The 57,671-nt window shown below is 41.2% G+C and carries 47 protein-coding genes (1 of these 47 running past the window's edge); 28 read left to right on the top strand and 19 right to left on the bottom strand.

What is annotated here, in order from left to right; genetic code table 11:
- Together sov and ruvA are read right to left on the bottom strand one after the other, a co-directional pair.
- Positions 1 to 5,727 carry the 5' portion of a T9SS outer membrane translocon Sov/SprA gene (gene sov / locus DWW10_RS07045; protein WP_118421265.1) on the bottom strand. The gene continues 1,728 nt to the left of window position 1, outside the view, so only the first 5,727 of its 7,455 coding nucleotides appear in the window; the start codon lies at positions 5,725 to 5,727; the stop codon falls past the left edge of the window.
- Positions 5,728 to 5,916: 189 nt separating this feature from the next.
- Positions 5,917 to 6,522 carry a Holliday junction branch migration protein RuvA gene (gene ruvA, locus DWW10_RS07040; RefSeq protein WP_022392668.1) on the bottom strand — a complete coding sequence of 202 codons (606 nt, stop codon included), beginning with the start codon at positions 6,520 to 6,522 and terminating at the stop codon, positions 5,917 to 5,919.
- A gap of 251 nt (positions 6,523 to 6,773) precedes the next feature.
- On the opposite strand from ruvA, the gene DWW10_RS07035 reads away from it, so the two are divergent.
- Complete coding sequence (locus DWW10_RS07035) at positions 6,774 to 7,673, top strand: diaminopimelate dehydrogenase (protein WP_022392669.1); 900 nt, start codon at positions 6,774 to 6,776, stop codon at positions 7,671 to 7,673.
- Between the two features lie 94 nt (positions 7,674 to 7,767).
- Here the strand turns inward: DWW10_RS07035 and DWW10_RS07030 are convergent, their stop codons facing one another.
- From DWW10_RS07030 to tsaB, 8 genes are all read right to left on the bottom strand, one after another.
- On the bottom strand, positions 7,768 to 8,349 hold the full coding sequence (locus DWW10_RS07030; protein ID WP_022392670.1) for a hypothetical protein: 582 nt from the start codon (positions 8,347 to 8,349) through the stop codon (positions 7,768 to 7,770).
- 141 nt (positions 8,350 to 8,490) lie between these two features.
- Positions 8,491 to 9,825, bottom strand: coding sequence for an RIP metalloprotease RseP (rseP, locus tag DWW10_RS07025; protein ID WP_022392671.1), 1,335 nt, complete (start codon positions 9,823 to 9,825; stop codon positions 8,491 to 8,493).
- A 97-nt stretch (positions 9,826 to 9,922) separates the two neighbouring features.
- Positions 9,923 to 11,074, bottom strand: a complete 1,152-nt coding sequence (locus tag DWW10_RS07020; RefSeq protein WP_007214906.1) for a 1-deoxy-D-xylulose-5-phosphate reductoisomerase — start codon at positions 11,072 to 11,074, stop codon at positions 9,923 to 9,925.
- Positions 11,075 to 11,085: 11 nt separating this feature from the next.
- On the bottom strand, positions 11,086 to 11,946 hold the full coding sequence (locus DWW10_RS07015; RefSeq protein ID WP_007214905.1) for a M23 family metallopeptidase: 861 nt from the start codon (positions 11,944 to 11,946) through the stop codon (positions 11,086 to 11,088).
- Positions 11,947 to 11,985: 39 nt separating this feature from the next.
- The gene (rimM, locus tag DWW10_RS07010) at positions 11,986 to 12,522 is read right to left on the bottom strand and encodes a ribosome maturation factor RimM (RefSeq protein ID WP_007214904.1); all 537 of its coding nucleotides are present in this window, start codon (positions 12,520 to 12,522) and stop codon (positions 11,986 to 11,988) included.
- Positions 12,523 to 12,564: 42 nt separating this feature from the next.
- Entirely contained in the window at positions 12,565 to 13,869 is a 1,305-nt protein-coding gene (murA, locus tag DWW10_RS07005; RefSeq protein ID WP_022392672.1) for a UDP-N-acetylglucosamine 1-carboxyvinyltransferase, read from the bottom strand.
- A gap of 89 nt (positions 13,870 to 13,958) precedes the next feature.
- Entirely contained in the window at positions 13,959 to 14,579 is a 621-nt protein-coding gene (locus tag DWW10_RS07000; RefSeq protein ID WP_007214902.1) for a DUF4290 domain-containing protein, read from the bottom strand.
- Between the two features lie 3 nt (positions 14,580 to 14,582).
- On the bottom strand, positions 14,583 to 15,275 hold the full coding sequence (gene tsaB / locus DWW10_RS06995) for a tRNA (adenosine(37)-N6)-threonylcarbamoyltransferase complex dimerization subunit type 1 TsaB (protein WP_022392673.1): 693 nt from the start codon (positions 15,273 to 15,275) through the stop codon (positions 14,583 to 14,585).
- Between the two features lie 203 nt (positions 15,276 to 15,478).
- On the opposite strand from tsaB, the gene DWW10_RS06990 reads away from it, so the two are divergent.
- From DWW10_RS06990 to nadD, 6 genes are all read left to right on the top strand, one after another.
- Positions 15,479 to 16,030, top strand: coding sequence for a LemA family protein (locus tag DWW10_RS06990; protein ID WP_118421266.1), 552 nt, complete (start codon positions 15,479 to 15,481; stop codon positions 16,028 to 16,030).
- A gap of 11 nt (positions 16,031 to 16,041) precedes the next feature.
- Positions 16,042 to 16,971: a DUF3137 domain-containing protein gene (locus tag DWW10_RS06985; RefSeq protein WP_022392675.1), complete on the top strand. Its 930-nt coding sequence runs from the start codon at positions 16,042 to 16,044 to the stop codon at positions 16,969 to 16,971.
- Positions 16,972 to 17,053: 82 nt separating this feature from the next.
- The gene (locus tag DWW10_RS06980) at positions 17,054 to 17,932 is read left to right on the top strand and encodes a YicC/YloC family endoribonuclease (RefSeq protein WP_007214898.1); all 879 of its coding nucleotides are present in this window, start codon (positions 17,054 to 17,056) and stop codon (positions 17,930 to 17,932) included.
- Between the two features lie 13 nt (positions 17,933 to 17,945).
- Entirely contained in the window at positions 17,946 to 18,509 is a 564-nt protein-coding gene (gene gmk, locus DWW10_RS06975; RefSeq protein WP_022210861.1) for a guanylate kinase, read from the top strand.
- 11 nt (positions 18,510 to 18,520) lie between these two features.
- Positions 18,521 to 18,724: a hypothetical protein gene (locus DWW10_RS06970; RefSeq protein WP_022210860.1), complete on the top strand. Its 204-nt coding sequence runs from the start codon at positions 18,521 to 18,523 to the stop codon at positions 18,722 to 18,724.
- On the top strand, positions 18,721 to 19,296 hold the full coding sequence (gene nadD / locus DWW10_RS06965; protein WP_022392676.1) for a nicotinate (nicotinamide) nucleotide adenylyltransferase: 576 nt from the start codon (positions 18,721 to 18,723) through the stop codon (positions 19,294 to 19,296). The genes DWW10_RS06970 and nadD overlap by 4 nt, the downstream gene beginning before the upstream one ends.
- Positions 19,297 to 19,473: 177 nt before the next feature.
- On the opposite strand, the gene DWW10_RS06960 is transcribed toward nadD, so the two are convergent.
- Positions 19,474 to 20,202 carry a GntR family transcriptional regulator gene (locus DWW10_RS06960; protein ID WP_118421289.1) on the bottom strand — a complete coding sequence of 243 codons (729 nt, stop codon included), beginning with the start codon at positions 20,200 to 20,202 and terminating at the stop codon, positions 19,474 to 19,476.
- A 154-nt stretch (positions 20,203 to 20,356) separates the two neighbouring features.
- Between DWW10_RS06960 and DWW10_RS06955 the strand changes: the two genes are divergently transcribed.
- The 8 genes from DWW10_RS06955 (at position 20,357) to DWW10_RS06920 (ending at position 35,223) form a co-directional block, all read left to right on the top strand.
- On the top strand, positions 20,357 to 22,087 hold the full coding sequence (locus DWW10_RS06955; protein WP_022392678.1) for a class I mannose-6-phosphate isomerase: 1,731 nt from the start codon (positions 20,357 to 20,359) through the stop codon (positions 22,085 to 22,087).
- A gap of 33 nt (positions 22,088 to 22,120) precedes the next feature.
- Positions 22,121 to 23,227 carry an ROK family protein gene (locus tag DWW10_RS06950; RefSeq protein WP_022392679.1) on the top strand — a complete coding sequence of 369 codons (1,107 nt, stop codon included), beginning with the start codon at positions 22,121 to 22,123 and terminating at the stop codon, positions 23,225 to 23,227.
- Positions 23,228 to 23,267: 40 nt separating this feature from the next.
- Positions 23,268 to 24,419: an MFS transporter gene (locus DWW10_RS06945; RefSeq protein ID WP_022392680.1), complete on the top strand. Its 1,152-nt coding sequence runs from the start codon at positions 23,268 to 23,270 to the stop codon at positions 24,417 to 24,419.
- Between the two features lie 21 nt (positions 24,420 to 24,440).
- The gene (locus DWW10_RS06940) at positions 24,441 to 27,566 is read left to right on the top strand and encodes a SusC/RagA family TonB-linked outer membrane protein (RefSeq protein WP_118421267.1); all 3,126 of its coding nucleotides are present in this window, start codon (positions 24,441 to 24,443) and stop codon (positions 27,564 to 27,566) included.
- Positions 27,567 to 27,629: 63 nt separating this feature from the next.
- Positions 27,630 to 29,129 carry a RagB/SusD family nutrient uptake outer membrane protein gene (locus DWW10_RS06935; RefSeq protein ID WP_182021365.1) on the top strand — a complete coding sequence of 500 codons (1,500 nt, stop codon included), beginning with the start codon at positions 27,630 to 27,632 and terminating at the stop codon, positions 29,127 to 29,129.
- Positions 29,130 to 29,184: 55 nt separating this feature from the next.
- Positions 29,185 to 30,684 carry a glycosyl hydrolase family protein gene (locus tag DWW10_RS06930; RefSeq protein WP_118421268.1) on the top strand — a complete coding sequence of 500 codons (1,500 nt, stop codon included), beginning with the start codon at positions 29,185 to 29,187 and terminating at the stop codon, positions 30,682 to 30,684.
- A 22-nt stretch (positions 30,685 to 30,706) separates the two neighbouring features.
- Positions 30,707 to 33,106, top strand: coding sequence for a glycoside hydrolase family 2 protein (locus DWW10_RS06925; protein WP_022392684.1), 2,400 nt, complete (start codon positions 30,707 to 30,709; stop codon positions 33,104 to 33,106).
- 29 nt (positions 33,107 to 33,135) lie between these two features.
- Complete coding sequence (locus tag DWW10_RS06920; RefSeq protein WP_022392685.1) at positions 33,136 to 35,223, top strand: DUF5054 domain-containing protein; 2,088 nt, start codon at positions 33,136 to 33,138, stop codon at positions 35,221 to 35,223.
- Between the two features lie 116 nt (positions 35,224 to 35,339).
- Here DWW10_RS06920 and DWW10_RS06915 read toward each other — a convergent pair whose 3' ends face one another.
- On the bottom strand, positions 35,340 to 36,677 hold the full coding sequence (locus tag DWW10_RS06915) for an NADP-specific glutamate dehydrogenase (RefSeq protein WP_007214891.1): 1,338 nt from the start codon (positions 36,675 to 36,677) through the stop codon (positions 35,340 to 35,342).
- Positions 36,678 to 37,037: 360 nt separating this feature from the next.
- Positions 37,038 to 39,326 carry an NADP-dependent malic enzyme gene (locus DWW10_RS06900; protein ID WP_022392686.1) on the bottom strand — a complete coding sequence of 763 codons (2,289 nt, stop codon included), beginning with the start codon at positions 39,324 to 39,326 and terminating at the stop codon, positions 37,038 to 37,040.
- Positions 39,327 to 39,668: 342 nt separating this feature from the next.
- On the opposite strand from DWW10_RS06900, the gene DWW10_RS06895 reads away from it, so the two are divergent.
- From DWW10_RS06895 to DWW10_RS06885, 3 genes are all read left to right on the top strand, one after another.
- Complete coding sequence (locus DWW10_RS06895) at positions 39,669 to 40,274, top strand: TetR/AcrR family transcriptional regulator (RefSeq protein WP_118464220.1); 606 nt, start codon at positions 39,669 to 39,671, stop codon at positions 40,272 to 40,274.
- Between the two features lie 212 nt (positions 40,275 to 40,486).
- Positions 40,487 to 40,858, top strand: a complete 372-nt coding sequence (locus tag DWW10_RS06890) for a DUF4377 domain-containing protein (RefSeq protein ID WP_022392688.1) — start codon at positions 40,487 to 40,489, stop codon at positions 40,856 to 40,858.
- Positions 40,859 to 40,925: 67 nt separating this feature from the next.
- Entirely contained in the window at positions 40,926 to 43,241 is a 2,316-nt protein-coding gene (locus DWW10_RS06885; RefSeq protein ID WP_022392689.1) for an alpha-2-macroglobulin family protein, read from the top strand.
- A 231-nt stretch (positions 43,242 to 43,472) separates the two neighbouring features.
- On the opposite strand, the gene DWW10_RS06880 is transcribed toward DWW10_RS06885, so the two are convergent.
- Positions 43,473 to 44,372, bottom strand: a complete 900-nt coding sequence (locus DWW10_RS06880; protein WP_022392690.1) for an OmpA/MotB family protein — start codon at positions 44,370 to 44,372, stop codon at positions 43,473 to 43,475.
- Between the two features lie 106 nt (positions 44,373 to 44,478).
- On the bottom strand, positions 44,479 to 45,759 hold the full coding sequence (locus DWW10_RS06875; RefSeq protein ID WP_118421269.1) for an O-acetylhomoserine aminocarboxypropyltransferase/cysteine synthase family protein: 1,281 nt from the start codon (positions 45,757 to 45,759) through the stop codon (positions 44,479 to 44,481).
- A gap of 101 nt (positions 45,760 to 45,860) precedes the next feature.
- Here DWW10_RS06875 and DWW10_RS06870 point away from each other — a divergent pair, with 101 nt between their 5' ends.
- Positions 45,861 to 46,922 (top strand): N-acetylmuramoyl-L-alanine amidase family protein, encoded by a 1,062-nt coding sequence (locus DWW10_RS06870; protein ID WP_022392692.1) that lies wholly within the window; start codon positions 45,861 to 45,863, stop codon positions 46,920 to 46,922.
- Positions 46,923 to 46,925: 3 nt separating this feature from the next.
- Here DWW10_RS06870 and DWW10_RS06865 read toward each other — a convergent pair whose 3' ends face one another.
- Positions 46,926 to 47,813, bottom strand: coding sequence for a DMT family transporter (locus DWW10_RS06865; RefSeq protein ID WP_007217330.1), 888 nt, complete (start codon positions 47,811 to 47,813; stop codon positions 46,926 to 46,928).
- Positions 47,814 to 47,970: 157 nt separating this feature from the next.
- Between DWW10_RS06865 and DWW10_RS06860 the strand changes: the two genes are divergently transcribed.
- A complete protein-coding gene (locus DWW10_RS06860; RefSeq protein WP_022392693.1) occupies positions 47,971 to 48,825 on the top strand; it encodes a DUF6845 domain-containing protein in 855 nt (284 codons plus the stop codon).
- Here the strand turns inward: DWW10_RS06860 and DWW10_RS06855 are convergent.
- Both DWW10_RS06855 and DWW10_RS06850 read right to left on the bottom strand, forming a co-directional pair.
- Complete coding sequence (locus DWW10_RS06855) at positions 48,818 to 49,240, bottom strand: DUF2867 domain-containing protein (RefSeq protein ID WP_007214881.1); 423 nt, start codon at positions 49,238 to 49,240, stop codon at positions 48,818 to 48,820. The genes DWW10_RS06860 and DWW10_RS06855 overlap by 8 nt on opposite strands.
- Positions 49,241 to 49,463: 223 nt before the next feature.
- Positions 49,464 to 50,324, bottom strand: a complete 861-nt coding sequence (locus DWW10_RS06850) for an AraC family transcriptional regulator (RefSeq protein ID WP_022210846.1) — start codon at positions 50,322 to 50,324, stop codon at positions 49,464 to 49,466.
- 109 nt (positions 50,325 to 50,433) lie between these two features.
- Here DWW10_RS06850 and DWW10_RS06845 point away from each other — a divergent pair, with 109 nt between their 5' ends.
- The 5 genes from DWW10_RS06845 to DWW10_RS06825 all read left to right on the top strand — a co-directional run bounded on the left by DWW10_RS06845 (position 50,434) and on the right by DWW10_RS06825 (position 54,205).
- Complete coding sequence (locus tag DWW10_RS06845; protein WP_022392694.1) at positions 50,434 to 51,138, top strand: TIGR02757 family protein; 705 nt, start codon at positions 50,434 to 50,436, stop codon at positions 51,136 to 51,138.
- Between the two features lie 83 nt (positions 51,139 to 51,221).
- Complete coding sequence (locus tag DWW10_RS06840) at positions 51,222 to 52,025, top strand: AraC family transcriptional regulator (RefSeq protein WP_022392695.1); 804 nt, start codon at positions 51,222 to 51,224, stop codon at positions 52,023 to 52,025.
- Between the two features lie 94 nt (positions 52,026 to 52,119).
- Positions 52,120 to 52,485 carry a VOC family protein gene (locus DWW10_RS06835; RefSeq protein WP_118421270.1) on the top strand — a complete coding sequence of 122 codons (366 nt, stop codon included), beginning with the start codon at positions 52,120 to 52,122 and terminating at the stop codon, positions 52,483 to 52,485.
- A 57-nt stretch (positions 52,486 to 52,542) separates the two neighbouring features.
- Positions 52,543 to 52,818 (top strand): putative quinol monooxygenase, encoded by a 276-nt coding sequence (locus tag DWW10_RS06830; protein WP_022392697.1) that lies wholly within the window; start codon positions 52,543 to 52,545, stop codon positions 52,816 to 52,818.
- A gap of 61 nt (positions 52,819 to 52,879) precedes the next feature.
- Complete coding sequence (locus DWW10_RS06825) at positions 52,880 to 54,205, top strand: MATE family efflux transporter (RefSeq protein ID WP_022392698.1); 1,326 nt, start codon at positions 52,880 to 52,882, stop codon at positions 54,203 to 54,205.
- A gap of 41 nt (positions 54,206 to 54,246) precedes the next feature.
- Here DWW10_RS06825 and DWW10_RS06820 read toward each other — a convergent pair whose 3' ends face one another.
- On the bottom strand, positions 54,247 to 54,615 hold the full coding sequence (locus DWW10_RS06820; protein ID WP_022392699.1) for an MmcQ/YjbR family DNA-binding protein: 369 nt from the start codon (positions 54,613 to 54,615) through the stop codon (positions 54,247 to 54,249).
- A gap of 194 nt (positions 54,616 to 54,809) precedes the next feature.
- On the opposite strand from DWW10_RS06820, the gene DWW10_RS06815 reads away from it, so the two are divergent.
- The 3 genes from DWW10_RS06815 to DWW10_RS06805 all read left to right on the top strand — a co-directional run bounded on the left by DWW10_RS06815 (position 54,810) and on the right by DWW10_RS06805 (position 57,459).
- Positions 54,810 to 55,583: a DUF5131 family protein gene (locus DWW10_RS06815; protein ID WP_182021372.1), complete on the top strand. Its 774-nt coding sequence runs from the start codon at positions 54,810 to 54,812 to the stop codon at positions 55,581 to 55,583.
- Between the two features lie 63 nt (positions 55,584 to 55,646).
- Positions 55,647 to 56,636, top strand: a complete 990-nt coding sequence (msrB, locus tag DWW10_RS06810) for a peptide-methionine (R)-S-oxide reductase MsrB (RefSeq protein ID WP_118421271.1) — start codon at positions 55,647 to 55,649, stop codon at positions 56,634 to 56,636.
- A 46-nt stretch (positions 56,637 to 56,682) separates the two neighbouring features.
- Positions 56,683 to 57,459: a GNAT family N-acetyltransferase gene (locus DWW10_RS06805; protein WP_022392702.1), complete on the top strand. Its 777-nt coding sequence runs from the start codon at positions 56,683 to 56,685 to the stop codon at positions 57,457 to 57,459.
- Positions 57,460 to 57,671 lie beyond the last annotated feature (212 nt).

The following is a 57,671-nucleotide window of genomic DNA, read 5'->3' as shown; positions in this document are numbered from 1 at the left end:
ATATAACGCTTCAAGATTGAAACGGGAATTTACATCGATACTTCGTTGGTTGCTGACAGTATTTCCCATTTCTATGCCTTCGGATAAAGAGACACCACGATCCCAGTTATAGGAAGAAGCAAAGCGGAGATCTGCACTGATCCAGTCAGTGGCGGGGAATTTATCAAATGGGAGTTTATAGGTAGCATTGAATGTCTGCTGGAAGTCGATGGGACGGCCGAGTGAGAGCAGGCTACGGCGGACAGTATCCTTCCAGGCTGTGTATTCGTCGGGATAAAGGTCTTTATTCACTACGCCGTAGGGCTCTACAATTTCAGCGTGGGTAGCAGAGGTGAAATTGAAGCGAAGGCTTTTTGTCAGGTCCCAGCGCAGGGCAAAGTCACGGTTCCAGAGAAATTCTTTGGCTACAGAGATTGGAATACTTTCGATACTGATGTCTCCATTGCCCACGGATGTTCCGGAGGTCAATGCTTCCAGGTCACGGAGTTGCAGTTCGTAGTAATGGCGTGTCATGTCGGTATTGAATGATATACTTTGAGGTAGCCAATTCAGATTGAGTTCCTTAATAAAACGCATCCAGGGAGACTTGTTTTCCATGCTTTTGAAAGGTTCCCATGGACGGTATATGGGAGCGTAGTTATAAGTCATAGCAGCACGCCAGTCTGTTTCATTTTCATAGGCGGTAGTACTGCCTTGATTATGACGCAGGGAACGGGAGTAGCTGAAAGTAAAGTTTCCCGGATCGTATGGCATGGGATTCTTACTGGTGATACCCAGCCGTGCATTGCTGAGGCTGAAATTACGGTAGGTAGTAATTTCACGGGCTATATTCATCAGTGAGTCGCGTTCCCAATCGGTGGTGCAGGCATCAAGTGCATCATCCAACAACATATCTTTGTCCAGTGGATTGTACTTGGGCGTGGTGGCTTCTTTGGAGTAGGAGAAATAAATGGGCGCAGTCAGTTTGGCTTTCTTGGGAAAGAAGCGTCCAAGGTCGAATGTAGTAGTGAAGCTGTATTGATAGTAGTCATCCAGACGGCGTTCACTGACACTTTGTTCCAATCCGCCGAAACCGGCTGTTTCCATGTGTCCGGCCAGATTGATGCTACCTATATCAGAGAGTTGCACATTGAGATTGCCCTGTGCAGCCCAACCACCTTCTTCATTGAATTCAGTGAGACGCAGTTCGTTTACCCAGATTTCTGCCGACTTGACAGTACGAGAATTATTGCGAACTCCGATCATCAGGGTCTTTACCTCTGCCAACGACGGATTACCAATTACACTTATTTTGTTAGCAGGCTTATCCGGATCGTATTCGGAATAGACTTTGGCATAGGTTACACCACTATTTGAAATATTCTTCAGGCGATTGCGCGTCTTTTTTGCATTGGTCAGCACACCGAGGTCGATATCCAGATTATTTGACTTAGGCCAGACGGCAAGGCAACCGGCAGCGGTGCTTCCATTATATTCTCCGTGGGGAGTGAGTGTGAGTGGAATTTCGTATTCATAATAATTGCTACGATAGTCTGAACCGAGACGGATAAATACGGAGAGTTCACCGTCTTGTGGGTCAGTACTGAGATCGGGTAAGGCTTCGGCATGGGCAAACATTTGCAGACGTTTGTACTGCCTCATATCCATACCGGTATTTTTGTAGACGGCACGGGCATCACCGGGAGCCAACTTTTCCAGCTTCAAGCTCATGGCTTGTTCATTCTGTTGACGGAGTTGCGGTTGTCCGGGATCGATGACGCGGGAAATACCCGGAGGCATCACATAGTTTACCGGGGTGCGGTCACCGTTTTCTTCGATGTTGACGGCAGATACATCCAATGTAGCGGAACTGGTGGTAGAAGCACCTTGCTGTGTGTTGTTCAAGGCATCGGTATAGGTACGCCATTCACCACGTACTAATTCGAGTGTGGCGAAGCGTAGTACAACGGGTTTCTCAAATCCGGTCAGGAACATACGCATGAAGCGGATGGATTTAAAATCTTTAATGCTTCCCACTGCCTCGCCACTGCGTACAGGTACTTTGAACTGATACCAGGTCACTTCTTCTGTTTGTCCGTTGCGCAGGCGGACGCTGACTGTTCTTTTGTCGGTGATATAGTTTTGCCCTACTTTCAGATCGGTGGGAGCAAGGCGGACACGATATTGGAAATATTTCTCAGTCTCGTTCAGTGTATTGTCCTGATTGATATCTTCTACATCGGGCACGGTTTTTGAGGATATGTCATATCGCTCCGGGGAGTCTTCACTGGCTGTGGAGTTGCCTTCGGTATTGTTGTAGTATTTGTAACGATCCAGGATACTACGTTCCTCCCGGTCGTAATCACTGCCCCGGAAATAGTGATAAGTGTCACCAGCCGGGTCATTGTATAACTTCTGGTAAGCTTCGGCATTAACGATGCCTTGTACTCGTTCCAGATATTTCTGATACGTGGAGAAAGTACGTTCGTCTTCTGTGGAGAGTCCGTTCAGACCGACATCCTGGCGGCGGCGTGCACCGGAAGTATTATCGAAGGCATACACTACGCTACGGTCCCTGGGGACACGTCCCCAGACGGTTTCTTCGGTTTTTGTCATATCTCCATCAATGGGCAGACCATTTTCAAAAAATTTCTTGCCGTCTTTCAATATATCTTCGGATACTTCTCCAAGATTGATATAAAGGTCACCTCCGCGGGCGGTAGAAGTCGTATTTTTAATAAGCGTACCATCTTCTGCATAGATGAAAGGATCGAGTAGCCAGAATGAAACATACTCGATATTTGCAGCTTCAAAGTCACTTGTATCCAATTTGCGCATCATACCTCCCCAGCGTTTCTCCGGATTACGCAGAGTACCATCCGAATTCATATCCGTATCGAGATTATAGGGTCCCCGTTCCTGCGGGTAATATGCCAGGTTCAGTACATTCATAGAGGCTGACTCCTGATAAGGGGTTTCCTTATTAGGAAAAAGTTCTTGTTCATATACTTCGCGCACGTAGTGATTACTAAGTTGGTTGAGATCATTTTTGATGTGTGTCGGTGTCAGCGAAGAATTGCGTCGGGTAAAAAGTCCGTCAATATGATACCATGCCAGTAATGCCCGATTTTTTCCATAGTTTATATCATTACTGAGTGATGCTTCGGGAAAGAGGGCAGAGGCGGAAGGGCTGTAGGGAGTGCTTGCCAGCATCCAGTATGAGGGCTGGCGGAGGTCGATACCACTTTGCGTGCTTTCAAAGTCATCGATGTACGAAGCGTTTTGTTGCAGTCCTTTGGCATGTCCCGGAATGAGGTGGGCGAATTCCACACCCAGATTGATACTACTGGGGACGGTGGCATTGACAAAAGGTAACTTATCTATCATATTTGTCAGCCATTGACTCTCTTTCTTCCATGAGGCATTTACCCCCCATAAAGTGTTGGAGAGGGGTTCGTCGCCCATTGCAACTTTGCTCGTCAGCGGTTTTTCGCTGAGGTGCATGATGCTTCCTCCGAAAGAGAAGTTTTGCGAGAAATCATAAGTGAAGTTTAGTCCCATCATCGTTTTGCGCTGCATGCTGTAAAGTGTGTTGCTTTCCAGATTTACACTGATGGCTGTGCCGGCATCTATGATGCTTTGGTTGAGGATGGTAACTATTCCCAATGTGTAATCTACTGTGTAGTCGGAATTCTCAACGAGCGTCATACCACCAGCTGTTACACGTACCGACCCTTGCGGAACATTCATGGCTCCCAATCGTATTTCATTTGCATTGGAGGCACGGTATTCTCCCGTCAATCGGTATTTATTCTTCTCCGCAGTTTGCCTGGCAACAGTACGGGTAGAGTCATAGAGTTCCTGAAATACGTATTTATCTGCCAGTGCATCATTGCCGATTGCTTTTCGCAAATGACTGCCGAAAGGTTCTACAACCGGAAAATAAATACGTCCGTCTGCAGCAGTTACAGTATAGCCTTCTACAAAGTCGAAGAAACCGTCTGCACCTGTTTGATTCTGGCTATTGAGGCGGTCGAGATTCATGACGCGTAATAGAGGCATTTTGGCAATCTTGCCTTCGGGAATATAACGTAGATACACACCTGTCGTATCACTTTGGTAGGTGATATTCAACTGGAACTTCTCCTTTTGAACAGAGTAGGCATTGAGGCTATAGACGTTTTTCATCATCAGATCCCAGCAGGCGGCATCGGGAGAGTTAGCCGTATTCTTCAATAGTTTAACAAATAAGCTTTGTCCTGTCTCTTTGATGTCAGAAGAAAATTCACCTACCTGATAACTCCGTCCCCCCAGTGTGTATTCAAAAGCGACTGCCAACACTTCATCCGGTTGCAGGGTTTGTTTTAGTGAAATATAACCTAGCTTACTGTTCAAAGTATATTCCGAAGAAGTGAGAAGCCGGGCACTTTCAATCTTCTCATAATCCATACCTCCCTCTACACCGGGAATATTGTTCATGGTGTTGCTTACTTGGCTGATGTCGCGGGCAGCAGCATAGGTACTGGTCATCTGCGCATAAAGGGTATTGGCATTGTTGGTGGGTGCATTGACATTGGAAGTAGGGTTGGATGGATTTCCTGTTCCTTGCCAAGCTGTGTTGTTACCAATATGAAAGGCTTCCCCGAGGTCTGTTAATGCTACAATATTGCGGGGATTATCATAGTTATTTCGTTTATTGGTTACCCATACTTCAATTCGGTTAATTGTAACTCCCGAAAGGATGTTTGGAAGTTGGGTCAGGTTTTTGTCATAAGTATCCCGGAAATAATGGGCTAGAAAAAAGTGACGATTTTCTTCGTAATTATCTGCGGAGAAGTCGAAAGTTGTGGTTTGTGCACCACCGCGGCTTGTCACTGTTTTGGCTTCACTCTCTTGCTGGCTGATAACAGCCTGTAGCTTTAGTTTGCCAAATTGCAGGTCTGTGCGAATACCGAACAGTGCGGATGCCCCGCGTATTAGTGAGTTATTGGTGGACATGCTCACATTACCGGCTTCAATCAGTTTGATGATTTCATCTTCTTTTCCCTCATATTTCAGTTTCAGCCGTTTGGTGTCAAAATCAAAGGTTGCATCGGTGTTGTAGTTCATATTCATATTCACCTTGTCACCTACTTTTCCATTGACGTTGATATTAATTTTTTCGTCAAAGTCAAAACCGAGTGTTTTGCGTTGACTTTCCGGAAGTGAGGGGTTCTTCACATTTTTGTACGTCATGCCGAAGCTGAGCTCTGCATTACCTTGTGTACGTATCTGTACCCCACCGGGGCCGAACAATTTCTCTGCCGGACCAAGGTTGAACTTCATATCCATAAAGTCAAAAGCCTCTTTTCCTTTGCCGATTTGTTCTCCGTTCTTTTGGCGATAATAAGATTGCATGGATTGTTTCAACGTCCAATCCAGATATTCTTCGGGGGTCAGTACCATCGGTACACCGATTTCGGTATTCCCTAATTTTGTGCGTATGTAGTATCTGTCTGTTTTTGCATCATATTCTGCCTCGGTTCGCAGGTTCATGGGTGATTGCAGGTCGGCAGGGTGGGGAGAAAGGTCTTTTAGTGTACCCGGCACGGTCTTGCGAACGGAATATCGCGGAGCTATTGTATCCTGTACATTTTCTGCTTCTTGTGCACTCTCCCCATTTACATTCTGTCCCATAACGACAAAGCTGCCAGGCATGAACCACAGCAGCAATAACCAGATGATATGTCGTATACGAGGAGACTTCATGTTTTTATCTTTCGGTAGAATAATTCTTTTATTCTCACCGTAGGGAGAATGTTTTCTCACACCTGTGAGATTTTATTCTCAAGCCTGTGAGAAAACATTCTCATAGGCTTGAGAATAACTCAGTCAAGGTGAAACTAAACGGAGAACATTAACAGGCAGGTAACCTTTGCTTGTGCCACTTATCATTTACTAAAGTCTTTTCAGCGCCAACTTAATAACCTGCTCTACCGGTGCATCCGGCTCTTCTTTCAATATTGCCAAAACTACCTTTTGTGATGGTGCTTGTGCAAATCCCAACATTGTCAATGCAGCAATGGCTTCTTCCTGCACCTGTGCATTAGCAGCAGATAACATTCCGCCAAGACTTCCTATCGTACTTCCTGCACTTGCTGCACCTGTCTTGATTTTATCTTTCAAATCCACAATCACCCGTTGGGCTGTTTTTAATCCGATACCTTTCACTGTCTTCAGTAAATTGGCATTTTCAGTACTGATAACATTCACCAGTTCTGCCGGTGAAAGTGCTGAAAGTATCATTCGTGCAGTATTACCGCCAATGCCCGAAACGGAAATCAGCAACAAGAATAATTCACGCTCTTGTTTATCTGCAAAGCCGTAGAGGATGTATGCATCCTCACGTATAGCCTCGTAGATATACAGTTTACACTCTTTTTTGCCTTGGATGGCGGCATACGTATTTAATGAAATATTAACGGCATATCCCAATCCGTTACAGTCGATAACTGCGGTTGCCGGGCTGAGCTCGGCAAGTCCGCCTCTGATGTATTCTATCATAATACTTACTATAACGCGCGCGAGCGAGGAATATTGTGTTTCTTCATTACAGACTCAGAAGAGTTTCGGGGAACTTTTTCCTTTGGAAATTGTTTTAGAGTGATAAGTCATTGAAGGTACATAAGTTTGAAAGAAGTCTTAATAAAGAAAAAACTCTGTGGAACACTGAATCGTTTTGTGGTTAAATTGAATGAAAATGATTACTTTTGTGCCGATAAAATAGAAAACTGATAAATAAATTCAATAAAAGAATGAAAAAAGTAAGAGCAGCCATTGTTGGCTATGGCAATATCGGGCAATACGTGCTCGAAGCGTTGCAAGCGGCTCCCGACTTTGAAATTGCCGGTGTAGTACGCCGTGCTGGAGCTGAAAACCGTCCCGCAGAACTGAGTGAATACCCTGTTGTAAAGAATATCAAGGAATTGGAAGGCGTTGATGTTGCAATTCTTTGTACACCAACCCGCAGTGTAGAGACTTATGCCAAAGAAATCCTTGCACTTGGCATCAATACGGTTGACAGCTTCGATATTCATACCGGTATTGTAGATTTGCGTCGCACACTGTCTGCTTCTGCAAAAGAGCATAATGCAGTTTCTATTATTTCTGCAGGTTGGGATCCGGGAAGCGATTCTATCGTACGTACCCTGTTGGAAGCTATTGCTCCGAAAGGAATTACTTATACAAACTTTGGTCCTGGAATGAGTATGGGACATACAGTAGCTGTAAAAGCTATTGATGGTGTAAAGGCTGCTCTCTCCATGACTATTCCTACCGGAACTGGTATTCACCGCCGTATGGTTTACATTGAATTGAAAGACGGTTATGAGTTTGATAAAGTAGCTGCTGCCATCAAGGCAGATCCATACTTTGTGAATGACGAGACACATGTGAAATTAGTTCCCAGCGTAGATGCTTTGCTTGACATGGGACATGGTGTAAACCTCACTCGTAAAGGTGTTTCCGGTAAAACTCAGAATCAATTGTTTGAGTTCAATATGCGCATTAATAACCCTGCACTTACTGCTCAGGTATTGGTTTGTGTAGCTCGCGCTTCCATGCGTCAACAACCAGGTTGTTACACTATGGTAGAGGTTCCGGTTATTGATCTTCTGCCGGGAGATCGTGAAGAGTGGATCGGACACTTAGTGTAAGAAAATACGATTATATAGAAAAGGATGGCCAAGGTAATATTGGTCATCCTTTTTTATTGAGGTAAATCTAAAGTTCTCTTTTCTGGTTATATATTTATTCTTTATCAGGTATTTTTTGATAAGCAATTTGTATAGGTGCATCTATCCATTTCTCCGTTTTGAAGTCGAATAAGTTCATATTCATATTTAATACGAAAGTATCTTTTCCAGTCCTTTTCATCGAATTGATACAGCCAAATTGTTTATCATGATCGCTATCAGAAGTCAGAATCACTTCGTCGCCATCAGTAAACTCATACGTATAAAATATAAATTCCTGAAGATAGAATGCCAGAAAAGGAGAGCCATCGGAGGTATACTCTATGTGTTGGCAAGGAATACTGAAATTTGCAAACTGAGCATTGTTCGTCTGATATTTTAAAGGGCGCATTTCTGCATAATAGAAGTCAAATGAGTAATAATCTTCAATAATTTTGGTACTATTCAGGTGGTAAGGAGATATTATTTCTAAATAGACATCATTTGATACAATACCATCATTGTTCATGTCTACTGCTTTTTCGGAGATTATGGAAACTATTTTATAGTTACCTGCAAATTCACTGACAGGAGAATCATCTGACTTATTACAAGATATAAATGTAATAATAAATAATAGGTAGATTAGCTTGTTCATGATATTGATATTTGTGTTTAGTTTTAGATTATATAGTCTTGATATAGACAAAGATAGTAATAAATTCTATATAAAAGAACTGCATCAAAATAAAATTGTCAGTTTTATTTTGATGCAGTTTACATCTGTGGTTAAGTTCTCTTAGAACAGGAACCGCAGAATATCATTAAAGTTTGCCCAAAGCAGCAATCCGAATAGTAGGAACATGCCCACCATTTGCGCACGTTCCATAAACTTATCACTTGGTTTGCGACGAGCCACAATCTCATAAATAAGGAATAGTACATGTCCGCCATCCAGTGCCGGAATAGGCAGAATATTCATGAAGGCGAGGATAATAGAAAGGAACGCTGTCATGTACCAGAACTGATGCCAATCCCATGTAGCAGGGAAGATGCTTCCGATAGTTCCGAAGCCACCCAATTGCTTGGCACCTTCTTTAGAGAAGAGATATTTCATCTGTCCTACATAGCCTTTCAGAGTTTGTACTCCCAATGCTGCACCAGCGGGGAAAGAGGCCAGAAAACTATATTCTTTCTTTACAACCGGCAGTAACTGATTGGTTGCCGTACGTACCACTGCACCTATCTCATAGATTGAATCTGTAGCAAAAGTTATGGTATCTATCACTCCGGCACGTGCATAAGTCAATGTGATATAATGAGAAGCTGAATCCGCTTTCTGACGGCGTAACATCTCTTCTTTGAAATCGAAATAAGCAATGTTCTTTCCGTCCAATTGCATAATACTGTCACCTGCTTGCAGTCCGGCAAGGGCAGCAGGACGGTTGGCACAAATACTATCAATAACATACGGATAGCGGAATGAGGCAAAACGTACACTGTCAGCCAGCAGACGCTCCATAAAATTCTCAGGAATATAAACGGATACCTCTTGCCCATCGCGGCGTACTGTTACCTGGCGGGCATCGACAACGCTTGTCAGCATGTCACCACCGTAACGTTCAAAGGGTACACCATCAGCAGATATAAGTACGTCACCGTCACGGAAACCGATAGCTTTTGCCGTTTCGTTGAATTCCATACCCAACGGGGCTTTTTGTACCGGTACGTATTCATCTCCCCAAGTAAAAAGTATCATAGAATAGATGAATAATGCCAATATGAAATTGAACAATACACCACCTACCATGATTAACAACCGTTGCCATGCCGGTTTGGCCCGGAACTCCCACGGTTGTATTGGCTGTTGCATCTGTTCGGTATCCATAGACTCATCTATCATACCTGCTATCTTTACATAACCACCTAACGGCAGCCAACCAATACCATATTCCGTATCACTATTTTTCGGCTTGAACTTGAACAGGGTAAACCAAGGGTCGAAGAACAAACAAAACTTTTCTACCCGTGTCTTGAAAAGACGGGCGAAGAGGAAGTGCCCTCCCTCATGAACGATAACGAGCAACGAAAGGCTCATAATGAGTTGCAGGGCACGAATCAAAAATGTTTCCATCTAATAATTTTTCTATTTTACTATTAACTACTATTTACTATTCTTATTCTTCTCCGAGGAAGAAGGGAGTTGAGATACTTTAATACCTGTACTATTTTTATTTTATCAACTCTTGTGCAATACGGCGTGTCATCGCATCCGTAGCTACATAGTCTTCATATTCCGGTTTTGCCACAAACGATACGATAGACATTGCTTTCTCTATCACATCACTCATGCCGAGGAATGAAATCTCATCCCGCAGGAAAGCGGCAACTACCACTTCATTGGCTGCATTCACGATACAAGGCATATTTCCACCTTTATGCAAAGCTTCGTAAGCCAAAGCCAGATTACGGAAACGAGTCGTATCCGGTTGTTCGAATGTCAGGTTTGTGCACATCTTGAAATCCAACCGGGGAAATGAAGCCTTCAGGCGTTGCGGATAAGAGAATGCATACTGAATAGGCAGACGCATATCCGGCATACCCAATTGTGCCTTTACTGCACCGTCTTCAAACTGCACCATCGAATGTATAATAGATTGCGGATGTACTACCACTTCAATCTGATCCGGACGTACACCGAATAACCATTTTGCTTCTATCACCTCGAACCCTTTGTTCATCATTGAAGCGGAATCAATCGTGATCTTCGCCCCCATATCCCAATTAGGATGTTTCAAGGCTTGGGCTTTGGTTACCGTAGCCAGTTGTTCCATTGTGCAATTGCGGAACGGACCACCGGATGCCGTAAGGATCACCTTCTCTATTGGATTACCGAGTTCCCCCGCTAAACATTGGAAAACGGCTGAATGTTCGGAATCTACCGGTAATATAGGTGTACCGGATAGGCGTGCCATATCGTTAATCAGCTCACCTGCCACAACAAGCGTCTCCTTGTTGGCAAGAGCGATGGGTTTACGGGCACGAATAGCATTCATGGTTGGTTTCAGTCCGGCATAACCTACCATCGCAGTCAGTACGATGTCAATTTCCGAGTCTTCCACAATCTGGCAGATAGCATCCGTTCCTGCATATACTTTGATAGGCAGGTCGGCAAGGGCTTCTTTCAGTTGGGCATATTTCGTTTCGTTGGCTATAACTACCGCTTCAGGCTTGAATTTCCGAGCCTGAGCAATAAGTTCTTCTACACGGTTGTTGGCGGTCAGCACATACGCTTCGTACTGGTCGGATTGTTCTTCAATCACCTGTAATGCCTGCGTACCTATGGAACCGGTAGAACCGAGTATAGCAATTTGTTTTTTCATTTATCTATCACTTAAAATACAATATATTGTTCCGGATTCACCGCCCGTCCTTTGTGCCATAACTCAAAGTGCAGGTGAGGACCGGTTGTCAGTTGTCCGCTGTTTCCTACCAAGGCAATAGCCTCTCCGGCCTGTACAGTGTCTCCTTCACGTTTCAATAAGGAACTGCAATGCTTATATACGGATATAAAATCTTGATTATGTTGTACTTCTATCACATATCCTGTTTCGGCCGTATAAGTACTCAAGATAACTGTACCATCCAGCGTAGCAAGTACGCTCTCTCCGGGATTGGCGGCGATATCCGTACCGTAATGTTTTCTGTCAGCATCAAATTTGTCTGTAATCATGCCTCGCGTGGGACGATAAAATATCAATCCTTCTATGTCCGGGCGGGCTGTAATGCTTGTCAGATTATATTTTTCTGTTTCTTCATATTGTTTCCGGAACTCCGCTTCCCGCTGTGTGCGTTCCATCAACGAATCTTCGCGTACAGTAGTCAGTGAGTCCATATTGTGCACAGTATCTACCCGTATGGTTCCACTGAAAATATCCTGTATATTCATGATATACAAATTCTGGCGATCTACCAACTGTTGAAGTGAATCTACTCGTAAAGCATTCTCTACCACTTGGGCACGGATCTCACTGTTCATATATCCCGGCAAGTAGTTACGCAACGGAGTGAAAGCAATGATAACTGAGGCAACCAGAAACAAAACAGTCAGCACAGAAAGTAATACCGAGATGCCGTTTAACTTGGATACACGGAGACCGACTACTTCTTCGAGTGTATTCTCGTTGATGATAGTCAGCTTATATTTGAATTTGATATTACTCCAGAATGCTTTATGTCGTTTCTTTTTCACCATACGCGCTAATCACTTATCACTCTATCACTAATCACTTGTTTACACTTCCTCTGTTTCATCCAAAGCCAGTAATCCTTCGGGTAAATCCATAGTGATTACTTTGTGCTTTTGGTCAATGTTCTGGATGAATTCTTCTTGTGCAGGAATCAGTAACTCTTCTCCCTGATGATCAACAACAAACAAGGTGTTGATGGTTGCAGTATCCACCTCTGTTACTTCTCCTAGGTCTCCGTGGTTAACTTCTTCCACGCGGAAACCTACGAAGAAATCCCAGGTCAGTTCTCCCGGTCCGGCATCTTCGGCATGTTTGGCGGGAAAATAAACTTCCACGTTGGTGAACATCCGTGCACGTTCCGCCGTGTCTACTCCTTCCAGCTTTACCAATGCAGTGGAGTCGGAGCGGAAACGGTATTCCTCCAGGAAGAAAGGTACGAAAATACCATCCAACAGGCAGATTAGGTATTCAGCTTCCACCCGGTCAAAAATGTCATCGGTGAATGTAAATGACAACTCACCGTGAATGCCGTGCGGTTTGTTGAATACTCCTATCTTATATACATCTTCTCTTTTTATCATCTTATCATCCTACCATTCTTAATCATCTTCCACCATCCCATATCATATTCTCGTAATTCTTGCTCCGATAGCATTCAGGCGTCTTTCGATATCCTGATACCCCCGGTCTATTTGCTCAATGTTGTGGATACGGCTGCTTCCTTCCGCACTCATGGCGGCAATCAGCAATGCAATACCGGCACGAATATCAGGTGAAGTCATATTTCCGCCTCGCAGACGCATGGCATGGTTATGGCCAATGACAACGGCACGGTGAGGGTCACAAAGAATAATCTGTGCTCCCATATCTATCAGTTTGTCCACGAAGAACAGGCGGCTCTCGAACATCTTCTGATGGATAAGCACGCTGCCTTTTGCCTGAGTGGCAACTACGAGCATTACACTCAGCAAGTCCGGCGTCAGTCCCGGCCAGGGAGCATCGGCAATAGTCATGATAGAACCATCTATGAACGACTCTATCTGATACGTTTCCTGTGCAGGTACATAGATATCGTCTCCCCGTTGTTCCAGTTTGATGCCCAGACGGCGGAAACTTTCAGGGATGATGCCCAAGTTTTCATAAGAAACATTCTTGATGGTGAGCTCACTTTGCGTCATGGCTGCCATACCGATAAAACTGCCGACTTCAATCATATCGGGAAGTATTGTATGTTCGGTACCGTGTAGTTCGTCCACTCCTTCAATGGTCAATAGATTGGAGGCAATGCCTTGTATCTTGGCGCCCATGCGGTTCAGCATCTTGCATAGTTGTTGCAGATACGGTTCGCAGGCAGCATTGTAAATAGTGGTTGTTCCTTTGGCCAGTACCGCTGCCATCACGATGTTGGCAGTTCCGGTAACCGAAGCTTCGTCCAGCAACATGTAGGTGCCTTTCAGTTCGCAAGCTGAAATCTCATACGCTTCGCGTTCTGCGTTGTACGAAAAATCTGCACCCAGATTCTGTATACCGATAAAGTGAGTATCTAGACGTCTGCGTCCTATCTTGTCACCACCCGGTTTTGATATCATCGCTTTATGAAAGCGTGCCACCATCGGGCCGATTAACATAACCGAACCTCGCAGACTGGAACATTTCTTCAGGAATTCATCACTTTCCAGATAACTCAAATCCAGCTTTTCAGCTTTGAAACAATACCTATCAAGCCCTTTTCTGGATACCGTAACGCCCATATCACGCATCAGTTGAATGAGATTGTTGACGTCCAGTATGTCCGGAATATTATGTACGGTCACCTCTTCGGCTGTCAGCAGCGTGGCGCAGATAATCTGCAATACCTCGTTTTTTGCGCCTTGCGGATGGATCTCGCCGGATAATCTGTGTCCTCCTTCAATTACGAATGATGCCATAAATTGGGATTTATGACTTATGATTTATAATTTATGATTTATGAACGGATCTGCCGCTTATAAATCATAAATCTGAAATCATAAATCTATTAGTACTTTCTCTTATTATTCCGGTTATCTCTCCGGTTATTCTGATTGTTTACTTTCGGACGGTAGTTCTGATTGATACGTTCAGCCATCAGTTTGATGATGTCATCCGTCATCTGCAATTTGCCACCCGAATATTCATTAAGATCTTCTGCAATTTTGCGGTCGTCTACCGTATCCTTGTTCCAGGTCATGTAGTCTTTCTTCATGTGGTTGCAGATCAGGGCTATCAGGTTTTGCTTTTCATCTCCTTCGGGGAAGTCAATTGCTTTCTTTATCAATACTTCCAGTGTACGGCCGTAGTGGCGGTAACGAATTTTTGTACTGGGATAGGGGATCACTTCCGGACGGGTATTCAAATTATCTTTGCGGATAATTTCATAAGGATAATCAATGTCCAGTTTGAAGTCGGACATGATAGCCAGATGATCCCATAATTTATGTTTAAAATCGGGTACATCACGCAGATGCGGGAACATATTACCCATGATGTTGATAATGGTGTTTGCGCAACGTTGGCGTTCAGCGCGGTCTTCGATTGTCAACGCGTGGTCAACCATGTTTTGGATGCTGCGTCCGTATTCCGGCAAAGGCATCCGCTTTTGTTGAGTGTTATATTGCATATATTATAAAAGTTTTTTCGGTTGGGAAGCTACAAACTCTTTCAGGTAGAATGGTTCAAAATAAGCTACATCCTTAAAGTCGTTTTCGGCTATTGCTTTTTCTGCAAGTGGGAACATCATCTTTGCCAGCGGGCGAATATCGTCAATGAAGTGCGCATTGGGATGAGTTATTTTTTCTTTGCACTTGGCTGCCCCGTCTCCAAAGAAATAGACGGGATGTTGATCCAGAAATTCCGTATAAGAGTTTTCGTCTACAATGTCAGCGGCTATGTCGCGCACAGGCTTCAGGGCACGGTCGTAGATAGCAGCATATACCTCCATGCGGCGTGCATCGATCATCGGGCATAGCAATGCGTCTTCGGGCAATTCATCATGATAAAGCAATACCGGCACGCATTGCACCTTCAATGTCGGAAGACCGATCAGCGGAATATTACGTCCGTAACAAACCCCTTTCGCCATAGATACGCCGATGCGTAGTCCGGTGTAAGAACCCGGTCCGCAACTCACCGCCACTGCATCAATCGGCATGGCATGACTGTCGGCAAACGACAGCGCTTCGTCTATAAATACTCCCAGCAGAGCGGCATGAGACGGGCCGTTCAGATCTTCTTTGTTAAATACATTTTGTCCATCTTCACTCACAGCAACGGAGCATGCCGAGGTGGACGTTTCAATATGCAAGATACACGACATAGTCTTTTGTTAGTTTAATTGTGGCAAATTTACAGGTTTATTTTCAGATACACAAGCGAATCCAAAAAGGGTTCGGTATCTTTCTTGCGGCATAATTGGCAGGTTTTTAGATTATTTCTATCTTTGCTATCTGATTTTAGGAATAAATACTGAATTCATTAACATAAAATAACCGGCACAAGGAGGTCGTTGTATCTGTAATTATGATTGTAGCTATTATTATTGTACTTTTTATTTTGGTGGTGATTTCGATGTACAACTCATTGGTGAGAAAGAGAAATCAGATAGAAAATGCTTTTTCCACTATCGATGTCATGTTGAAACGTCGCTTCGATTTGATCCCCAATCTGGTTGCAACCGTTCAGCAATATGCCAAGCATGAAGCTGATACATTTGCTGCAATAACGGAAATGCGCAACAAGACTTATGCTTCTCTTAATGGCAGCGAAAAGGCGGACTTTGACAAAATGTTTTCTAAAGTGCGCACTCAATTCTTTGCAGTGGCGGAGAACTATCCCGAACTAAAAGCTTCTGAAAATTTCCTGCAATTGCAGCGTTCGCTCAATGAAACGGAAGAACAGTTGGCTGCTGCCCGCCGCACTTACAATGCTTCTGTAACCGATTACAATAATGCCGTCCAGACTTTCCCTACAAATCTGTTGGCAGGTATGTTTGGCTTTACAAGAAAAGCGGTGCTGACAATTCCGGAAGCAGAACGTGCAACTCCGGATGTAAAAAACTTATTCAATTCATAAAATAGCCGGCAATGGATTATGTAGATTTTGACTCTCTGGCGCAGAAGCTGGCCCCCACATTGCAAGTTCTGGAAAATAAGCGTAAGGAACTCCTGAGAAAAGGACGTTCAGAGGGTTTGATTTATGCTGCTATTTTTCTGGTAGTAGGAGTGATTGCTTTGCTAATACTTAAATTGGAAGGGATCTTTGGTCCGATAGTTATTGTTGTTATTTCTGTAATCATCTTTATTACTTGTATCAATAATAAGTCGAAAATATTCTCCTCTTTTTATAAAGAAGAAGTGGTAGATGAAATAATCCATGCCTTTTGTCCGAATGCGACCTATTCTCCGAATGACGGAGTGAGTGAGGATCTTTTTAGAAATAGCGGACTGTTTACTTCTCCCGACCGTTATCATGCCGAAGATTTGATAGAAGGATGTCTGGATAAAACCAGCTTTATCTGTTCGGAAGTACATGCTGAAGAGCGCAGGGCTCGTTCTACCAAGAATGGAGTGCAGTATTATTGGGAAGATATTTTCAAAGGATTTCTTTTCATTGCTGACTTTCATAAAGAATTTCAGGGAGAAACGACCGTTTTGCGGGACAGCTTTTTCAAGATTAAGATGGGAGCTTCGAGAGTGAAAATGGAAAATCCCGATTTTGAAAAAGTCTTTGATGTCTTTTCCACGAACCAGATTGAGGCCCGCTATCTGATTACCCCTTCCATGATGGAAAGAATGTTGAAGTTGGACAGCAATTTCAAGAAAGGAGTTACCATCAGTTTCCGGAATTCTACGATTCTGGTCGCCATTCCGGATTCAAAGAACCGGTTTGAAGCAGATGTGTGGAGTTCTTTGAACGATATGAGCATCCTTAAATCGGACTTTGCAGTGCTCCAATCCTTACTGGAAATTGTAGATGAACTAAACTTGAACACACGTATTTGGAGTAAAGAGTAAGCGATAAACACATCACTTATTTCTTGAATAATTTTCACTAATGAAAATATTCATGTAATTTTGCGGAAAACTAAAGAATCTTATGATACAATCCATGACCGGATACGGTAAAGCGACCGCTGAACTGTCCGATAAGAAAATCAATGTAGAAATCAAATCGCTCAATAGTAAAGCGATGGATCTGTCAACCCGCATCGCTCCCCTCTACCGGGAAAAAGAAATAGAAATCCGTAACGAAATTGCTAAGGCACTGGAACGTGGTAAAGTGGATTTCAGTCTGTGGATTGATAAAAAAGATGCCTGTGAACTTATTACTCCCATTAACCAGGATGTGGTAGTGGCGTATTACGAGCGGATTCGCACCATCTCCGAAACTACCGGTATCCCTGCACCCGAAGATTGGTTCTCTACTTTGCTCCGCATGCCGGACGTGATGACAAAGAACGATATTCAGGAACTGAGCGAGGAAGAATGGAAAGCTGTTCATGCCACTGTGCTTCAGGCTATCCAAAATCTGGTTGATTTCCGTATACAGGAAGGCGCGGCTTTAGAGAAGAAGTTCCGCGAAAAGATTTCTAATATTGCCAAGTTGCTGACTTCTGTTGATCCGTATGAAAAAGAGCGTGTAGAGAAAATCAAAGAACGCATCACGGATGCTTTGGAAAAGACCATCAGCGTGGACTATGACAAGAACCGTCTGGAACAGGAACTCATCTATTACATTGAGAAACTGGATATAAACGAAGAAAAACAACGCCTGAGCAACCACTTGAAATACTTCATTAATACTATGGAGGATGGAAGCGGGCAAGGTAAAAAATTGGGTTTCATTGCCCAGGAAATGGGACGTGAAATCAATACGTTGGGAAGCAAGTCCAATCATGCTGAGATGCAGAAGATTGTAGTGCAGATGAAGGATGAGCTGGAACAAATCAAAGAACAGGTATTGAACGTGATGTAATTACTATTTCAATATGGCTAAACTTATTATATTCTCAGCCCCTTCCGGGTCAGGGAAATCAACCATTATCAACTATTTGTTGGAGCAGAACCTGAATCTGGCTTTTTCTTGTTCTGCTACCAGTCGTCCGCCACGCGGAACAGAACAGCATGGAGTGGAGTACTTCTTTCTTTCTCCCGAAGAATTCCGTACCCGCATTGCCAATGACGAGTTTCTGGAATATGAAGAAGTGTATAAAGACCGTTACTACGGTACATTGAAGTCTCAGGTAGAAGCTCAGTTGGCTGCCGGACAAAATGTGGTTTTTGATGTGGACGTTGTAGGTGGCTGCAATATAAAAAAGTTTTATGGCGACCGTGCTCTGTCGGTGTTCATTCAGCCTCCTTCGGTAGAGGAACTTCGTAAACGTCTGGTAGGACGTGGAACGGATGCTCCCGAAGTGATAGAAGCCCGCGTTGCTAAGGCGGAATATGAACTGACGTTTGCACCTAAGTTCGATAAAGTCATTGTAAATGATGATTTGGAGCAGGCGAAGGCGGAAGCTTTGCAGGTAATTACAGAGTTTTTATCGAAATAATAAGGTCTGTCATGTATCAGCCGAAACCTGTTTCTCCTAAACAGAACAAGTCATTGTTGATTCTCAACACACTCCTGGCACTTATATCTTTGGTGTCAGGTCTGATGGCGTTGTATTATAGCCAATGGACAATCGTTCTTGGTATGACATTAGTATTGCTTTCAAGTTGCATCAATGTTTATACTTGCTGGAAACGTATGAAAACAAAAGAATGAAAACGGGTATCTTCAGCGGCTCCTTCAATCCGGTTCACATCGGACATCTTGCCCTTGCCAATTATCTTTGCGAATATGAAGGGCTGGATGAAGTGTGGTTTCTCGTAACCCCGCATAATCCGTTGAAGGAAGAAGATGAATTGATGGATGATACCTTCCGTTTGAAGTTGGTTCAACTTGCCATTGCGGGGTATCCCAAGTTTAAAGCTTCTGATATTGAGTTTAATCTGCCCCGTCCGTCCTATACCATCCATACACTGGATAAACTGAAAGAAACCTATCCCGACCGGGAATTTCATTTGATTATTGGTTCGGACAATTGGGCGCTTTTTCCCCGCTGGTATCAGTCGGAACGTATTCTTGCTGAAAATCATATTCTCGTATATCCCCGTCCCGATTATCCGGTTTCTTCCGATTCCCTTTCGGAGAATGTAAAAGTAGCTTCTTCTCCTACTTTTGAAATCAGTTCTACCTTTATTCGCCGGGCGATGGAGGAAGGGAAAGATGTTCGTTACTTCCTCCATCCGGCGGTCTACGAGGCCTTTTTGTCTATTCGCTCCAGTTCCATTTGATGTTTCACGTACTTTTTAAAGGTTTTACTGGGGCGGAACTTTACCATTTCAAGCGTACGGACTCGGCATGTATATCCTTTTTCTGCATGGCAGGACGCGTGTATGGAGTAGCTCCTTTGTTTTCACCGCTGGAATTTGGTGTTTCGTAAAGGTCATGATAAGTACTTGTGTATATTTTTATCTTTCGGCTTCTATAGTATAGGTGAAGCTGTCTGCTCGATAATAGCCTATATTGTATTCTATAGGTATTCCATTGATATCATAAACAAATCTTTTCCTTATTAATATAGGGTCGCTGGATTTTATATCCAGTTTTTCTGCGATAAATTCTCCCGCCAAACGTGCAGTAACTTCTTCTTTGCTGGTTTTTACTATGATATTATATTTGTTTTCGAGCATTCCGTAAAGAGGTTGGGTAAAATCTTCATCGCCTGTCAGTGGAATATTTGGATTGAAATAAGAAATGAAGGAAACAAATGGGTATTCTTTATTGCCTCGTACTCTTTCCAATACCATGCATTTAGTTCCCTTGTCAGAATCTATTTCGAAGAAGGTGCATATTTCTTCGGAAGGTTTTTTGAAACTGACATGCAATTCGAAGTTTTTGATTTCAATTCCCAGCATTTTCATCTCTTGTGAGAAGCTTAGCCAGTTTTTGACACCTCCTACAATACCTTTTTTTACTACCCTTGTACCATGGCCTTTTTTTCTAACAAGCAGTCCTTCAAAAACAAGTTTATTGATGGCTTGACGAAGAGTGTTTCTTGATATGTTTAATTGTTCAGACAATAAAACCTCATTTGGAAGTAACTTCCCGTTCTTGTACTCTTCTGATTCAATAAGTTTTCTTAGAACTTCTTCAGCTTGAATATGAAGTGGTTTTTCTGAATTTGGATCTAATTTCATGCTCATTTCTTGTTCTTTCATTCTTTGATAATGCAAAGGTAATTCTTTTTTTTAGAAAAAAATCCAAATATCCTTTTATTTTAAATATAAACGTGTATATTTGCACAAACTATTATATGTTCATACATATTAAAACAGAAAAGTATCTATAATTATGAGAAAAGTTAATTACGACAGATTTCCTTCTACCAAAATTTCGGGAACAATTCTTCAAGGATGGGATGATATTCATGTCTTGTTAGCGGAGTGTTTAGAGGTCAAGGTGGTTTTACTTGTTGAGTTCTATGCAGGAGTGAATGAGGAAGAGGTAATGAATGAATTAGAGTTGTTGTCCCCTACCTTATTAATTAATACGCGTGACTTAATGAAGTCGGAAGAAGAGATTAAGGTAATGACGGAACGCTTTATGACGGATGACATCCTTTTTGGCTATGTTACGAACCTAACTTTGAGTGACTATTTCGATGTAGAGAAGTTGGAGGCAGCCCGTAAGCAAATGGCAGCCGCAGCAGGAAAAGTGATTGTTGCGGGAGCAGGTGCTGCTATGTTAGCTTCTGCTGATGCTACATTGGTTTATGTGGATATGGCTCGTTGGGAAATACAACAACGCTTTCGTGCACACAAAGTTAAAGCTTTAGGTGTGGACAATCGTGCGGATGCTGTATCATTGCAATATAAAAGAGGATACTTCAATGATTGGAGGATTCTTGATAAGTATAAAGAAGGTTTGTTTTATCAGGTGGATTTTTGGTTGGATACTCATATTGCTGATAAACCGAAGTTGATTGATAAAGAGACGTTTTTTAATGGAATAGAAGAAACGGTTAAAACTCCTTTCCGTGTAGTTCCTTTCTTTGATCCGGCTCCTTGGGGGGGGCAATGGATGAAGGAGGTGTGTGGCTTAAATCCTGAGAAAGAAAATTATGGCTGGTGCTTCGACTGTGTGCCCGAAGAAAATAGCCTGTATTTGGAGGTTAATGGTATTCGTTTTGAATTACCTTCTGTAGATTTGGTACTTTTGAAATCCAAAGAATTGCTGGGAGAACCGGTGGAAGCTCGCTTCGGTAAGGATTTTCCTATTCGTTTTGACTTTTTGGATACAGTAGGCGGTGGAAACCTGAGCTTGCAAGTGCATCCTACCACGCAGTTTATCCGCGAGAATTTCGGTATGTATTATACTCAAGATGAAAGCTATTATTTGTTGGATGCTAAAGAAGGGGCATCTGTTTATCTTGGCTTGAAAACTGGTATCAATAAGCGCGAAATGATTCATGATTTGCGTGAAGCACAAAAAGGAAAGCAGTTTTTCGATGCAGAGAAGTATGTGAATAAGTTACCGGCTCAGAAACATGATCATTATTTGATTCCCGGAGGTACAATACATTGCTCCGGTTCAGAAGCACTTGTATTGGAAATTAGTTCCACTCCTAATTTGTTTACTTTTAAACTTTGGGATTGGCAACGCTTGGGGTTGGATGGACAACCGCGCCCAATTAATGTGGAAAGAGGAAAATGTGTGATAGATTGGCAACGTAATACGGAATATGTGAATGAACATCTGGCGAATCATTTTATTCAAGTGGGGGATGGTGATGGTTGGAGAGAGGAACGCACGGGACTGCATCCGAATGAATTTATTGAGACGCGCCGTCATTGGTTCTCTAAGTCAGTTACACATCATACAGGTGGCAGTGTGAATGTCTTGAATTTGGTGGAAGGTGAAGAAGCTATAATCGAAAGCCCAACAAATGCTTTCAAGCCTTTTATAGTGCATTATGCTGAAACGTTTATAATTCCGGCAAGTGTGGGCGAATATACAATTGCTCCTTATGGCAAGTCTTTAGGATTGGAGTGCGGAACAATTAAGGCTTATGTGAGATTTTGAAAAGAGGATAGTCTAATTTAAATCTGATATTATATGTATAAACATGATGAAAGAGTAGTGATGACCTTGGATGCTGGGGGAACAAACTTCGTTTTTTCGGCAATAAAAGGTTGTGTACCTGTTGTGGAACCCGTATGCTTGTTAGCGATACCGGATGACTTGGAAAAATGTTTGTCTGTATTGCTTGCGGGTTTTAGTAAAGTGAAAGAGATGCTGACAGAGGAGCCTGTAGCTATAAGTTTTGCTTTCCCTGGACCAGCGGATTATGAAAATGGAGTTTTAGGAAATTTGCATAATTTTCCTGCATTCAATGGTGGTGTTGCTTTGGGACCCTATTTAGAAGAGAAATTGGGAATTCCTACTTTCATAAATAATGATGGAAATCTTTTTGCCTATGGTGAAGCGTTAGCCGGAGCATTACCTGAAATTAATGGAATGTTAGAACAAGCAGGTAATGTTAAGCACTATAAAAATCTTATTGGAATAACTTTGGGCACTGGTTTTGGGTGTGGTATTGTTATAAATAAAGAACTCCTTGTAGGTGATAATAGTTGTGGTGGTGATTTGTTCGGATTTCGCAATTGTTTCTTCGATGATATGATTATTGAAGAAAGTGTAAGCATACGTGCCGTGCAAAGGGTTTATAAAGAACTATCTAAGGATAATCGGGACTTGACTCCTAAGGCTATATTTGACATTGCCGAACGCAAAATAGAAGGTGATAGCGAAGCTGCTGCTGAAAGTTTTGCTTCTCTTGGAATTGCGGTTGCAAATGCTCTTACTTACGCTTTGTTTTTGATAGATGGTGTGGTTGTTATTGGTGGAGGTCTTTCTGGAGCAGCGAAGTATATAATGCCATCTTTGATGGCTACATTTAAAAAGCGATTACATTCGTTCTCGGGCTTGTCTTTTCCAATGGTACAAATGGAAACATATTATCTGGACGAAAAGGCTGATCTTGAGTCGTTTTTGAAAAGAGAGTATGAAACGGTCATAGTTCCTGATAGTAAGAGGGAAGTCACTTATTTTTCTAAGAAGAAAACGGGGATTATCTTATCTCATATTGGAGCTAGTCAAGCCATTTCTCTGGGGGCTTATGCATTTGCCCTTCATAAGCTGGACGGGGCTTCCTGTTTTTGAATTAAATCATGTTTAGATTATACTATATTATATTCAACATATGAAAAATCAAAAATCATTATTATTGTCATTACCGGTGCTTTTAGGGTTCTTCGTAATGGGCTTTTGTGATATAGTTGGAATATCATCGGATTACGTGCAACGTATGTTTGGCTGGTCTCCGGCATTGACAGGATTTGTTCCGTCAATGGTTTTTATTTGGTTTCTATTTCTTGGAATTCCAATAGGAAATAAAATGAATCAATGGGGACGGAAAAACACAGTCCTTTTAAGTATGGCGATAACCATAGTTGGTATGTTTTTGCCGCTTTTCTCTTATAACAGTATGACTAGTGTTACTGCCTATGCTTTACTTGGAATCGGTAATGCTATATTGCAAGTCTCGTTGAATCCGTTATTGAACAATGTTATAAGAAGTGGCAACATGTTGACTAGCAGCCTCACGGCAGGACAAGTTGTAAAAGCCATTTCATCTCTTCTTGGTCCTGAAATAGTATTGTTTACAGTGTCACGCTTTAGTGAGGATAAGTGGTATTATTGCTTTCCGATATTGGGTGCTATTACTTTATTGTCTGCCGTATGGCTGATGTTTACACCAATACCAAGGGAAGATAGAATAGAAGATCGTATTTCAGTGAAGGATACTTTTTCGCTATTAAGTAATAAGATGATTCTACTACTGTTCTTGGGTATTTTCTTTATTGTAGGTGTAGATGTGGCTACTAATTATATAAGTTCTAAGCTTATGACTATCCGATTTGGCTGGACGGAAGCACAAGTCAAATTTGCTCCTCAAGTGTATTTCTTGTGTAGAACGATAGGTGCTTTGTTGGGAGCCTTCATGTTGGCGAAGGTTGATGAAATAAAATATTTTAAGGTTAATATTGTAGCGTGTGGTGTGTCTTTGCTTTTGTTGATATTTATAGTTTCGGATGTGATGGACTTGGTTCTTATTGGAGCTGTCGGCTTTTTTGCTTCCTCTGTATTCCCGATAATTTATTCTGTAGCCTTGAAAAAAAGGCCGGATAAGGCAAATCAAATTTCAGGTTTGCTGATAACTGCAATTGCAGGAGGAGGAATTGTGACACCAGCTATTGGCTTCTCTATCGCTAACATTGGAATAACGGCAGGAGTTTTTATTGTGTTTCTTTGTGTCGCGTACCTTACATATTGTGCATTCACTATTAAATAATATTTTTAAAACTAATACATAATGAAAAATTTTAAGTTTAATCTTTCTATGCGAAACCATTTTTTCGTAGATAGAGTTTTGTCTTTGTTTTTTGCTTTAACAACAGGTCTTATGGCTGTTCCGTTTGTTAATGCTAAGGCTGTTGTTTCGGAAGATGCCGTTTATTCTCTCCAGCAAGATAGAAATACGGTTTGTAAGGGAAGGGTAGTCGATTTGAAGGGTGAACCATTGATTGGTGTTACAGTGCAGGTAAAAAATGCTAATGAAACGGTTGCGGGAACAGTGACGGATATTGATGGAAATTTTACGATTAATGTATCAGCTTCTTCATCATTGTTGTTTTCGTATATTGGTTATAAGCCACAAGTAATTAAGGCTAAAAATCAGATGATGGTGACATTGGAGGAAGACTCTCAGAACTTAGAAGAAGTTATTGTTGTTGGATATGGCCAACAAAAGAAAAGTGATTTGAGCAGTTCTATTTCAGTTGTAGATGTAAATCAAGTGAAGGCTGGCTCAGTTTTACCGAATGTTGCCAATGCGTTGGAGGGAACAACTCCGGGTGTCAGTGTTACGACTTCATCAGGTGCTCCGGGTGCTGGTGTTAATATTAGAATCCGTGGTATCAGTTCATTTTCTGATAGCGAACCGTTGGTTATAATTGATGGAGCTCCGGGAAATTTGAATGATGTTAACTCTGGTGATATTGAATCATTGCAGGTTTTGAAAGATGCCGCCTCAGCAGCAATTTATGGTTCAAGAGCCGCCAATGGAGTAATTATCGTAACAACCAAAAAGGGAAAAGCCGGAAAAGTCAATGTAGAATTCAATACTTCGCTTACTATGCAGATGCCAGGAAAGAAAATGGATATTGCAAATGCTGAAGAATATGCCATTCTTAATAATGCTGCTCGACAAGCTGCTGGTAAGCCGATTTATGATTGTTTGTCCGACCCAGCTTCATTGGGTAAGGGTACTGATTTTCAAGATGAATTTTATGCTGCTGCTCCTCTTATCAATACTTATTTAAGTATTTCAGGTGGTAATGACAACTCAACTTATCGATTGTCTGGCTCATTTATTGACCAACAAGGTATTGCTGTAACTTCAAAATATCAAAAGTTCGTTTTAAGTTATGCGGGACAGCAGAAGAAGGGAGCGTTTACTTTTGGTGAGAATATCGGCTTCACTAAATTCAAGAAAAATTCAGTTCCCGATTGGTTAATACAAGGGCTATTGGTGGCACAACCTATCATTCCTTTGTATGATTCAGAGAACGAGTGCGGTTTCGGTGGTGTACCGTCAGAAATAGCCAATCAAGGAACCAATGTATATGGCATGGCTAAATTGGTGGATAATCATAATATCAATGCTAATCTAAATTTTGATGTTTATGCGCAAGTGAATTTCCTCAAAGATTTCAATTATAAAATCAATGTTGGCTATAAGAATTGGTGGGGACATAGCTATAGTTATACTCCTTCATATTATATGTCGACCAATGTGCAAAAAGAACGTGCTACATTGAGTGAAACTCGTTCTGAAACCGCTCATTTGATTGTAGAAAATACTTTGATGTATAAGAAAGTGGTTGCAGGTCATTCATTTGACGCTCTTTTGGGTTATACATTCGAAAGAGATAAGTCAAGAAATCTAGGCGGTTCGGCCGAAGGATTTCCTAATAATTGGATTAAAGTAATTGATGCTTCTACAAAATATGGTATTAATGCTACCGGCGGTGCCGGAGAGTGGGATATGATTTCTGTACTTGCAAGATTCTTATATAACTATAAGAGTAAGTACTATCTGACTGCTAATGTGCGTCGGGACGGTTCTTCTCGTTTTGCGAAGAATAATAGATGGGGTACTTTCCCTTCATTTTCAGTAGCTTGGAGAGTTAGTTCGGAATCTTTCTTTGAATCTATTCGTTCCGTTGTAAATGATTTGAAAATCCGTGCAAGTTATGGCGTTTTGGGAAATCAACCCGGAGGTAACTATGCATATATCGCTACCGGCGGATATGCCACTAACTTAGGATATCTGTTTGGAAATGGTTCTGATTTTATTAGAGGTGCTTCAATTAATGGCTATACAGATACCAACATACAATGGGAAAGAACAAAGAGTACTAACATAGGTTTTGATGCTAATCTTCTTGATTGTATATCATTGACAGCCAATTATTTTTATAATAAGACAGATAAGTTATTGATGGGTGTTCCTATTGCTCCTTCAATTGGCGGTGGCTCTCCTATAACTAACACGGGCAAGATGCGTAATAAAGGTTTTGAATTTAATGCTTCTTACCATTCTTCATCTTCACACGATTTCCAATACAATATATCGGCTAACTTGTCAACAGTCAGCAATAAAGTATTGAAGATGGGTACGACCGGAGAAACTTTATATGGTGATAAACTTAATAGTTCCAATCAATCTATTACAGGCGCTCGTGAAGATTATCCTATTGGTTCGTTCTTTTTGAAACATTCATTGGGAATTTTCCAATCGCAAGAGGAAATTGATAATTATAAAGATGAAGAAGGTAAACTAATTCAGCCTAATGCTACACCTGGTGATATTAAGTATTTAGATGCTAATAAAGATGGAGTTATAAATGGTTCCGATGCAATTTTTAGCGGAAGTCCTTTCCCTGATTTTTCTTATGGCCTTAACTTCTCGGGCAGTTATAAAGATTTTGATTTCACTATATTTTTGCAAGGAACTTATGGTAATAAGATGTTCGATGCTAACACGCACCGTTTACACAACAGTACAACCGACTTCAATTTGAGTAAAGATTTACTTAATGCTTGGACTCCGGAAAATACAAATACTAATATTCCTCGATTGATTTTGACCGATCCGAACCATAATACCGATCCTTCAACCCGTTTTTTGAGTGATGCTTCTTATTTGAGAGTGAAAACACTCCAGGTGGGATATACTTTCCCGACTGGGTTGATTAAAAAGATAGGACTGAATTCATTGAGAGTATATCTAAGTGCTAATAATCTTTTTACTATAACAGGGTATGATGGCTACGATCCGAGCTATACATCTAGTGGATTGTTGAATGCAGGCCTTGATCAGAGTATCTATCCGCTTGCGAAAAATGTAACTTGTGGTTTTACTCTCCGCTTTTAATGAGGAAACGGTTTAATCGGAGAAACAATATAATTTAGTATAGACTATATGAAATTTACAGATATGAAAAAGAATAATATAAAAATGGCAGTGCTACTGGTTTCTGCATTATTTTCTATGAGCAGTTGTAGTTTATCCCTGTTAGATCAGGATAACCCTAATGCCCTTACAAAAGATAGTTTTTGGCAGACGGCGGAAGATGCGAAAGCAAATCTGACGGCTGTGTATTCCTCTTTTAGAGATCAATACTTTCATAGATTTATTCCGATGGCATGGCGTGGTGATGATGTACAAGGTACAGCTTCCAATGCAAATTATTCGCAATTTGATACTTTCTTGCTTTCAGATGCGAACACTACTTGTTCTACAGCATGGAATCAGAATTTCAAGGGTATTTATTATGCCAATCAGGTAATTCACTATGTGCCGAGAATTAATATGGACGAAACTCTGAAAGAACGCTATATTGGAGAAGCGAAATTCTTGCGTGGATATTTCTATTTTACGTTGTATATGGAATTTAAAAATATTCCACTTATAATTGATATTATTGAATCAAAGGATGAATATAACCAGCCTCAGGCTAATCCCGAGTTAGTTTTGGAACAGATAGCAAAAGATTTTGAAGATGCATCTTTAGCTTTGCCTGCTATTTATCCGGCCAGTGATTTAGGACGTGCTACGCGTGGGGCTGCTTTAGGTTATCTGGCTAAGGTGAGAATGTTTCAAAAGCAATGGCAAAAAGCATCAGATGCGCTTGAACAAATTGTACAATCTAAGACTTATAGTCTGATGCCTACATTTCAAGAGGTATTCTTGGAATCGAAAGACTTTAATAAGGAAATATTATTGGAGATTCCGTTCTCGAATGCTAAAGTAGATGGAAAAGATTTGTCCACAAGCGATAATAAACGAGAAGCTATGTCAAAAGTGGGAGGCTGGTATATGTATTGGCCTACAGATTGGCTCTTTAGTGAAATGAAAAAAGAGTTAACCGTTGATGGTGAATATGATCCTAGGTTATATACCACAATCATATTCCCTAATACGAAGATGAAATATTATGGTAAATCTTATGAAAGCTGGTTTGGTAAAAATTCAAAAGCTTTAGGATTTGGCAAATATGCTGAATGGGAAGTGCTTAATGATAAAATTAAAAATAATTCCGGCAAAAATCAACGATTATTGCGCTATTCTGATATTTTGTTGCTACAGGCAGAATGCTTATGTAGATTGAATAGACTGGATGAAGCCATACCTTATGTAAATATGGTTCGTAATCGTGCTGAACTATCAGATTTACCAACGAATATATCAGAAAATGATTTGTTAGTTGAAATTGAACATCAAAGAGTGATAGAGTTAGCGTGCGAAATGAATCGTTATTTTGACTTATTAAGATGGAATGGTAATATTTTAGGTACGAAGAATATCAAAGAAGTATTTGAAGAACACGGAGATGGAGGCGCTGAAAATTTTGTTGTAGGAAAAAGCGAATTGATGCCTATTCCTATGTCGGAAATACAAATTAATCCATTGATTGTCCAAAATCCTGGATATTAAAGATAGCGCATAGGCAAAATAAATATCAATAAAATATAAACCCTTAATAGATAAAATGATGAAAATAAATTCTTTTAAGAAATTGCTGTCCATTATCTTATTTTGCATGCTACCCATGTTTGCATGTAGTAATTCGGATAACAATCAAGGAGGTGAGGGCAATAATAATGACGACTCTACTTCTGAAATGGAGATAAATATCAATACTGCTTTAACAGGTGATTTGATTCCTGAGGATTTCAGTGGATTAAGTGTTGAAACAGGTAGTGTTAGAATAAATAATGCACATTATAACGGTTATTTCTTTAGTGGAGACAATGTACAAACTTTACAAATTTTTAAAAATTTAGGATTGAAGCATTTAAGAGTAGGAGGTGGCTCGGTAGATATAAATCAGACAGAGCCCACTTATAAAGATATTGATGAGCTGTTTTCCTTTGCAAAAAAGAGTGGTGTGAAAATAGTCTATTCTTTTCGTCTGCTGAATGGGGATATGGCACATAATGTAGAACTTGCGAAATATATCTGGGGAAAATACAAAGAATACATTGATTGTTTTTCTGTGGGAAATGAGCCTGATTGGAATTCCTATCATAAAGAGGATCCGGAAATCACAGATTATCCTACTTATCGTGATAAATGGAAAAAATTTGCAGAAGCAATAACAGAAGTAATACCTGGAGCTAAATTCACGGGCCCGAATACCGGTTCTAACTATCCGGTTACAGGTGCAAAGGATACTGACTACAATGGTTCGTCCTGGACTGTAAATTTTGCAAAGGATTTGAAGAGTACCGGGCTTATTTCAAAATTGTCGCAGCATAATTATGTTGGTCAGGATGTGGTAGCATTGGGACTTACTTCCAAACAAATGATAAATAAAATGCTTTCTTCATCGTGGGTTGATAATGAATATCCTACTTTGTATAATGCGACGTTGAAACCGATTCTTGATGAAGGTTTCTCTTATCGTCTGGCAGAGTCTAATAGCTTTAGTAGCGGATGTGATGGTGGAAGTAATTGTTTTGCGACAGCACTATTTGCATTGGATTATATGCATTGGTGGTCTGAACATAAATGTGTAGGTGTAAACTTCCATAATAAACAATGGGTGTTGAATGCACCTATTACAATGAATGATGTGACGGGAGATTTATTGGTAAACCCAGTAGGATATGGCATTGCAGCTTTCAATCTAAGTGGAAACGGACGGATTCAGCCGATAGCTGTGGATAAAAATGAGGCTTTGAATGTAACAGCTTATGCAGTAAGAAATGGTAAAGATATTTATGTCACAATGATTAATAAAGAGTATGGGAGTAATGCTGAAAAAGCAAAGGTTACAATTAATCTGGGTGCAACAGTACAGAAAATTGAAACTTTAACGTTGACTTCGCCTGAAAATAATCCGGCATCAAGGAAAGTCACTTTGGGGGGTGTTGCAATTAGCAATTCTGAAGATTGGAATGGAAAATGGGATTCGCATAGTGTCGGTAATATGACATTTGAAGTTAATGCAACTTCTGCACTAATTGTAAAAATATCAATGAAGTAATCTTTTAATTACTAATAATTATATGAGAATAAACTTTAGAAAACCATATATAGACAAAGGGCTATTACATCAATTACGTAACTGTATATATGGCTTGTTCGTTATCTCTTTGTATTTGTTTTCGATAAATAGTTATGCTGATAATATTTCTACAAAGAAGTCGTGTACAATTTCATTGAATCAAGATTGGCTGTTTGGCGGTGAATTTCAAACAGAGTATTTCGACTCTAATTTTGATGATTCTAATTTTGAGAAAATTACTATACCGCATTGTGTTAGCGAATTGTCTTGGCAAAACTGGAATGTGGACTCTTGGCAGAAAGTATATGGATATCGCAAGCATTTTTCATTACCACAAATTGAAAATGGTTCACGAGTGATTCTTCATTTTGATGGAGTTATGGTTGGGGCGACTCCTTGTATTAATGGTCATAAGTTGAAAACCCATTTAGGCGGATATCTTCCCTTTGAGTATGATATTACTTCTTTGGTGAAGGAGGAGAATATTTTGACAGTTGCGGTTGATTCAAGATGGAGCAATGTTCCGCCTCAAGGTGCATCAATGGGGCCCAAACGTATCGATTATTTGGAACCGGGAGGCATTCATCGTTCGGTATATCTGAAAATAGTTCCTCAAACTTATATTAAGAATGTTTTCTGTAAAACAGAAGAAGTTCTAAAGTCCTCGCGAAAAATGAATGTATTGTGTATGCTTGATGCAGTGAAGTCTGTAAGGAGTCGGTTAACATTGAAAGTAAGATTGGAAGATAAGGGGCGTGTTATTTCAGAAGGAACAAAAGATATCAATGTAAAGAAGGGGAATGTAGAAACATCTGTAACTCTCTCTAATCTCAGTAATATAATATTGTGGGATATTGATAATCCTAAATTGTATGATGTATTTGTTACTTTGCATGACAATGGAAAAGCGGTACATAGTAGCAAAACAAGAATTGGATTTCGCTCTGCTGAATTCAAATTGGATGGGTTTTATCTAAATGGAAAAAGACTTCAACTGTTTGGTTTGAATAGACATGAGCTATATCCTTATGTGGGATATGCCATGCCTGATAGAGTTATGCGTAGAGATGCGGAGATACTGAAAAATGATTATAATTGTAACATAGTTCGCTGTTCTCACTATCCGCAAACAGAAGCATTTTTAGATGCTTGTGATGAACTCGGATTATTGGTTTGGGATGAAATTCCAGGCTGGGGATATATCGGAGATAAAGAATGGAAAAAATTGCTTGTACGCGATGTGGAAGAAATGATTATCAGAGATAGAAACCATCCATCAATCATTATTTGGGGAACACGCGTCAACGAATCTAAAAGTGATATTGAATTGTATAAAGAGACACGTGCTCTTGCCAGTAAATTAGATGATACTCGTCCTACTTCCGGTTCAATGACCTCTGGTACACGAAAGACATGGGAAAAAGACTGGAGTCAAGATGTGTTTGCTTATGATGATTATCATGCAGATCCTGATGGCAGTGTGGGTATTCATGAGCCTACACCAGGTTATCCGTATATGTTGGCTGAAGCAGTAGGGCAATTCAATTATGCAGCACTTAAAGATTTTAATTGCTATTATAGTCGGCAGGTGGATTTGGAAACATTGGAATCGCAAGCGCTTAGGCATGCTGAGGCGCACAGTAAGTCAGCAGCTACAAAGCGTAATAGTGGCGTTGTAGCGTGGTGTGCTTTTGATTATGGAAGTTTGATTAATGCATTCAAAACAGTTAAAACACCTGGTATTGCTGATGTGTTCCGTATTCCTAAACTGGGTGCTTCTTTCTATCTGGCGCAATGTAACCCGAAAGAGAGAGTTACTTTGGAACCTAACTTCTATTGGAGCTTTTCTGAAAAGTCACCGAATGGACCAGGTAAGGAAGCTGTCATTTTCTCTAATTGTGAACAATTAAGATTATATATTGATGGCGGGCTTTATGCAACTCTGAATCCGGATAATTCAAAACTGCCTAATGTCAAGTATCCTCCCTTTTTTGTTGACCTTGAGTTTGATGGAGATGTTAAGCCCGGAGAGTTGCGTTTAGAAGGCTATATTAAAGGAATGAAAGTAATAGAAAAGCGTTATTCTTCAGATGTCAAATGGAATGATTTCTTGTTGCAAGCAGATGATGATGAAATAGCTGGTGATGGTATTGATGCAACCAGAGTGGTATTTGGAATTACTGATAAATATGGTTCACTTAGACCGTATGGCGATGGATTGGTGGAGTTTTGTATTGATGGACCTGGGGAGATAGTAGGTGATAATCCCTTTGATTTGTCTGAGAATGGTGGATGTGGTGCTGTCTGGATTAGGTCTAAGCAAAATTCATCCGGTATTATAACTTTGCGGGCAAAGAGTTCATACCATGGTGTTAAGACAGTAAAGATTAATGTGAAGTAAATAAGTTGATTTAAATGAAATGATAAATTATGAAAGTAAGAGTTAGATATTTATTCTTTTTGATGATTGGCATCTTATTGGGGGCTGAAATATCTGCAAAGCCAATATTGAAAAGTGATTCTGTTAATCCAGGCTCCATAAAAAAAATACATTTGATATTTAAAACGCATCTTGATGTTGGTTTTACGAATTTTGGGGATTCTGTGATTAAAACCTATATGGATGATTTTATTCCCAGAACTTTGTCTTTAACAGAATCACTTCGACAAGGTGGAGCAAGTGAGCGTTATTTATGGACTACCGGTTCATGGTTGATATATGAGTTTTTGAAACAATCGGATACTGTTATGGTAAAGAGAATGGAAAAGGCTATAAAAAATGGAGATATAACTTGGCATGCTTTGCCTTTTTCTACACATACAGAACTGGCCGATCCTTCATTGTATGAACTTGGTATTCAGATATCCAAACAACTGGATAAACGCTTTGGCAAGAATACGATTTCTGCAAAAATGACTGACGTCCCTGGGCATACACGTTCTATTGTTCCTATTTTAGCAAGAAATGGAATTAAATTTTTGCATATTGGGGTAAATTCTGCTAGTACTGCTCCCGATGTGCCTCCTTTATTCAGATGGCAAGCTCCTGACGGAACAAGTGTCATTGTGATGTACCAACAGGGATATGGTAACCAGATTGTTCTGCCGGGAACAGATGTTATGGTAGATATTCGTTTTACAAATGATAATCATGGACCTCATTCTCTTGCACAAATTAAATCTATTTATAAGGAGTTACACGAAAAATATCCGAATGCTGAGGTTGTAACATCTACATTGAATGATGTTGCGTATGAAACGTTGAAAATAGAAAGTACTCTTCCTGTCATAACGAAAGAACTGGGTGACACTTGGATTCACGGTGTGGGTAGTGATCCAGCATTAGTGTCTGATTTTCGTGCTCTTTCCCGTTTGAGACTGAAATGGATAAATGAAGGGAAATTTGCATTTGGTGACGAACAGGATCTCTCTTTTGGATTGCCTTTGTTGATGGTGGCTGAACATACTTGGGGAAGAGATGTAAAGGTCTATCTGAAAGATTGGGATATATATCTTCCTGCTGATTTTAAAGCTGCACGTTTAAAGTCTAATTTTAAACAAATGGAGCAATCATGGAATGAAAAGAGAAGATATATTAACCGTGCTATTGATAATCTACCTTTAAAAGAGAAAAAGGATGCTTGGAGTATTTTGAGATCATTGAAACCTTCTTTGTCTTCTGTCTCCGGCTATTCAGAGTTGAAGGATTTTAGTAAGATAGTTAAAACGAAATATTATGAAATTAAGATAAGTCCTTCCAATGGTTCAATTATTTATTTGAGAGATAAGAAAAGCGGTCAAAATTGGGCTAATGGGGAGCATCCGTTATTCCTGTATTCTTATCAAACATTCTCAAATACGGATTATGAAAGGTTCTTGAATCAATATCTTATTAAAAAAGTACAGTGGGCGTTAGAGGATTTTGGCAAACCCGGATTAGAAAAGTTGAATTTGGTGTCGAAAATATGGAATCCTACTCTGGTTTCAGCTCATTATAAAGAAGATAAATTAGGAACATCTGTATTATTGAAAATGAGTGTTCTCGATGATAAAGGGCAAATAGTGGGAGGGAGTCCGGCAGAAATTTATGTTGAATTAACTTTCCCGAATGACACAAAGGAAATACAGGCTACATTGAAATGGTTTGGTAAACAGGCGTATAGATTGCCTGAAGCTTCTTGGTTCTCATTTGCTCCGGTTGTGAGAAAAGGAGATTGGACTATAGATAAAATGGGAGGCATCGTTAATTTCCGAGATGTAGAAAGTCGTGGAAACAGAAAAATGCATGCTTGTATTAATGGTGTACAATTGAAAACGATTGATGGTGCAACAATGTCAGTCGGTTCCTTGGATGCACCTTTGGCTATGTTTGGAAATAGTTCTTTATTGGATTTTAATAATAAGTTGCCTAATGCTGGAGACGGTGTGCAGTTTTGTCTTCATAATAATGTGTGGGGCACGAATTTTACAATGTGGTTTGATGAAGATATGCAATATCGCTTTGTTGTAAAATTGTAAATGGCAAGTTCTCAATAGGTAAAATATAAATCGCTCGTGCGATTTCATTAAATGCAATAAAGGCGGAAAGTCATAAGAACTTTCCGCCTTTATTCATATATAACAACTATAGCTTCTTACACAATACCTTGTGCCATCATTGCTTTCGCTACCTTCATGAATCCGGCAACGTTAGCGCCCTTCACGTAGTTCACATAACCGTCAGCTTCAGTACCATACTGTACGCAAGCTTCGTGAATGTTCTTCATGATGCTCTTCAGTTTCTCGTCTACTTCTTCTGCGCTCCAGCTCAGTTTGATAGAGTTTTGAGTCATTTCCAGACCGGATACTGATACACCACCTGCATTGGCTGCCTTACCCGGAGCATACAGAATCTTGGCATCCTGGAATACTTTGATAGCTTCCGGAGTAGAAGGCATGTTAGCACCTTCGGATACTGCCATTACACCATTGGCAACTAATTGGCGAGCGTGGTCACCGTTCAGTTCATTCTGAGTTGCAGAAGGCAGAGCGATGTCAGCTTTTTCACCCCAAGGCTTAGCTCCTTCTACATATTTCACACCCGGATATTGTTCTGCATACTCGCGGATACGTCCACGGTAGAGATTCTTCAGTTCCATGATGTAGTCCAGTTTTTCGCGGTCGATACCTGCCGGGTCGTAAACATAACCGTCAGAGTCAGACATGGTGAGTACTTTACCACCCAGTTCCAATACTTTTTCAGCAGTGTATTGAGCTACGTTACCAGAACCGGAGATCAGGCAAGTCTTGCCTTTCAGGTCAGTACCTTTAGATTTCAGCATTTCCATCAGGAAGTAGATGTTACCGTAACCTGTAGCCTCAGGACGAATCAGTGAACCACCGAATTCGCGACCTTTGCCAGTGAATGTACCTGTGAATTCATGAGTCAGCTTCTTGTACATACCGAACATGAAACCTACTTCACGACCACCTACACCGATGTCACCGGCAGGAACGTCAGTCTCAGGACCAATATGACGCCACAGTTCCAGCATGAATGCTTGTACGAAACGCATTACTTCAGCATTAGACTTGCCACGCGGAGAGAAGTCGGAACCACCTTTACCACCACCCATAGGCAGAGTAGTCAGAGAGTTTTTGAAGGTTTGTTCGAATGCGAGGAACTTCAGGATTGAGAGGTTCACAGATGCGTGGAAACGGATACCACCTTTGTACGGACCGATAGCGTTGTTGTGTTGAACGCGATAACCCATGTTTGTCTGGATGTTACCCTTATCGTCCATCCAAGTCACGCGGAATTGATAAACACGATCGGGGATGCAAAGACGCTCAATTAGATTGACTTTGTCAAATTCCGGGTGTTTGTTGTACTCTTCTTCAATTGTAGAAAGTACTTCTTCCACTGCTTGATGATACTCTGGTTCGTTGGGGAACCGTCTTTTCAAATCTTCTAATACCTTAGCTGCATTCATAATCTATTTCTTTTATTGGTTGCTACTAAATATAATTGTCTTAACAAAGTATTCTTTAGATTGTTTTTTCTCTGTTGCGGTTGCAAAAGTACACATAAAAATGAGACAAACAAACAATTTATAAAGAAAATGCGGGATAAAACAACAAAAATATTGTTTTATCCCGCAAAAAGGAATAAAAAGATATTATTTATCCTCTCTTTAATGATTTTATTACCGGAATGAATACTAACGCTGCCGAAATGACAAGTGTCATGATGACTGGACCGTCAATTCGTTCGGCAGTTGTTAGGACTATGTAGCAAAGTGCTGCCCAAAGCAACACTATGCAAACACTTTGTGATTTCGATAACGGGCGTCTCATTTACCAGCTTTCTTTTTATCCACGATGGCGTCGATGACTGCTACTGCGGTGATGTTCACAATGTCGCGTACGGAGCTTTCGAAGTCGGTGAAGTGGATAGGCTTATTCAATCCCATTTGTATCGGGCCGATTAGCTCCATTTCCGTATTCATAGCTTGCAACAGTTTGTATGCAGAGTTGGCAGAGCTGAGGTTCGGGAATACAAGGGTATTCACATCTTTACCTTTCAGACGGGTGAATGGATACTTGGCGTCACGCATCTTGCGGTCCATGGCAAAGTTCACCTGCATTTCACCGTCAATGGCAAGATCAGGATAGTTCTGCTGCATATATTCCACGGCTTCGTGTACACTTACCGGACTACCTTCGGTGTCTGCACCGAAGTTGGAGTAACTTAACATGGCCATTACCGGAGTATGGTTGAAGAAACGTACGGTATGCTCTGACAGTTTGGCTATGTCAATCAATGTTTCGGCATTGGGATGACGGTTGATTAGTGTATCAGCCAGGAAGTAGGTACCTTTCTTGGAGTTCAGGATGTGCATCGTACCGAAATGCTTGTATTGCGGTTGTATGCCGATAACTTCTTTGGCAACTTTGATCGTATTGCTGTATTTGGTATAAAGACCGGTGATAAATGCATCTGCATCGCCTGTTTCCACCATCATCATACCGAAGTAATTGCGTTCGAACATCTTATCGTTGGCTTCCTCGTAGGTAGCACCTTGACGGGCGCGCTTTTCGGAAAGAATGCGGGCGTAGCGTTCACGGCGTGAGGCTTCGTTCGGATGGCGCAGGTTGACGATTTCGATGCCTTCCAGGCTGAGGTCGAGTTCTTTTGCCAGTTTTTCGATGGTTTCATCGTTACCTAATACAATTGGATGACAGATACCTTCGGCTTTGGCTTCTACAGCGGCTTTCAGCATATTGGGGTGAGAACCTTCGGCAAATACCACGCGTTGCGGATTGCGACGGGCGGTGTCGTAAAGCTGGCGGGTCAGTTTGCTTTCGTAACCCATCAGTTCGCGTAGCTGTACGCAGTAAGCATCCCAGTCTTCAATGTTTTTACGGGCTACACCGCTTTCCATAGCAGCCTTGGCTACGGCGCAGGAAACTTCAGTGATAAGACGCGGGTCAACTGGTTTCGGGATGAAGTATTCCGGACCGAAACTAAAGTTGTTAACATGATAAGCCTCGTTCACAACATCGGGTACAGGCTGTTTTGCCAAGTTGGCAATGGCATGTACGGCGGCAATCTTCATTTCTTCGTTGATGGCTTTGGCCTGAGTATCCAAGGCACCGCGGAAGATATAGGGGAAACCGATTACATTATTAATTTGGTTCGGATAGTCCGACCGTCCGGTTGCCATCAGTACATCGGGACGTGCTGACATGGCATCTTCATAAGAGATTTCCGGTGTAGGATTGGCCAGTGCGAAAACGATAGGAGACGGAGCCATGCTGCGTACCATGTCCTGCGACAGAACGTTTCCTTTGGATAATCCCAGGAATACGTCGGCACCTTTGATGGCTTCTTCCAAAGTGTGGATATCTGTGCGGTCGGTAGCGAAGTAACGTTTCTGTTCGTTGAGATCGGTACGTGCTTTGCTGATTACACCTTTACTATCCAGCATCACGATGTTTTCCAGGCGGGCACCCAGTGAAACATACAGTTTTGTACAAGATACGGCAGATGCACCGGCACCATTCACAACGATTTTTACATCTTCGATTTTCTTGCCTGCTACCTGCAAAGCGTTCACAAGTCCGGCACTGGAGATGATGGCCGTACCATGCTGGTCATCGTGCATCACAGGGATATCGAGCTCTTCTTTCAAACGACGTTCTATTTCGAAGCACTCAGGTGCTTTGATATCTTCCAGGTTGATGCCACCGAAGGTAGGAGCAATGGCCTTTACAGCTTCGATGAATTTTTCGGGATCTTTTTCGTTTACTTCAATATCGAATACGTCGATGCCGGCATAAATCTTGAACAGAAGTCCTTTACCTTCCATTACGGGCTTACCGCTCAACGCACCTATGTCGCCAAGACCGAGTACGGCAGTACCGTTGGAGATTACAGCAACCAAGTTTCCTTTCGCTGTATATTTATAAGCATCCTGCGGATTCTTTTCTATTTCGAGGCACGGCTCCGCCACACCGGGAGAGTAAGCAAGCGAAAGATCGGTTTGGGTACTGTAGGGCTTGGTAGGCACTACTTCTATCTTACCTGGTTTGCCTTGTGAGTGATACAGCAAGGCAGCTTCTTTAGTTATCTTAGCCATGGTAGTTGATTATGAGTTGTTAGTTAAAAGTTATAATTTTGCCGCAAAGGTAGGAATAAATGTGATAAAGTGTAAGTCTGTGTGCAATAAAAACTATTAAATAGTACTTATTGACAGGATTAATTTGAAATGGTGTAGAATTGAACTAAATGCTGATAATTCTTTCTCCGCTATCTGGCAAGAACGGAAAAAAGAGATTGAGGATGTGATGTTAATCAAATGATTTATAGGGCAAAAAAGTAGGATAATACAACTGTCCAGAATTGCATAAAAAGTGTATGATTGGATAGTTACTTTTATTTTTTAACTATCTTCGCCTTAGAAAATCATTATTATTGCTATATGAAATTCAATCAAGAGAAATTTTTGCAAGATGCCTTCCGCTTGTTTATGTGCATGAATTATGAGAAAGCAAGTTTCACAAAGTTAGCCCAAGTAACGGGAATGACGGGGGCAGGTATGTCTTACTATTATCCGAATAAAGAAGCTATATTCAAGGCTGTTGTGGATAAGTTCGTATTACAAACACATAGTCCCGAAAATAAATTTAAAGTAACTGCAACCACACTGAAAGACTTTATAGTACAATATGTAGAAGGTATAGAGCAAACTATGAAAAAGCTGAGGGTATTTTGTGATGATAATCTGACTTTGCAGGAATGCTCACGCAATAACTATCATTTCTTGATACAAGCAAGCCGATATTATCCGGAGTTTGATGCAAAAATCAATGAAATGTTTGAAAAGGAATATGATTTATGGCGACAGATTATTACAAATGCTAAAGAAACAGGAGAGATATATTCGGGTGTGGATGTTGAGAAGACTGCATCCATATTTCGGCAGATATATTGGGGATTGGCTTTTGAAATGTCTTTTACAGTGGGACTTGATACTCAAAAATTATTAGAAAACTTACAATATACATACAGTCTGCTTGTTCGATGAGATTTCTTCTATTCAATACCTGCATTAAATAACCCTTTGATTTATATTTAGTATGTGGGAAAAAAAACTTTTTCTAATGATCATTAGAAAAAGTTTTTTTCATATATTTGCGATGCTATCAGACATTCAACCATTAGCTATTTTATAGAATGATTGCTAACGGGTGTTCATATCTGAAAGGGAGCTATCATATCGACTAAATAAATAAAATTATGAAACTAAGGGCGTCGTTTAAAGTTGTATTGTTTTTTTCTTTCTGCATGGTTTGTATGACTTCATGCCTAAATGACGATGAAACTAAGGATAAGATTGAAAACATAAAAATGTATGTTTCTGCGGAAACAGGCGAGTATTTTCCTGTTTATGATCTCGATATTAAAAAAGAAGGAATGAAGGTTAGAGAAAAGGAAAATATGGACTGGGCTGTTATTCCCTTTAGCGGAATAGATGGATTCGAATATGAGAAAGGATATGAATATGTGCTTGAAGTAAAGAAAATAATATTGGCTAATCCGCCAATGGACGGCAGTAATCTTAAATACGAATTGATAAAAGTTGTTTCAAAGGATAGACCGACACGTTAAGGCTATTAGCATTATATAAGTCTAAAGTTATGTTTGTCGAATTTAAGTCAATGATAAGATTACAACCATGAAAAGAATATATCATTTTTTTTTAGTATTGCTCATTCTTTGTTGCACACAGATTTTGTTTGCCCAAAATAATGTAGATATGCTGTTCACGTCTGTAAGCGAAGGATTGGCGGGGCATCCGTCGGAACTTGTGTATCTGCAAACAAACAAGGGTATCTATGAAACAGGGGAAGATTTGTGGTTCAAAGCCTACGGGCTGGATGCGCAGTCTTTCGGATTGTCTGACCGCAGCAAAACGCTGTACCTGCAAATGATGGACGCTAAAGACAGTGTGGTATGGCGGGAGAAATATCCTATCGAGAACGGGATTGCGGACGGTCACGTGTACATGGATGAAAAGCTGGTGGAAGGGAATTTTTCTCTGGAAGCATATACCCGGCACTCGTTTTTCAATGACACGACGGAAATGCTGGTGGCACGAAATATCAAGGTGGTTAAGAATATCGCCCATGACAGCGGACAAGCGGAGAAAAGAAAAAAAAGGGAATTGAGATTCGACCTTTTTCCCGAAGGTGGAAATTTGGTTGCCGGGTTACCTTCCCGTTTGGCTTTTAAGGCAACGGACGGCAACGGTTATCCGGTAGATGTGGAAGGAACGTTGTATATAGATGAAAATCCTGCCACAACGTTCAAAAGCAGCCATGACGGGATGGGGCTCTTATCTTTTACTCCTTCCGTCGGCAGGAATTACCGGATAGAACTGAAAGATGGAAAGAGTTACTCTCTACCAGAGATTTATTCACAAGGTATGTCATTCCAGTTATTGAAGCACAATAAGGAACGGATGGAGTTTGTGATTTCCCAAACAGAAGGGTTACCTGAACAGGACGTTTATCTGTTGGGGCAAATGCGGGGAGTAGTCTGCTGCGTGGCAAAAGGGAAGTTGAAGAATAGCCTGAGAATAAAGATTCCTGCAATGGAATTTCCATATCAGGGGATTGCGGAATTTACATTGTTTGACGGTACAATGCAGCCCATAGCGGAACGTTTGGTATATGTTCACCCGGAAAAGAGACTGAATATCAGTATCGAACTGGATAAGGACAATTATGTACTTCGTGAAAAGGCTACGCTGAAAATAAAGGTGACGGATGATGATGGCAAGCCGATGCAGGCAAATCTGGGTATCAGCGTATTCGACAAAACATATGTGAATCCGGCTGATCCTGCAAATATCCTTACGCATTGCTATCTTACCTCCCAGATACGGGGGATTATCCATAATCCGGCTTATTATTTCAATGAAGAGAATAAAGACCGGATGGAAGCAATGGACTTATTGCTGTTGACACAAGGTTGGAGGCGGTATGTGTGGAGGTTTGGACGTTCACCATATCATGGCGGGATATTCCTGACGGATGAAATATCGGGTACTCAAACGGTAAAAAACAAGAAGAAAAGCAAGGAAACACAAAGCACGGAGCAACTGATTCAGGTGTCGGGTGCGAAAGGAAACTCGGCGTTTGTCTGGGCTGATTTGACGGGATGCTTCAAAGTCGGTACAAATATGATGAAGGAGATTCGAGGGGGATATGTGTATCTGAAACCGATGTTATCAAAAGAGTTTAAACCGAAACTGGAAATAACAGATTATTTTCCGCTGATAGACAGTATCAGAAAAAACAAGCCGTCCTGTTATCCGATCATGGATTTATCGCAAGCAATAAAGCAGCAGGTTCTTGATATGCCGGTGGTGAGCAATGACAGCACAATCCTACTGGATGAAGTGGTTGTTACCCGAAAAGCTCGCAAACCGTTCCGCGATAAGTTCATGGGGAGATTGGATAGTTTGGCACAAGCAAATTTAGGAAGTGCTTATGTCTGTGGGTGTGGTTATTTGCAGAACTACAAACCGGGATATGATGCACATCCATACTGGAAGCCGTGCAGTATTTCCGCTGATAAAAGAAGCAAGCCGATTGAGGGGGAAAAATATTATATAGTTAAATTTAAGCATTTAGGTGGTAACGCTTTTTCTGTTGAAGATGAACAATTAGTTACTTATCATGGTGAAACCTATTCGGAAGAAGAGTTATTGCACATGAATAACCTTTACCGCACCAAAGGTTACTATGCTGCCCGTGAGTTCTACCAGCCGGATGAAATAGATATGCAGCTATCTACGCCGGATGCCCGGAATACTCTACTGTGGCAACCTTCTATTGATACTGACGAGAAAGGCGAAGCGACTATTTCATTCTATTGCTCGGATATTAATACCGAGTTCATAGGTGTAGTGGAGGGAACGGACGGAGCGGGATTGCTTGGAACAGGAAAGTGTGAGTTTAGGGTGGTTAGGAATATAACTAATTAAGAGTAAAAGGGTTATACAACCATCCAAGCCCTTTTTTATAGAAGATGTAGAACAATCAAAACAACTTTTGTATAGGGCAACGTAGTTTAAGAAAGTATTTGTACGATATTCCGAAGAATATGCGCAGTTTTATTGATGATTTTGTGGGAGAACATAAAGCTATAAAAGAATAACAGAATCATTTAAAAAACTAAATGATTCTGTTATTCTTTTAATTATATATCAATGTCCTTATTCTCCTTCTTTTTCTCCTTCAGCTTCCGGAGCCTTATCTATCAACTCCAGGAACTGGTCGAGTCGAGGTGTAACAATGATTTGTGTACGGCGGTTGCGTTGTTTGCCCAGTTCGGAATCATTGTCTGTGATAGGATTGTACTCACCACGTCCGGCAGCAGAAAGGCGTTTAGGGTCAACACCATATTTATTCTGCAATTCTTGTACTACAGATGAGGCACGTAAGGCACTCAAATCCCAGTTATTGCGGATATTGGTACGTGAGATGGGCACGTTGTCCGTATTACCCTCTACGAGTACTTCGTAATCTTTGTAGTCGGTGATAATCTTGGCAATCTTGCTCAACGTTTCGCCGGCGCGTTCGTTGATTTCGTAACTGCCGCTCTTGTAGAGCATATTGTCTGCTAAAGAGATGTAAACCACACCTTTCAGTACTTTCACATCTACTTCTTTCAATTCCTCGCGGCTCAGGGAGCGGGTCAGATTGTTGGTCAGCATAACGTTCAGTGAGTCCGACTTGCTCTTGGCATCCACTAATTGCTTGATGTAGCGGTTGGAGGCATTTATTTCATCTACCAGTTTAGAGATGTTGATATTGCCTTGTGAGTTCTGCTGGAGGCTCTTGTCGAGCGATCCTTGCAGGGTAGCGTAACTGTTACGCAATTCCTGATTATTTTTTCGGGCTTCGCTTAGACGATCCTCCAAACTTTTAGATTGTGTGCGGTATTCGGCAAGCTGGATTTGTGCGTCCTGATATGACTTGTCGAGAGCAGACTTTTCGTCTTTCAGTTTGTTATAATCTGTTTGAAGATTCACAAATTCCTTCTTGGTCACACATCCCGTCAGGAATAGAGTTGCGACCAACAGAAAGGATGCAGCTAATTTTGTACGTTTCATAAATCTTTCTTTATTAAATGTTTACTGGGCGCAAAGATAAGAAAATCCCCGTACTCCGGTTGCGGAGACGGGGATATATTATTTGTTTTATAGGTACTTTATGAAATTATGCGTTCAGAGCCTGCTCAATATCTGCGATGATATCGTCTGCATTCTCAATGCCTACAGAGAAACGAATCAAGTCGGGACGTACTCCGGCTTCCAGTAATTGTTCGTCCGACAATTGGCGGTGTGTATGGCTGGCCGGATGCAGCACGCAGGTACGAGCATCGGCAACGTGGGTCACGATGGCAGCCAACTTTAGTGAGTCCATGAACTTGATAGAAATCTCGCGACCCCCTTTCAATCCGAAGGAGATAACCCCGCAAGAACCGTTCGGCATATACTTCTGTGCCAACTCATAGTATTTATTGCCGGGAAGACCACAATAGTTCACCCAAGCTACTTTATCATTTTTAGAAAGGTATTCGGCAACTGCCTGTGCATTTTTGCAGTGCTGCGGCATGCGTAGGTGCAGAGTTTCCAGACCGAGATTCAGCAGGAAAGAGTTTTGCGGAGACTGGATGCTGCCGAGGTCACGCATCAACTGGGCAGTAGCCTTAGTGATATAAGCCATCTTACCGAAAGCTTTTGTATAAGTCAGTCCGTGGTATGACTCATCCGGTGTGCACAGTCCGGGGAATTTGTCAGCGTGTGCATCCCAGTCGAACTTGCCGCTGTCTACAATACAACCACCTACGCTGGTGGCATGACCATCCATATATTTGGTCGTAGAGTGTACTACGATATCAGCACCCCATTCAAACGGGCGGCAGTTGATAGGAGTCGGGAAGGTGTTGTCTACAATCAAAGGTACACCGTGACTATGGGCAATGCGGGCAAATTTTTCAATATCCAATACTTCCAGTGACGGGTTGGAAATGGTTTCACCGAACAATGCTTTCGTATTCGGGCGGAAAGCTGCGGAGATTTCTTCTTCGCTGGCATCCGGACTAACGAAAGTAACTTCGATACCCAATTTCTTCATAGTCACCCCGAAGAGATTGAATGTACCGCCATAGATAGCGGACGAACAAACGAAGTGATCGCCTGCCTGGCAGATATTAAATATAGCATAGAAATTGGCAGCTTGTCCGCTGGACGTCAGCATACCGGCAACACCGCCTTCAAGAGCAGCTATCTTGGCGGCAACAGCGTCGTTGGTAGGGTTTTGCAAGCGAGTATAGAAATAACCGCTCTCTTCAAGATCAAAGAGGCGTGCCATTTGCTCGCTGGTTTCATATTTGAAAGTGGTGCTTTGATAAATGGGGAGTACACGGGGCTCGCCCTTCTTAGGAGTCCATCCTGCTTGTACGCAGAGGGTTTCCGGTTTAAATTGCTTTGCCATAATGCTATTTGTTTTTATAGTTTTTTATCAATTAACGCATTTGTGGACGCAAAAGTAGGGAAAATAATTGTATTTTTGTCCGCAAGATGAATAAATGGAAAATGAAACAGTTATTTTGCTTTCTTATTTTGCTTTTTTGCATGTCATTCTCTTACGAAGCGTTGGCCCAGGAAGAGCGGGCTACGCCGAAAAGCGGTGAGGGGATATCTGGTTTTCTACAGCGTAACGGGCGTACCGGAAAAGCGTACTATCAGGAGTTCCTGGAACTGAATAAGAAACAATTGCGAGGTAAAGAGGAGTTGCGGCTGGGAGTGAAATATTTGCTTCCACCTCTGAAAAAGGGGAGTGGCAATACGGCTGCTTCATCCAATTCATCTGCTTCAAACTCTTCTGCTTCAAATTCTTCTGCCCGTTCCGGCAACAAAACAATTCGTGAACCTCTTTTCGGAAAAAGTCTTGCTGAAGTTAAAGTGACGGGAAACCGCCTCAAAGGTGCGTGTTTCTACGTGGTGAGTGGGCATGGTGGCCCTGATCCCGGTGCTATTGGCAGGATAGGAAGCGTGGAACTGCATGAGGATGAATATGCCTATGATGTCGCTCTCCGTCTTGCCCGGAATCTGATGGAGGAAGGCGCTAAAGTTTATATTATTATTCAGGATGCCAAAGACGGTATCCGTGACGATCAATACCTTAATAATAGTAAGCGTGAAACTTGTATGGGTGCTCCTATTCCTCTGAACCAGGTTGCCCGCCTTCGCCAGCGTTGTGAGAAAATAAATGCGCTTTATCAGAAAGACCGCAAGAGTTATACGTATTGCCGTTCCATCTTCTTGCATGTAGATAGCCGTAGTAAAAGTCACCAGACGGATGTATTCTTCTATCATGCTCCCAAAAGTGTGAATGGTAAACGGTTGGCAACTACAATGAAGAATACTTTCGAATCTAAATACGACCGCCACCAACCTAACCGTGGCTTTTCGGGAACTGTCAGCCCACGCAATTTGTATGTGCTGGCCAATTCCAGTCCTGCTGGAGTGTTTGTAGAGTTGGGTAATATTCAGAATACTTTCGACCAGCGCCGGTTTGTTATGAGTTCCAATCGTCAGGCGTTAGCGAAGTGGATGATGGAAGGTTTCATTACTGATTATAAGAAGAGCAAATAATCCTTATTTTCTTTCTGTTTTCTTTTCATGCCACACCACTACCGTCACTGCTGACAGTATCAGTAGAATGCCTAAAGCACTGTGCACCGTGAAATTTTCTTTGAATACCCAGCATCCGATGGCTACGGCAGTAAGTGGTTCCAAGGCTCCGAAGATGGAGGTTAGAGTGGGTCCGATATGTTTAATAGCCTTTACCAAAGTTATATTTGAAATGGCTGTTGCGGGCAGTGCCAATCCGAGAATATTCAGCCATGCATATCCGTCTGTGGTCAGGCGGATGCCGCTCGTCAGACATCCTCCTATAATAAAGAATAAGGCTCCCAGCCCCATAACATAGGCAGTCAGTGCTGTAGATGGAATGTTTACAGCACGGCTTTTGCGTACTCCGATAATGTATCCGCCGTAAAAGAAAACGGAGCATATAGCAGCGGTCAATCCTATGGTTGTATTGCCTCCTTTAAAGTCAATCTCTCCCGATGATAGCAATGCTGCTCCTATCAGCGAAATCACTACAGCAAATAGAATTGAGAATGACTTTTTTTCCCGGAAGAAGAACATCATGGCGAGGGCAACAGCCAATGGATACATGAAGTGGATGGTTGATGCTACTCCGCTGGCTATGTGCTGGTATGCGATGACCAGGCTCAATGAGGTTGCGGCACGGAAAAGACTCAATATGAACACTGTTCCGAAATCCTTCCGGTTGATACAGAATGTTTCACCTAAAAAGATGCCGAATATGATTAGTGTAAATGATGCGACTCCCCACCGATAGGCTAATACTTCGAAAGAAGAAAAACCTGAGGATAGCAGGGATATGGTGAAAAAAGGTGCCAATCCAAATGTTGAAGAAGAAGCTGCCGCGTATATATAACCTTTTATGTTGTCCATAGTTCTGATTGAAATTATAGATCGAATTTGAAATCCGGTGCAAAAGTACAAATTGCAAAGGTGAAAAAACTATAATTGAGAGCAAAATCGCTTTTATATTGTTATTAGCACAATGCCGGTTAAATCTGGTTGGTGTTCACTTTAAAATAAAAATCTTATGGGAAAGAATTTATTAGTTTTAAGTGTATGGGTAAGCGTCCTGATGCTTGCCTCATGTGTAGGTAGCAAGAAAGAAACGGTGACTTATACTCCTGAAGAAATAGCAGATGCAGGGCAGGTGATGAAATATTACGACGCCTCATTGGCTCTGTTGAAAAATGTGGTAAAGGAGAGGGATGTAAATGCAGTATTGGGTTATATGGAACAAAAGACGGAAGTCCCCATGTTTTCATACATCATGTCTCCCGTCATTTCGAAAAAAGATTCTGCGGAGGTGATGCTACCGGGTGAATGCTTCGGTGCAGATGTCAGACAGAACCTGATACAGAATTATGCGGAGCTTTTTCAGTCGAGAAACCAGTTCTATGCTAATTTCAATAAATACTTGTCTCTTCTGAAAGAAAAAAAGACCGAGGGGATGGTCGATTTGCTGAATGATAATTATGAATTGAGCGTGGTAATGTCTGAATGTAAGCAGAATATATTTGATATATTGAGCCCGATTGCTTCAAATGCCCAGCGGGTTCTTCTGGCAGAAAATCCTGTGAAAGAGCAGATCATTGCAATGAAAAGCATGAGTACGACTATGCAGAGCATTATCAATTTGTATGCCCGTAAGCATGTTGAAGATAAATCCCGCCTGGATTTAAAGATTATGGAACTGCGACTTCAGCTGGATGCGGCAGAGAAACTACCGGTAGTAAAAGGACACGAGGAAGAATCAGAGAAATTCAAGGATTTCCTGTCTAAAACAGAAGGATTTCTGAAAATAGTACAAGATGCCCGTCAGAAGAACTCATATGCTGATGAGGACTTTGAGGAAATCAGTAGCTACGGATTGGGTATTATATAAGTTCTTTCGCTACACGTGGCACAATCATTTTATGGAAAGGCTTAATAAAGAAGAAATAAGCCTTTCCTAATGCATTATGATATTGAACCACGGTTGTTATATCTATCAGGTCGTTTCCTATCTTGGCAATGGAGACATAAAACAATAAGTGCTTATCATCTTTCCTCATGATAGCCTCATTTTCCGTATCTTCTATTATACAATCTTCTGTTTTCAACACTTTTCCGGTTTCAAGCCCCAAAGGTTTTACCAGAATATTCCTGACCTTCATTAAAAAATTGAGCCACGCCGGGGAGTGATTGAATATTTTTTTGATTAGTTCTTTGGGAATTATCTGTTCTGCAGGCTTTTGGGCTTTCACAATGAATGTATCATGATAATCTGCCGGAAGATATTTGTCGATAAGTCTTTCCATATCTTTGAATAAAGTTGGGTTAGTTAAATGTCCTGTACAAAGATAGTGTTTCCGGATGGAATAATGGGAATGTCTTAATCATCATTTCCAGAAATTTGATATCTTTGTTGCGAACAGTAACCGCAGATTACGAATGGACTGAAGTATGTGCCGATGAAAAGAGAGATAAAGTAATAGTTATATATTGCGGACAAAGACTATTTGCCCGCAATATATAAGATGATTATTCTACTGGAATGAAGATTTCTGTCAACAAATCCTCCGGTTTCGTATTGCACGGATCATTCAGATAACGCTCGGCACTCGACTCGTCTCTCATCGTACATTCCATTTCGGGAATGAACTTTCCGTAAATCGTGTCGTATACACTTTGCAGATACTCATAAGATCCTTTGTAGGTAAACACTGCATAACGTCCGGCAGGCAATTGCTTGAAGCCGACATCCCCTTTGGGAGTTACGGTTACAGGCATCACCATGCAAACATCGGTACGCAACTTGTCGGCAGGCGTCACTTTGGGATCATCGTGGTACATGCAATAAGGGGCCATATCACCCATCGGCAGTTTTTCTTCTTTGATGAATTGGAACAAACGCATCCATGTGCCTCCGTAATCATTCATTTTATAGTCTCCGAACAGGCGGATATAAATTACATTTCTGGCAGGCACTTCTCTTATTTCTTTCTTTAACTCTAAATCGGGTCTGATAATTGCTGGTTTCATAATTACAAAGTTTTTATTGTTACGATACTCATTAGGTGAAATTCCATAGAACTGCTTGAATACTTTCGACAGTGACGATGGTGAGGAATAGCCGATGCGATAAGCGATATCTGCAATAGGCAAATCCGAGTAACGCAACAGGCGGGCGGCAGATTCTGTTCGTGTCCGGACTATGAACGTCCCGATCGGCTCGCCCAGAAATGCTTTCATGATGCGATGGAAGTAGAACGGAGAGAAATGAGAAATCTTGGCCAACGATTTCAGATCAATCTCTTCTCCAAGATGGAGGTTGATGTAATCTACTACTGCATTTACGCATTTCTGATACTCTTCACGCGTGGTCTTCTTGCTATGTTCCATAAGTTCTTCTTTGAATTTCACGATGCAAAAATAAGGGTAAATAGAATAGGGGACTTGTCCAAAGTTGCTATAAATTCAATATCTTTGTACCCCCCATGATTTTAAAGAAATGACCAAAGATATAAAAAAGAAACTACAGGAGTGGGCAAAGACCTATCATTGTGCGGATTTTATTCAAAATGATCCGGTACAATTCCCGCATCGTTACCGGCAGAAACAGGATATAGAAATCAGCGGTCTGCTGACTGCTATTATGAGTTTTGGCAATCGCAAGCAGATTCTGAAGAAAGCTGATGAATTACACGATTGTATGGGGGCGTCTCCTTATCAATATGTACTTTCCCGTCGTTGGGAGAAAGATTTTCCTGCTGAGGAAAAACGTAGCTTCTACCGCATGCTTTCGTATGCCGATTTTTATTCTTACTTTGAACGCTTGTATGCTGCTTATTCCCGTTTTGAAAGTTTGGAAGAGGCGCTCCAAGTGTATTCCGGACTACCAATAGAGAAACTCTGTGCTTTTCTGGAAGTATCTTCTCGCAGTCCTCAGAAGAAGCTGAATATGTTTCTCCGCTGGATGATACGTAAAGGACCGGAAGTTGACTTTGGAATTTGGGAAAGTTTTGATTGCAGGGATTTAATCATCCCTTTGGATACGCATGTCTGTCGTGTAGCCCGATTGTTGGAACTTACCGAGACGGAAACTTTTTCCTTGAAAAATGCACAAAGGATAACTGCCGCATTAGCGGAAGTCTTTCCGGATGATCCCTGTTACGGTGATTTTGCTTTGTTTGGCTATGGGGTGAATAATAAGTAGGGAATGTCCCTTTTTTACTATTTCTCCCCATTCCTTTTGTCTACTTTTGCGGCAATTCATGAGATATATCATATATTTGTCGTATGCAAACTTTTCGTATCGTAAAACCTGCTCCTGCATTGGCTCCTTATATCCGTTATTATTGGATATTACGGGATGATGCTTTTACTCCTGTGTCGGAACGGACATTGCCTGTTGGCTGTATGCAATTGGTATTTCATAAGGGTAGGCAATTAGTATCATTGCAAAATTCACAATTACAACCACAATCTTTTATTTGCGGTCAGTCTTTCGGCTTTTCCGACGTTATGTCGACGGGAATGATTGAAATGATAACAGTGGTTTTCCAGCCCTATGCGGCAAAGACTTTCCTGCGAATCCCGCTGCATCTTTTCTTCGGACAGAATATCTCTACGGATGAAGTGGAAGATACGGAACTCTCTGATTTATCCCGGAGAATCGTGGATACTCCGGATAATGACCAATGTATCCACTTGATTGAAGACTTTTTCTTCCATCGTTTGGTTTCCTGTTCCGAATACAATCTGAAAAGACTTTCTACGGTTTTGAGTGAAATAAACCTCCATCCACAGGTCAGCACATTACGGCTTTCTGATGTAGCCTGCCTCAGTTCCAAGCAGTTTGGCCGTATATTTGCTGATTATATAGGCACTACTCCTAAAGAATTCCTTCGTATTGTGCGCATGCAGCGTGCTCTTTATACTTTGCAACAAGATCCGGCGTTGCCTTTTGCCCAGGTAGCTTATGAGTGTGGCTTCTCCGATCAATCTCACATGATCAAGGAGTTTAAACTCTTCTCCGGCTATACCCCTGCCGAATACCTATCTGTCTGTGCTCCTGTCTCCGATTATTTTTCCACTCTTTAAAGATGTCTGTTTTCTTCTATTGAAGGTTGCCAGCTTGCCCTATTTTTGCATTGTCTTTGCAAAGGCATAGTAATAACCATAAAAAGAAAACAAAATGAAAAAACTAATTGCATTTTTTGAAATTCCTGCTGCTGATTTCCGTCGGGCAATCGATTTTTATGAAACCGTGTTGAATATGAAACTTCCGACTTGCGAATGTGAGGAAGAGAAGATGGCATTTTTCACTGAAGAGGATGAATTTGTCGGAGCAGTTTCTTATGCTTCTGATTTCCTTCCTTCTGAAAAAGGAGTACTTATTCATTTCAATGTAGATGAGATTGAGCCTACTCTTGAAACAATTTTGAAAAAAGGCGGGAAAGTCGTTATTCCCAGAACAAAGATTGAGGCAGAAGGTAGGGGATATTTCGCTGTCTTTGTTGATACGGAGGGAAATCGCGTCGGTATTTATGCAGATAAATAATCAGCATTTCTGATTTTTCTGTTTACATTTGCAGCACACTTTTAAATTATACAAATTATGATTAGACTGAATGTTTTTATTCAAGTAAGTGAAAGTAACCGTGCTGCGGTGTTGGAAGTTGCAAAAGAGCTGGTGGCATCTTCTTTGAAAGACAAAGGTTGTATTGCCTATGATATTTTCGAAAGCGCTACCCGTAATGATGTCCTGATGATTTGCGAAACCTGGGAAGATGCGGAATCGCTGTCTGCTCATGAAAAAGCAGAACATTTTGTTACATTGGTCCCCAAAATACAGGAATTGGCTTCCATGAAGTTAGAGAAGTTTAGCTTCTGATATTGGGAAAGAGGATATACTCCAATGCAGTATATCCTCTTTTTCTTTCTATCCTTTATATATGAATTTCAGTTATAAGCAAATTTGGATAATTGCGTATCCCATTCTTATCAGCCTGCTGATGGAGCACATGATAAATGTTACGGATACAGCTTTTTTAGGCCACGTAGGTGAAGTCGAATTAGGAGCATCTGCATTGGCAGGCGTTCTTTATATGGCTATTTATATGCTTGGCTTCGGATTCAGTATTGGTGTACAGATTCTGATAGCTCGTAGAAATGGCGAACAGAAGTATAGTGAAATAGGTGGAGTTTTTATACAGGGCGCTTTTTTCCTGCTGGCATTGGCTACCGTCATGTTTTTCTTGTGCGATTTTATCACAACACATATTCTTGGTCGTTTGATATCTTCCGATCAGGTATATACTGCTGCCGCTTCTTATCTGGAATGGAGAAGGTACGGGCTTTTCTTCTCTTTTATTGCAATCCTGTTTCGCGCGTTCTATATTGGTATTACGGAGACACGTACTCTGACGCTCAACTCTATAGTGATGGTGCTCAGTAATATTATTTTCAATTACATTCTGATATTCGGAAAATTCGGTTTCCCGGCTTTAGGTATTGCAGGTGCAGCAATCGGTTCTTCACTGGCGGAGTTGGTTTCTCTATTGTTTTATGTGGCATATACCTGGTTCAAAGTAGATAAGAAGAAATATGCATTGTTTCAACAGTTCAGTTTCAAACTGGCGGAATTTAAACGGATTTGGAATATTTCCTGCTGGACTATGCTTCAGTCTATACTGTTCCCGTCTCAGTGTTTTTTGTTTTTTATAGCCATAGAGCATTTGGGAGAACGATCTTTGGCCATAGCTAATATCATGCGGAGCATCAATACGTGTTTCTTCATGGTTATTTTTGCGTTTGCCGATACTGCAAGCTCCATGGTGAGCAACTTGCTGGGAAGGGGTGAAGAGAAGAGTGAAATCTGGCTTGCCTGTAAACGTGCCATACGTTTAACTTATATGATAGGTATCCCGTTTCTATTGCTGTCTGCCCTGTTCCCTACCGTGTTATTGCAGATATATACCAATAGTCAGGAGTTGGTGCAAGCAGCATTACCCACTACGTACATCATGTTACTGGGGTATTTCCTTTCAGCTCCCGGATTAGTATTGTTCAATGCTGTTTCCGGAACAGGAAATACAAACCGCTCCATGAGGATTATGCTGATAACTATTTCAGTTTATGTCGTTTATGTTGTTATCATGGTTATGTATCTGAAAGTGGATGTGGCTGTTGCATGGACCAGCGAATATATTTATGGGGGCATGTTGCTGTTGCTCTCTTATCTGTATCTGAAAAGGGAGAATTGGAATAAGCGCATTTAATTACGATTCGGATATAAGAGAAGTTTCTTCATTTTTTCTCTCTATTCTAATGTATTGCAATACTCCTGCTGTTTCTTTTTAGGTAATTTCTTGATTACTTCCTCTATAGAGTGATTGATTAATTCCTTTATCAGACTATCCGGTACATCGCTCTCCAGATAGATGGTAATCCAGTGTTTCTTGTCGGAAAACGGACCGAATGTAATGCCATTATATAACTCCATTAACTCTGTCGACTTAGTGGGGTCGCACTTTGTGTCTGCCCAAAAGCGCCCTTCTTTAGGATTTAATGGAGCAAAAGTGAACATCTTGTCCATGATTTTGTAGACAAGGGTATTTTCGCCAAAGGGGAAACTTTCTGTTGCTCCTTTGATACTTAAACAATATTCCCGATATTCTTCAATATTCATGGCTTTACCCTTTTTTCATTTTATTCCGTCTCAAAAATACGATTTCTTTTCATAAGCTCATGTAAAAGTTCCATAAAAAAGAACTCAAATACCACTTGGAATAAGGACAATGCATACTTTTGTGAAAGTAACATACCCACGGGTGATGGTACACGAGTAGAACATGAAAAAAGTGATAAAAGCAGATGTTGCGAATAGGTGTAAAGACGTCGATGTGGAATCCTTGGCACGGCTGTCATAAGTTTAGTACAGGGTGTCAGCATTGCTATGTTTATCGTACGGATGGTAAATATGGTAAGGATAGTTCTGTTGTAACAAAGACGGAAAAGTTCAATCTGCCCGTACAACTAAAGAAAAACAAAACTTATAAGATACCTTCCGGTAATCTGGTCTATACTTGTTTTACTTCTGATTTTCTGGTAGAAGATGCCGATGTGTGGCGTCCTGAAGCATGGGAGATGATGCGGTTGAGGCAAGATCTTCATTTCCTTTTTATCACTAAACGCATTGACCGGTTGAAGGATTGTTTACCTCCTGATTGGGGAGAAGGATATGATAATGTAACGATCTGTTGTACGATGGAGAATCAGGATCGGATTGACTATCGCCTGCCTATTTATAAGGCAGCTCCCATAAAGCATAAAATCATTATTTGCGAACCTCTTCTCAGTCGGATAGATTTCAGGGGAGAGTTAGGTGAATGGGTTGAGCAGGTTGTGGCCGGAGGAGAATCCGGAAGGGAGGCCCGTGTATGCGATTATGACTGGGTTTTGGAGATTCGTCGCCAATGCATAGATGCCAATGTAGGCTTCTGGTTCAAACAAACAGGCTCTTTTTTACTGAAAGACGGAAAGGAGTTTAAAGTGGCCCGGCAGTTTCAGCATTCGCAGGCCCGTAAGGCAGAAATAAATTATGAGCCGGATCGTACCTCTCTTATAGAAGAGAGTACGGGTAATGTTATTTTGTAGTTTCCTGCGTTCAACTATCCTACCGGTTTGATTGTTATATACTCAATATATCAATAATATAAGATTTGTTGGAGAGCTGAAGATATGAAATCAACTAAGGAAATTTATTTGGCAGGAGGCTGTTTCTGGGGAACCGAACACTTTCTGAAACTGATTGATGGCGTAGAGGCAACGCAAGTAGGTTATGCAAACGGCAATATTGCCAATCCGACTTATAAACAGGTATGTACCGGAACTACGGATTTTGCAGAAACCGTGAAGGTACAGTATGATCCTGTGAAAGTGGACCTGCCTTTTCTTATAGATCTTTATTTCAAAACCATCGATCCTACCAGTGTAAACAAGCAAGGTAACGATAGGGGTACTCAATATCGTACAGGTATCTATTATACCGATCCGGCAGATTTATCGGTCATTCAGGAAACGGTACGCCGTTTGGCTGCAACTTATACCCGTCCGCTGGCAGTAGAAATAAAGCCTTTGGAGAACTTTTATCCGGCAGAAGATTATCATCAGGATTATTTGGATAAAAATCCGGGTGGGTACTGCCATATTCATCCTGAGTTATTCGACTTGGCGCGTAAGGCTAAAATGCCGAAGAAATCTGCCCCCGCTTATAGTAAACCGGATGATGCGGTCTTACGTTCCAAACTTACTCCGGAACAATATGCCGTGACTCAAAAGAATGCAACCGAGCCGGCTTTTCATAATGATTATTGGGATGAACACCGTCCCGGCATTTATGTAGACATCACTACGGGTGAGCCTTTGTTTGTTTCAACCGATAAGTTTGATTCCGGTTGTGGTTGGCCCAGTTTCTCAAAGCCGATTGACCGTAAACTTATTCAAGAGAAAATGGATACATCTCATGGCATGGTGCGTACAGAGGTTCGGAGTGCTGCAGGCGATGCCCACTTAGGACATGTCTTTACAGACGGTCCGGCGGATAAAGGTGGTTTACGCTATTGCATTAACAGCGCTTCGTTGCGCTTTATTCCTAAAGATAAAATGAAGGCGGAAGGATATGGAGATTATATTGACTTGGTAAAGTGATGTTTCGTATCCGGAAAGTTTTCGTATCTTTAGCAAAAACGGAATTATGATTGAATTTAAAGCTGTATCACTGGCGTCTCTTCTAAATCTGAGGAATCAGTATCTGGACTCTTTGCGTTATCCTCAGGAATTGCATTGCGAGTGGCTTGTTGCAAAAGGGGGGTGTTTTTGTATCGAACAAGATGGGAGAGTAGTAGGATATTTCATTCGGTCGGAAGAAGGCGATTTGATTGAGTTTTATTTGCCTGATAAATTGTTTTCCCGGAAGGAAGAAATATTCGGAAGAGTGCTGGAAGAGTTTCAGATTAAGAGTGCTTTCTGTAAGTCTTTTGATGATTTATTTATGGCTTGCTGCCATGCATTTGGTCAGTCCAGTAAAATAGGTGGTTATCTATTCCGTTTCTTCACAGAAGAAATAGTGATGTCTTTGCCTGAGGAAGTTACTGTCCGTAAAGCAAAAGAAATAGATATTCCGTTATTGCTCACCCATGACAGTGATTTGTATGAGTCTCCAGAAGAATTGAATTATACTGTTTCGCATCGGATGATACTTATGTACGAAAAGGATGGAGTACTTCTGGGGTGTGGATATCTTATCCGTGTCCTTCCGGACAAAGAAATTTTTGATGTAGGAATGTGGGTGAATCCGGCATTTCGCAGGCAAGGGTATGCTACGCTCATTATTTCACATCTGAAGGAAACATGCTTGAAAGCGGGATATACTCCCATTGCGGGTTGTGCCGCTGATAATATCGCTTCGCGAAGAACGTTGGAAAAATGCGGGTTTATGACGAAGCATTGCGCTATCGTTTTTGAGTTTTAAAAACATTGTTTGCATTCGATATGTTATCATATCATAAATAAACAGTTTTCAAATAGTACGATTATGGCTAAAAAAGCCCTATTTGGAAGGTAAAGTATTTTTGTGGTAAAGGTTTCCATGTTGTTTTGAGAAAGAGAATGAAGACTTGAATTGCGCAATGGAGTGCTTGTTGCAGTGTCACAGTTGTTTACGTGTGGAATATGAAGAGCGTA

The organism is Bacteroides intestinalis (assembly GCF_003464595.1).
GTDB classification, from domain to species: Bacteria; Bacteroidota; Bacteroidia; order Bacteroidales; family Bacteroidaceae; genus Bacteroides; species Bacteroides intestinalis_A.
Note: the sequence above shows the minus strand (reverse complement) of the source record. Positions and strands in the feature narration are given on the sequence as shown.

Excerpts from the sequence above, each read along its gene's own strand:
- ruvA (WP_022392668.1), bottom strand. The coding sequence starts at position 6,522 with ATGATAGAATACATCAGAGGCGGACTTGCCGAGCTCAGCCCGGCAACC.
- DWW10_RS07035 (WP_022392669.1), top strand. The coding sequence starts at position 6,774 with ATGAAAAAAGTAAGAGCAGCCATTGTTGGCTATGGCAATATCGGGCAA.
- DWW10_RS07030 (WP_022392670.1), bottom strand. The coding sequence starts at position 8,349 with ATGAACAAGCTAATCTACCTATTATTTATTATTACATTTATATCTTGT.
- rseP (WP_022392671.1), bottom strand. The coding sequence starts at position 9,825 with ATGGAAACATTTTTGATTCGTGCCCTGCAACTCATTATGAGCCTTTCG.
- DWW10_RS07020 (WP_007214906.1), bottom strand. The coding sequence starts at position 11,074 with ATGAAAAAACAAATTGCTATACTCGGTTCTACCGGTTCCATAGGTACG.
- DWW10_RS07015 (WP_007214905.1), bottom strand. The coding sequence starts at position 11,946 with ATGGTGAAAAAGAAACGACATAAAGCATTCTGGAGTAATATCAAATTC.
- rimM (WP_007214904.1), bottom strand. The coding sequence starts at position 12,522 with ATGATAAAAAGAGAAGATGTATATAAGATAGGAGTATTCAACAAACCG.
- murA (WP_022392672.1), bottom strand. The coding sequence starts at position 13,869 with ATGGCATCATTCGTAATTGAAGGAGGACACAGATTATCCGGCGAGATC.
- DWW10_RS07000 (WP_007214902.1), bottom strand. The coding sequence starts at position 14,579 with ATGCAATATAACACTCAACAAAAGCGGATGCCTTTGCCGGAATACGGA.
- tsaB (WP_022392673.1), bottom strand. The coding sequence starts at position 15,275 with ATGTCGTGTATCTTGCATATTGAAACGTCCACCTCGGCATGCTCCGTT.
- DWW10_RS06990 (WP_118421266.1), top strand. The coding sequence starts at position 15,479 with ATGATTGTAGCTATTATTATTGTACTTTTTATTTTGGTGGTGATTTCG.
- DWW10_RS06985 (WP_022392675.1), top strand. The coding sequence starts at position 16,042 with ATGGATTATGTAGATTTTGACTCTCTGGCGCAGAAGCTGGCCCCCACA.
- DWW10_RS06980 (WP_007214898.1), top strand. The coding sequence starts at position 17,054 with ATGATACAATCCATGACCGGATACGGTAAAGCGACCGCTGAACTGTCC.
- gmk (WP_022210861.1), top strand. The coding sequence starts at position 17,946 with ATGGCTAAACTTATTATATTCTCAGCCCCTTCCGGGTCAGGGAAATCA.
- DWW10_RS06970 (WP_022210860.1), top strand. The coding sequence starts at position 18,521 with ATGTATCAGCCGAAACCTGTTTCTCCTAAACAGAACAAGTCATTGTTG.
- nadD (WP_022392676.1), top strand. The coding sequence starts at position 18,721 with ATGAAAACGGGTATCTTCAGCGGCTCCTTCAATCCGGTTCACATCGGA.
- DWW10_RS06960 (WP_118421289.1), bottom strand. The coding sequence starts at position 20,202 with ATGAAATTAGATCCAAATTCAGAAAAACCACTTCATATTCAAGCTGAA.
- DWW10_RS06955 (WP_022392678.1), top strand. The coding sequence starts at position 20,357 with ATGAGAAAAGTTAATTACGACAGATTTCCTTCTACCAAAATTTCGGGA.
- DWW10_RS06950 (WP_022392679.1), top strand. The coding sequence starts at position 22,121 with ATGTATAAACATGATGAAAGAGTAGTGATGACCTTGGATGCTGGGGGA.
- DWW10_RS06945 (WP_022392680.1), top strand. The coding sequence starts at position 23,268 with ATGAAAAATCAAAAATCATTATTATTGTCATTACCGGTGCTTTTAGGG.
- DWW10_RS06940 (WP_118421267.1), top strand. The coding sequence starts at position 24,441 with ATGAAAAATTTTAAGTTTAATCTTTCTATGCGAAACCATTTTTTCGTA.
- DWW10_RS06935 (WP_182021365.1), top strand. The coding sequence starts at position 27,630 with ATGAAAAAGAATAATATAAAAATGGCAGTGCTACTGGTTTCTGCATTA.
- DWW10_RS06930 (WP_118421268.1), top strand. The coding sequence starts at position 29,185 with ATGATGAAAATAAATTCTTTTAAGAAATTGCTGTCCATTATCTTATTT.
- DWW10_RS06925 (WP_022392684.1), top strand. The coding sequence starts at position 30,707 with ATGAGAATAAACTTTAGAAAACCATATATAGACAAAGGGCTATTACAT.
- DWW10_RS06920 (WP_022392685.1), top strand. The coding sequence starts at position 33,136 with ATGAAAGTAAGAGTTAGATATTTATTCTTTTTGATGATTGGCATCTTA.
- DWW10_RS06915 (WP_007214891.1), bottom strand. The coding sequence starts at position 36,677 with ATGAATGCAGCTAAGGTATTAGAAGATTTGAAAAGACGGTTCCCCAAC.
- DWW10_RS06900 (WP_022392686.1), bottom strand. The coding sequence starts at position 39,326 with ATGGCTAAGATAACTAAAGAAGCTGCCTTGCTGTATCACTCACAAGGC.
- DWW10_RS06895 (WP_118464220.1), top strand. The coding sequence starts at position 39,669 with ATGAAATTCAATCAAGAGAAATTTTTGCAAGATGCCTTCCGCTTGTTT.
- DWW10_RS06890 (WP_022392688.1), top strand. The coding sequence starts at position 40,487 with ATGAAACTAAGGGCGTCGTTTAAAGTTGTATTGTTTTTTTCTTTCTGC.
- DWW10_RS06885 (WP_022392689.1), top strand. The coding sequence starts at position 40,926 with ATGAAAAGAATATATCATTTTTTTTTAGTATTGCTCATTCTTTGTTGC.
- DWW10_RS06880 (WP_022392690.1), bottom strand. The coding sequence starts at position 44,372 with ATGAAACGTACAAAATTAGCTGCATCCTTTCTGTTGGTCGCAACTCTA.
- DWW10_RS06875 (WP_118421269.1), bottom strand. The coding sequence starts at position 45,759 with ATGGCAAAGCAATTTAAACCGGAAACCCTCTGCGTACAAGCAGGATGG.
- DWW10_RS06870 (WP_022392692.1), top strand. The coding sequence starts at position 45,861 with ATGAAACAGTTATTTTGCTTTCTTATTTTGCTTTTTTGCATGTCATTC.
- DWW10_RS06865 (WP_007217330.1), bottom strand. The coding sequence starts at position 47,813 with ATGGACAACATAAAAGGTTATATATACGCGGCAGCTTCTTCTTCAACA.
- DWW10_RS06860 (WP_022392693.1), top strand. The coding sequence starts at position 47,971 with ATGGGAAAGAATTTATTAGTTTTAAGTGTATGGGTAAGCGTCCTGATG.
- DWW10_RS06855 (WP_007214881.1), bottom strand. The coding sequence starts at position 49,240 with ATGGAAAGACTTATCGACAAATATCTTCCGGCAGATTATCATGATACA.
- DWW10_RS06850 (WP_022210846.1), bottom strand. The coding sequence starts at position 50,324 with ATGGAACATAGCAAGAAGACCACGCGTGAAGAGTATCAGAAATGCGTA.
- DWW10_RS06845 (WP_022392694.1), top strand. The coding sequence starts at position 50,434 with ATGACCAAAGATATAAAAAAGAAACTACAGGAGTGGGCAAAGACCTAT.
- DWW10_RS06840 (WP_022392695.1), top strand. The coding sequence starts at position 51,222 with ATGCAAACTTTTCGTATCGTAAAACCTGCTCCTGCATTGGCTCCTTAT.
- DWW10_RS06835 (WP_118421270.1), top strand. The coding sequence starts at position 52,120 with ATGAAAAAACTAATTGCATTTTTTGAAATTCCTGCTGCTGATTTCCGT.
- DWW10_RS06830 (WP_022392697.1), top strand. The coding sequence starts at position 52,543 with ATGATTAGACTGAATGTTTTTATTCAAGTAAGTGAAAGTAACCGTGCT.
- DWW10_RS06825 (WP_022392698.1), top strand. The coding sequence starts at position 52,880 with ATGAATTTCAGTTATAAGCAAATTTGGATAATTGCGTATCCCATTCTT.
- DWW10_RS06820 (WP_022392699.1), bottom strand. The coding sequence starts at position 54,615 with ATGAATATTGAAGAATATCGGGAATATTGTTTAAGTATCAAAGGAGCA.
- DWW10_RS06805 (WP_022392702.1), top strand. The coding sequence starts at position 56,683 with ATGATTGAATTTAAAGCTGTATCACTGGCGTCTCTTCTAAATCTGAGG.